The following is a 56,791-nucleotide window of genomic DNA, read 5'->3' as shown; positions in this document are numbered from 1 at the left end:
TCTGCTCCACGCGGCGGCGTTCCCGCCGGGAGAACCACGGCGCGCCAGCGTCGACCTTCGCCCACGCCGAGTCCAGTTCCGCCTTGAGTTGCTCGGCGTCGGCGCCGCTCGCCGCGGCCTGCGCGAGCGCGTGCACGAGCGTGCCGGTGACGGCGGCCAGCTGCGCCGGATCGCTGCCGCCGTGGCGTTCGAGCAGCCAGCGCAGCGGGCATTTCGACAGCACGTCCACAGTGGATGGCGAGATGCGGATGAGCGCGTCGGCCGGCCGCAGCGGCTCGTCCGTGCTCGGACCGGGCAGGCCGTACCACTGGTCGGGGTGCGCCCCGGGCACCCCGGCGCGGGCGAGCCTCGCGAGCTGGCGGACGGCGACCTCCCGCCTGCGCGGCTCGGCGCCGGAGTCGCAGGCGACCGATCGCAACTCACCGACCAGCTCGGAGAGCACGAGCGAGCGCTCCCGCGTGTAGCGGCGGACGTCGGGGCCAGGGTCGTCGCCGCCGGAGTCCATCAGCTCGTCGACGAACCGCGACGGCTGCTCGTCCTCCCCCTGCACGGCGCTGACCAGCAGCACGCGACTCGCCCTGCTCGCGGCGACGTAGAACAGCCTGCGCTCCTCCGCCAGCAGCGGCGCCGTAGCCGAAAGGTGCTCACCGTCCACACCGGACAGCAGGTCGACGAGCCGCTCCACACCCAGCAGCGTGCCCCGCAGCCGCAGGTCCGGCCAGCTACCCTCCTGAGCGCCGGCGACGGCGACGACCGTCCACTCGCGACCGGCGGCACCGTGGGCCGTCAGCAGGGAGACGCCCTTGCCGCGCGCGGCCGTCGGCGCCAGGCTGTCGCCCGCGATGTGCTGGGAGGTCAGGTACTCGGCGAACCCGGCCACGCTCGCCTTGGGCAGCCTGTCGACATAGCGACCGGCGGCGTGGAACAGGGCCACCACGGCGTCGAGGTCGCGGTCGGCCTGCGCGGCGAGCGAGCCACCGCGCGCGATCTGCCGCAGCAGCCTGCCCTCCAGCTTGCTGGCCTGCCAGACCTGCCACAGCACGTCCTCGACGCCGAGCCCCCTGCGCACGCAGTCGCGCGCGGTGGCGAGCAGGCCGCCGACACGGCGCACCGGCGCGGCCTCGGCATCGGCCAGCCCGGCGAGGATGTCGTTGTCCCGCAACGCCTCCACCAGCAGCTCGTCGCTGGAGCGCTCGCCACCGGCGGCGAGCTCCAGCCTGCGCAGACCCCGGCGCAGGCGGCGCAGCGCGAGCGGATCGGCACCGCCGAGCGGCGAGGAAAGCAGCATCTCGGCGAGGTCGACGTCGAGCGCGTCGGGCTCCGTGGCCAGGCGCAGCACCGCCAGCAGCGGGCGCACCCCCGGCTGGCGGGCGAGCGGCAGCTCCTCGGTGGCCGAGGCGATCGGCACGCCCGCGGCTCCCAGCGCACGCTGCAGCACGGGGAACGAGCGCGACGGCGAGCGGACGAGCACGGCCATCTCCGACCACGGGATCTCGTCGATCAGGTGCGCTCGCCGCAGCTGGTCGGCCACCCAGCTCGCCTCCGCGGCGGGCGTCGGCAGCAGCTTGGTGCGCACCACGCCCTCGTCGTCACTCGCGGGCTCCACGAGGCGGCGCACGCCCGGCAGGTTCGCGGCCACGCGCGAGACGGCGGCGTGCACCTCCTCGGTCATCCGGTGGCTGCGGGCGAGCGTGATGGTGCGATCACCATCGTCGTCGAGCGCGGCGAGCAGGCGCGGATCGGCGCCACGGAAGGAAAACACGGACTGGTCGGGATCCCCGGCCACCACGAAGTCGTCGGCCGCCCCGCCCAGCAGCCGCACGAGCCGGAACTGCAGCGGGTCGAGGTGCTGGGCGTCGTCCACGAACAGGTGCCGGATGCGCCGCTGCTCACGGGCCAGCAGGCCGGGGTCTCCCTCCAGCTCCACGAGCGCACTCGCCACCAGCTCGGCGGCATCCAGCGCGGGCGCGCCCGGCTGGCCGAGCGCGTTGCCTCCCGAGCCGAGCAGGAGCGTGACCTCCTCGTACTGCCGCCAGAAGGTCCCGGCCGCGACCCACGCCTCGCGCTGCTGCTGGCGGCCGAGCTTGACCAGGTCCTCGGGGCCGAGGCCTCGTTCGGCCGCGCGCAGCAGGAGGTCCCGCAGTTCCTCGGCGAAGCCGGGCACGAGCAGGGCGGGGCGCAAAGTCTCGGGCCAGTAGTCGGCGCCGCGTTCGAGGTCACCGGCGAGCAGCTCGCGCACCACGACGTCCTGCTCGGGCCCGGAGAGCAGGCGCGGCGCGGGCAGGTCCTGGAGCCCGGCCTGCAGGCGCAGCACCGCGAAGGCGTAGGAGTGCACCGTGCGCACGAGCGGCTCGCGGATAGTGCGGCCGCTGTGACCGGGGTCGGCGGTGAGCCTGCGGGTGATGTCGGCGCGGACGGCGTCGGCCGCGCGGCGTGACGCCGTGAGCACCAGCAGGCTCTCCGGATCGGCGCCCTGGCTGACCCGTTCGGCGGCGACCGTGGCGAGCAGCGTGGTCTTGCCCGTGCCGGGGCCGCCGAGCACCCTCCGGAATCCCGAGGGTGCCTCGAGGAGCCCGGCGGCTCCGCCCTCCCACACGTGTGGCCGGGGAGGCTGAGCCGGCGAGCGCACGAGCCTCGCGTTCAGTCCACTCCTGCTCACGATCAGATGGAACCACGCCGGGCCGACGAAACCGCACAGCGCCACGGCACGTGACCGATGACCAGGGAATCTGCCTAGAGTGTGCGCTATGGACGAGGAGCTGCACGAGCGCGTGCGCGAGGTCGTCGCGGCCATCCCGCCGGGCTCGGTGTCGACCTACGGCGATGTCGCCGCGGCGGCGGGCGCGAACACCCCGCGGCTGGTGGGCCGCATCCTCTCCGAGGACGGGCACGATCTCCCGTGGCACCGGGTCCTGCGCGCGAACGGAACCCCCGCGCCGCACCTGGTGCACCGGCAGCTGGAGCTGCTGCGCGCGGAGGGTGTGCTCGCCGACGGACAGCGAATCGATCTCAAGAGGTACCGCTGGCGTCAGCCGTAGGTTAGCCTTGCCTAATGACGACGGCCGCGCCTCAGCTGACCTACCGCTCGCTCCAGGTGACCGCGATCCGGCGGCTCACCCCGCACATGGCCCGGATCACCTTCACCGGCGAACTGGACGGCTTCGTCAGCGTGGCGCCGGACCAGTACGTCAAGGTCTTCTTCCCGCTGCCCGGCGAGGACCGGCCGCAGCTGCCGCCGCCCGTGTCCTCGGACGTCACCTCGTGGTACCGCACCTACCTCGCGATGCCCGACGGCGTCCGCCCGCCGATGCGGACCTACACGGTGCGGGCGCACCGGCCCGAGGCGCGGGAGATCGACATCGACTTCGTGCTGCACGGCGACAGCGGTCCGGCGTCGGCATGGGCGGAGCGGGCGACGGTCGGCGGCCAGGTCGCACTGCTGGGTCCGCACGGGCTCTACTCGGTGCCGGAGGGCACGTCGTGGCAGCTGCTCGTCGGTGACGAGACGGCGGTGCCCGCGATCGGCGCGATCGTCGAGGCGCTGCCGTCGGGGGCGGCGGCGCGGGTGTTCATCGAGGTCGGCGACCCGAGCGACCGGCAGGACTTCGCGACCGACGCCGACGTGGAGATCAACTGGGTCACCCGCAACGGCTCCCCGCACGGTGAGCCCGTGCTCGACGCCGTGCGGGGAGCGACGTTGCCCGCCGGGCGGCCGTACGCGTGGCTCTCCGGCGAGGCGGGCATGGTCAAGTTCGCGCGACGGCACCTCGTGCGCGAACGGGGTGTCGACAAGCGGGCCATCACGTTCACGGGGTACTGGCGGATCGGCCGCAGCGAGGAGGACACCGGCCGCGAGAGCCTGCGGCAGACCGACTCCGGCGTGGCTCCCGAGGAGGAGTAGGCCGCCGCCGGCTGTCGGGAACGCACAACTCGCTGTCGGGAACGCACGACTCGCTGTCGGGAACGCACGACTCGCGGGCTGGAACGCACGACTCGCGGGTTAGTTAGCGGGCCAGTTCGGCCACCAGGAGCTTGACCAGGGCGCCAAGGCGCTGGCGGTCGGGTTGCAGCGTCGGCACGTCGAGAGCGGTCAGCGGCGCGGCCGTCACCGGGCCGACACAGGCACACACGACGTCCTTGCCGAGCCTGGCCACGAACTCGTCGTGCACGCCCCGTTCGCGCGCCAGCGTGAGCAGGTTCGCCGTCGCGGGCGCGCTCGTGAACGCCAGCGCGTCGACCTCCCCCGCCAGCACGCCGTCGATCAGTCGGTACGCGGGCGTCAGATCGGCGGGCCACTGCCAACGGTACGGCTGCAGCTCGATCACTTCCGCGCCCGCCTCGCGCAGCGCGTCGGTGAACTCCGGCAACGGCTGACCATGCAGCTGTACTGCCGCCCGCCTGCCGCGCACGCCCTGGGCCAGCACGTGCTCGAACAGTTCGCGGTTGCTCTCGCCGGGCGCCGACCACTGCTCGGTGAGTCCCCGCCCGCGCACGGCGCCCTTCGCCTTGGGGCCGCGCACGTAGACCTTCGCGCGCGACAGCGTGCCGTGCAGCCGCTCGGCGAGCCCCCACTCCTCCGCCGCGGCGAACCAGCCGCGGAACCCGGCGCCCGTCGTCACCGCCGCGACGTCGACGTCCTCGGCCATCACCGCTTCCGTCGCCGCCCGCAGTCGCTCGTCACCGGAGAGCGGGACGATGCTGATCGTCGGCGCGTGCCACACGGTCGCGCCGTTGCGCTCCAGCGCGCCGATGAACTCCTCCGCACGCCGCTCCGCGGTGATGCCGATGGTCACGCCGCCCAGCTCACCCATAGAGCGCACCCATCCTCGCCACGGCCTCGGCCACCTGTTCCCGGAGGTCGGCGGGCTCGAGCACCTCCAGCTCGGGACCGAAGTGCAGCAGCTCGCCGAGGGCGGGCGCACCCGGTTCGACCGGCAGCTCCACGCGCGACCATCCGTCCTCGTCCGGCTCGCCGCCGCTCTCGCGCAACGCCCGCGCGCCGACGGCTCCCAGGTAGAACGGTACGAGGTCGCGCCCGAGCGGCGAAAGCCGCACCAGGGCAACTCTGGGAAACATTCTGCGCTCGAACTGCTCCGACCACTGCCGCCAGTACTCGGCGAGGTCGAAGCGGTCGGGCCGGACGAACGCGCCGTCGTCGGCCAGCTCGTCGATGCGGGAGACGCGGTAGGTCCGTTCGCTGCCGTCACACCGGGCCGCGAGGTACCAGTTGCCGGCCTTGAGCACGAGCCCGAGCGGTTCGAGGACCCGCTCGACCGCGCTGTCGTCCCAGCGCCGGTACCGCACCTTCAACCGCCGCGAGCGCCACACGGCGTCGGCGACCTCCTCGAGCCGGTCGAGCCGCTCGATGCCGCGATGCCAGCCGGGAACGTCGAGGTAGAAGCGCTCGGCGACCTGGCCCGCGCGCGTGCGCAGCTCCTCGGGAAGCGCGGCGTAGAGCTTGAGCTGCGCGGCCGCCAGCACCGTGCCGAGGCCCAGCTCCGCCGCGGCGACCGGCAGCCCGGCCAGCGCCAGCGACCTGGCCTCCTCCTCGCTCAGCCCGGTCAACCGGGTCCGGTAACCGCCGACGAGCTGGTAGCCGCCGGAGCGGCCGCGGTCGGCGTACACGGGCACACCGGCCTCGGCGAGCGCCTCGATGTCGCGGTACACCGTGCGTACCGAGACCTCCAGCTCGCTCGCCAGCTCGTCGGCCGTCATCCGGCCCCGGTTCTGCAACAGCAGCAGCACCGACAACAACCTGCTCGCGCGCATGCCGTCAGTGTCTCCCGAAAACCTGACAGAAGGTGACAGTTATCGGTGTGAGAGTGGGCCCATGAACGAGAACACCTTCACGATGCAGAGCTGGGACGAGCAGGTCGTGAGCGGCCCTGAGGACGGTCCCCGCTATGCGCACGCCCACGCGACGTTCGTCTACACCGGGATCATCGAGGGCACGTCGAGCTGCGACTACCTGCTCTACTACGCCACGCCCGGCCACGACGACGGCAACGGGCAGGCCGCGCCGGGCTACGAGCGGATCGAGGGCAGCGTCGCGGGCCGCAAGGGCAGCTTCCTCGTCCGGCACGACGTACGTTACGGAGCGGACGGCATCTCCGATGTCTGGTCCGTGGTGCCCGGTTCGGGTACCGGCGAGCTCGCCGGGCTCTCCGGCACGGGCACGGCGAGCGGCGACTCGGAGACCGTCGACTACACCTTCGACTACACGCTCGGCTGAGGAGAGGCGATGCTGGAGGTCGACCGCAGGCAGGTCCTCGCGTACCGGATCGCCGCGCACGGCCTGCACCGCGACGTGCGCGACGCGGGGGAGCTCGCGGTGTTCGACCTCGGGGTGCAGGACGTCACGAAGCGCGACACGGCCGTGCTCGCGCTCGTGGCCCGCCTGCCGGCCGGGGCGGAGGCACTGCTCGACGACGCGCGGTTCACGCTGGGCTGGACCCACCGCGGGGCCCCGCACTACCACCGCTCCGAGGAGTTCCGCGCCCTGATCCCGGCGCTCGTACCCCTGGACGACGCGGACGCCGAGGCGCGGATGCTGTGGCAGCGCAAGGAGGTGACGGCCGCCGGGATGCCCGCCAAGGACGTGCTGCTGACGGCGGCGAAGGCGCTGCGCGACGTGGTCGACCGGCCGATGACGAAGGGCTCGGCGAGCACGGAGGTCACCAAGCGCATCCCCGAGGGGTTCAGCCGCTGGTGCCGAGGCTGCCAGGCCACGCACATCCACGAACAGCTGATGCGGTTGGCGACACCGCTCGCGGGGCTACGGCTGGAACCGGGCACGAGCCCGGCCACGCTCGCTCCGCTGGCGAAGCGGCCGCGCATTCCGGCGAAGGCCGATGTCGCGGGCGCGACGCGCGTCGTGGAGACCTACCTGCGCCTGCACGGCCCGGCGACGGCAGGCGACGCCGCGGGGTTCGTGGGCACCACGCGCAAGACGGTCGCCGAGCGCCTGTGGCCGTCCGGCCTGGCGGAGGTGAGGGTGGCCGGGCGCACGGCGTACCTGCCCGCCGCGCACCTGGCGGAGCTCGAGAGCCCGCCGGAGCCGGGTGTGGTGCGCCTGCTGCCGCCGTGGGATCCGCTGCTCCAGGCCCGTGACCGCGCGACCCTGGTGCCGGACAAGGCGCACCAGAAGGAGCTGTGGAAGATCCTCGGCAACCCCGGCGCGCTGCTCGCCGACGGGGAGATCGCGGGCTTCTGGCGGACGAAGTCGGCGGGCAAGCGCCTGGAGTTCACGCTCACCGAACTGTGGCCGTTGACGAAGGCCCAGCGCACCGAAGCGGAAACGGAAGCCGAACGCGTGGCCGCCGCTCGCGCCTACCCCACCCCGCGCATCACCTGGACCTGAACTACGTGCCCCCAAGGCCACCTTTGTTGCGTTGAACGCAACAAAGGTGGCCTTGGGGGCAGATGGGCTACGCGGCTCGAGCGGCGCGGAGGGCTTCTCGGTAGCGGCGGAGTACCAGGTCGGCGATGGCGGGGTGGGCGCCAAGGGGCTCGGCGGTGACGTCGGCGGCCGCATCGGTCACCCTGCGCTGGAACAGGCCCGGCGCCAGCAGCCACGACGCCACCGCGACCCGCCTGCCCTCGCCGCGAGCCGCCGCGACCACCTCGGCCACGGAGGGACTCGTCGTCGCCGCGTAGCCGACGCGCACCGGGGTCCGCAGCCGTCCGGCGAGGGCGTGTGCCGCCGTGGCGACGTCGCGGAGTGCCCGTTGGTCGCTGGAGCCCGCCGCGGCGAGCACCACCGCGTCGCCGGGCCGCCTTCCCGCCTGCCGCAGGCGTTCCGTCAGCGCGTCGAGCAGCTCCGGCGCGGGGCCGAACGCCTCCGCCACCACGACGTCGCGGTTGCGGCTGGCCGCGACCTGCGCGGGGATGTCGACGCGCACGTGGTAGCCGGCGGCGAGGAACGCGGGTACCACCACTGCGGGGCCACGCACCGAGTCGAGCACGGTCGTCACGTCGGGCTGCCGGACGTCGGCGTAGGCGATCTTCACCTCGACCCCGCGCGAGCGCACGCGCGCGGCCAGTTCCTCGGTCACCTTCGGCCCAGCCGGGTCGCGGGTGCCGTGCGCGACGAGCACGATCACGCGGACTCCCCCTCGGCGACGACGGCGAGCCGGTAACCGCGCTTGACGACCGTCTGCACGAGCCTGCCCTCCCCGAGCGACGTGCGCAGCCTGCCGATCGCGGTCTCCACCGCGTGCTCCTCTCCCCCGCTGGGCAGCGCGGCCGTCAGCTCGCGCCGGGACACGACCCGGCCCGGCTGCCGCGCCAGTGCCCGCAGTACCGCCATCGGCGCGGGCGCCACCTCGCACAACTGCCCGTCGACGACGGCGGCCTGCCCGCGTAGCTCGATCTGCCTGCCCGCGGCGCACAGCCGGGGCGAGCGGGCGATCAGCGCCTCCGCGAGCGTGCGCGCGAGCGCACCGATCCGCGCCCGCTGCGGCTGCACGGTCGGGATGCCCAGCGCCGCGAGGGGACCCGCGGTGATCGGCCCGACGCACGCCACCAGCACCCGGCGCGTGAGCGCGTCGACGAGCGCGGCCTGCCGCCCGGTCCGTTTCGCCATCGCGAGCATGCTCGCCGCGGCGGGCGCGCTGGTGAACGGCAGCGCGTCGACCGAACCGTCCAGCACGGCGTCGATGAGCCGGTCGAGCGGCCCCGGATCGGTGGGCCCGACCCAGCGGTACACGGGGATCTCCACCACCTCGGCGCCCGCCGAACGCAGCGAGTCCACGAAGTACGGCAGCGGCTCGCCATGTAGCTGCACCGCTATCCGCTGACCGTCCACACCGGAGTCGAGCAGGTGCTGCAGCAGCTCCGCGTTGCTTTCCGACGCCGGCGAGTACACCTCCGAGAGCCCCGCGGCCCGCACCGCGCCCTTCGCTTTCGGGCCGCGCGTCAGCACGTTCGTGGAGGCGAGCCGGTCGAGCAGGGCCTCGCCGACGCCCCAGCCCTCCGCGGCCTCGATCCAGCCGCGGAAGCCGATGCCGGTGGTCGCCACCACGGCGTCGACGGGCTTGTCGAGAAGCAGCCTGGTCGCCGCGTGCAGCTCGGTGTCGTCGGCCAGCGGCACGATCCGGATCGCCGGACCGTAGCGCACGGTGGCGCCCTTGCGCACCAGCAGCGCACCGAGCTCGTCGGCGCGCCTCGCGGCGGTGATGCCGATCGCGAACCCGGCCAGCGGCATCACGTCGGTCACGGTGAGCCCACGTGCACGACACCGTCGATCACGCGCACGGGATACGTGGCGACGCAGACGGTGTCGTCGTCGAGACACCGGCCCGTGCGCAGCTCGAACTGCTGCTTGTAGATCGGCGAGGCCACCACGGGAACCCCGCCCGTGTCGCCGATGATCCCTCGCGACAACACGGCCGCCCCGCTGAACGGGTCCAGGTTGGACAGTCCGTAGAACTCGTCGTCCTCGGTCCGGAAGATCGCCACCTGCTCACCGTTCTCGAGCAGTGCGGCCACCCCGTAGGCCCGCGGCACGGCATCGGTCCGGCACACGGCGACCCAGGTCTGCTCGGCCATCGCGGTCATCGGCTCACCACCTCCGGGACGCCCAGCATCACGGGCACCTTCTGCTCACGTTCGGTACGGAAGGAGATCGTCGGGTCGGGCGTGCCGGGCGCGTTGACGAAGGACGTGAACCGCGCGAGCTTCTCCGGGTCCTCCAGCACGCCCTTCCACTCGTCGCGGTAGCCCGCGACGTGCTCGGCCATCGCCTCCTCCAGCTCGGCGCAGATGCCGAGGCTGTCGTCGACGATCACCGCGCGCAGGTGGTCGAGGCCGCCCTCCATCTCCTCCACCCACGGCGCCGTGCGCTGCAGCCGGTCGGCCGTGCGCACGTAGAACATCAGGAACCGGTCGATGATCTTGATCAGGGTTTCGGTGTCCACATCGGACACGAGTAGATCGGCGTGCCTCGGGATGGCCCCGCCGTTGCCGCCGACGTAGAGGTTCCAGCCCTGTTCGGTGGCGATGATGCCGAAGTCCTTGCTCCTGGCCTCGGCACACTCACGGGCGCAGCCGGAGACGGCGGACTTGAGCTTGTGCGGCGAGCGCAGGCCCCGGTACCGCAGCTCCAGCTCCACCGCGAGGCCGACGCTGTCCTGCTGGCCGTAGCGGCACCACGTGGTGCCCACGCACGACTTGACGGTGCGCAGCGCCTTGCCGTACGCGTGCCCCGACTCGAACCCGGCGTCGACGAGCTTGCGCCAGATCAGCGGCAGCTGGTCCACGGTCGCGCCGAACAGGTCGATCCGCTGCCCACCGGTGATCTTGGTGTAGAGCCCGAACTCCTTGGCGACCTCGCCGATCACGATGAGCTTGTCGGGCGTGATCTCGCCGCCCGGGATTCGCGGCACCACCGAGTAGGTGCCGTTGCGCTGCATGTTGGCGAGGAACTTGTCGTTGGTGTCCTGCAGCGTGGCCTGCTCGCCACCGAGGATGTGCCCGTTACCGAGCGTGGCGAGGATCGAGGCGACCGCGGGCTTGCAGATCGCACAGCCCTTGCCCTTGCCGTGCTTGGTGATCAGCTCGGAGAACGTGGTGACGCGCGTGGCGCGGATGATCTCGAACAGCTCGGCGCGCGACTGCGGGAAGTGCTCACACACGGCCTTGGACTGCTCGACGCCGCACGCGTTGAGCAGCTTGCCCAGCATCGGCACGCACGAGCCGCAGGAGGTTCCCGCACGGGTGCACGCCTTGATCTTCGGGACGCTGTCGCAACCCTCCTCGGTGACGGCGTGGACGATCGCGCCCTTGGTGACCGCGTTGCACGAGCAGATCTGCGCCTCGTCGGGCAGCGCGTCGACCCCCACCGCCGCGTCGCCGCCGCCGGCGGGGGCGATCAGCGCGGCGGGCTCCGTAGGCAGCGTGTTGCCGACCAGCGGGCGCAGCAGGTTGTACTCGCTCGCGTCGCCGACGAGCACGCCGCCGAGCAGCGTGCCTGCGTCGTCGGACACCACGAGCTTCTTGTAGGAGCCGCTGACGGCGTCGTTGAACACCACCTCCAGCGCGCCCTCGGTCACGGCGTGTGCGTCGCCGAAGCTCGCGACGTCGACGCCCATCAGCTTGAGCTTGGTGGAGGTGTCGGCTCCGGGGAACGACGCCTCCTTGCCGAGCAGTGTCGCCGCGGCGACCTCGGCCATCGAGTAGCCGGGCGCGACCAGGCCGTACACACGACCCTCCAGTGCCGCGCACTCGCCGATCGCGAAGACGTCGGGGTCGCTCGTGCGGCACGTGGCGTCCACGAGCACGCCGCCGCGCTCGCCGACGTCGAGGCCGCAGTCGCGGGCCAGGTCGTCGCGCGGGCGGACACCGGCGGAGAACACCAGCAGATCGATGTCGAGTTCGGTGCCGTTGCCGAGCTTGGCGACGAGCCTGCCACGGTCGGCCTCGATCGCGTCGGTCGATGTGCCGGTGTGCACGGTCACGTCGAGGTCGGTGATGAGTCTACGCAGGAGGCTGCCGCCGCCCTCGTCGACCTGTAGCGGCATGAGCCGGGGCGCCATCTCGACGACGTGCGGCGAGAGGCCCATGTCGCGCAGGGCCTTCGCCGCCTCAAGCCCGAGCAGGCCGCCGCCGACCACCGCGGCGGCGGGCCTGCCCCGGCCGTGCCGTGCCCGCTCGACGGCGTCCCGGATGTCGTCGAGGTCCTCGATGGTGCGGTAGACGAAGCAGCCGGGCAGGTCGTGCCCCGGCACCGGCGGCACGAAGGGACGGGACCCGGTGGCGAGCACCAGCGCGTCGTAGGGCTGCACGCGCCCGCTCGCGGTGGTGACCCGCTTCGCCTCGCGGTCCACCGCGACCACCGGGTCGCCGAGACGCAGTTCGACGTTGCCGTCACCGGCGTAGGTGGAGCCGGGCAGCGCCAGGTCCTCGGGGTCCCAGGTGTCCACATAGGATGTGAGGGCGACCCGGTCGTAGGCGGGGCGGGCCTCCTCCCCGATGACGACGATCCGCCACGTCCCGTCGACGTCGTCGGAACGGACGGCTTCCACCAGCCGGTGAGCCACCATTCCGTGCCCGACGACAACCAACGTTCGACTCATAGACCAACCTCCGTAGAACTGCCCTCAATGCTCGCCAGTGCGCGTATCCCCCGCGCTTCCGAGACGTTGCGGCGCTGTTACCAAAAACTCCCTTCGCAGGTCAGAACCCGTGCATGGGGCGAAAAGGTCAGATACCGGCGCCCGCGAGCGCCGCCTTCTTCTCCTCGGCGGTGCGCACGATGGGCCCGCGCAGGTACACGGCCCACGTGGTCGCGAAGCACAGCCCGTAGAACACCAGGAAGGCCACGAACGCCGGCACGCCGCTGCCGGTGCTCGTGAACGCCGAGCGGAAGGCGAGGTTGATGAACAGGCCGCCGAGCGCGCCGACCGCACCGGCGATGCCGATGAGCGCGCCGGAGAGCCTGCGGGCCCTCGGCATCGCCGTCTCCTTGGACTCGCCCTCGGCGACGGCCGCGAGCGCCTTCGTGCGGAAGATCGCCGGGATCATCTTGTACGTCGAGCCGTTGCCGATGCCGGAGAACACGAACAGGCCGATGAAGCCGGTCATGAACAGCGGCAGCGAGTCCGCATTGGACGCCACGATGCACAGCACGGTACCCACCGCCATGCCGAGGAACGTCCAGAGCGTCACCTTCGCGCCGCCCAGCTTGTCGGCGAGCCAGCCGCCGACCGGGCGGATCACCGAGCCCAGCAGCGCGCCGATGAACGTCACCTGCGCGGCCTGCAGCGGCGAGCGGTCGAACTGGTTCTGCAGCACGAGACCGAACGCGAAGCTGTAGCCGATGAACGAGCCGAAGGTGCCGATGTAGAGGAAGGACATGACGTACGAGTGCTTGTCCGTCAGCACCTCGCGCATCGCGTTGCCTTCCTTCTTGACGTCGGCGATGTTGTCCATGAACAGGGCGGCGCCCGTCATCGCGACGACGATCAGCGGAAGGTAGATGTAGAAGATGATCTGCGGGGCCGAGGCGCCCGCCGTACTGATCACGATCAGGCCGACGATCTGGATCGCGGCGACACCGAGGTTGCCGCCACCCGCGTTCAGGCCCAGGGCGGCACCCTTGAGCCGCTCGGGGAAGAACGAGTTGATGTTCGTCATCGACGACGCGAAGTTGCCGCCGCCGACACCACCGATCGCCGCGATGAGCATGAACACCCACAGTGGCGTCCCCGGCTCCATCACGATCGCGGCGAGGATCGTCGGCGCCAGCAGCATTCCCGCGCTGATGATCGTCCAGTTGCGACCACCGAACTTCGCGACGGCCAGCGTGTAGGGGATGCGCAGGATCGCGCCGACGAGGGACGGCGTTGACACGAGCAGGAACTTGTCGGCGGGCGAGAGGCCGTACTCGGGGCCCATGAAGAGCACCAGCACCGACCACAGTGTCCAGATGGAGAACCCGATGTGCTCGGCGAAGATCGAGAACCAGAGGTTGCGGGTGGCGATCTTCTTGCCGCCGTTCTCCCAGAGCTCGGTGTCCTCGGGATCCCAGTGCTGGATCCACCGTTTGCCGGTGTGCGTCGCATCGGACATGGTGTCACTCCTCTTCGTCGGGCGGGCGCCGTGATGAGCGCAAAACCTAGGCGGCGCCCGTTTCACGAACCGGCGTCACGTGGTCGCGTCGTTGCAAACTTCTCCTCACCGCAGTGCCTTTGCGCTGTGAGGTTCCGGTCTATGTGGTGCTCGCGAGCCAGTCGGCGATGCCGCACACCGCGTCCTTGCAGCTGCCGCAACCGGTGCTGGCCCTGGTGGCCGAGGCGAGTTCGGCCACGCTGGACGCGCCTGCCCGCCACGCGTCCACGAGCTGGCCCTTGCTCACCGAGTTGCACCGGCAGACCACCGCGGCGGCGGGCAGGTCGGCCGGGCTGGCCGCGTTCGGTGCACCGGAGGGCAGTGCGCGGCCGAGCAGCAGCGCGAGCCGGTCGCTCGGCGCGGGCACCCCGCGGTCGTAGAGCTGCGTGATGGTGGCGGCGGCGTCGGGAACGCCCAGCACGATGGCACCGGCCACGCGGTCGCCGCGCAGCACGAGCTTCGCGTAGCGGCCGCGCGCGGGATCGTCGAGACACAGCACCTCGGCGCCGTCGTCGCCGGTCTCGGCGTGGGTCTCGCCGAGCGCGGCGAGGTCGATGCCGCGTGCCTTGAGCCGCGTCACCACCGACGTGCCGCGGTAGCGCGCGGCCGTGTCGGTGCCGGTGAGCAGGTCGGCGAGCACATCGGCCTGCTCCCACGCGGGCTGCACGAGCCCGGACACCGTGCCGGGATGCTGGGCGCAGTCGCCGATCGCGTAGATGCGACCATCGCTCGTGCGCAGCGCGTCGTCGACGAGCACGCCCCGGTCGGCGGCGAGGCCGGCCCCGGCGGCGAGCGTGGTGTCCGCGCGCACCCCGGCCGACACCACCACTAGGTCCGCGTGCACGTGGCTGCCGTCGTCGAGTTTCAGGCCGTCGCCGGGCACGTACTTGGCGGCGAACCGGCCGAGCCGGAAGTCGATACCGAAGTCGCCGAGCGTCTTCGCGAGCACGCGGCCCGCGCCCGCGTCGAGCTGACGTTCCATGACGTGCCCGGCCGGATGCACCACGGTGACGTGGTTTCCGCGCCCGGCGAGGCCCCTCGCGGCCTCCAGCCCGAGCAGCCCGCCGCCGAGCACGGCGACCGGGGCGCCGACGCGAGCGGCGTCCAGAATGCGCTCGCAGTCGGCGAGCGAGCGAAACGCGACGGCACCCTCGGCGAGCTCGCCGTCCTCATCGGTGAGGCCCTCGACGGGCGGCAGCCACGGCGTGCTGCCGGTGGCGAGCACGAGCGCGTCGTACCCGACGCTCGTGCCGTCGACGAGCATGACTTTCCTTGCCGCGCGGTCGATCTCGCGCGCTTCGGTGTCGAGCCGCAGGTCGATGCCATGCCTCGCCGCCCACTCCTCGTCGTGCAGGCGGACGCTCTCCGGCCGCATCGTGCCGCCGACCACGGCGGAGAGCAGCACGCGGTTGTAGGCGTGGTGCGGTTCGTCGCCGATCACGGTCAGGTGCACGCGCTCACCGTGCGGGTCGCGGCGGCGGATCTCATCGGCCAGGCGCGCCCCTGCCATCCCGTAACCGAGCACGACCACGTTGCGCGGGCTCATTCGGCACCATCCTCTTTGGTCAGTCGGACCGCGCAGACCTTGAACTCGGGCATCCTGCTGGTGGGGTCGAGCGCGGGGTTGGTGAGCAGGTTCGCCCGCTGGTCTCCGGGGAAGTGGAAGGGCAGGAAGACGACGTCCTGGCGCATCGAGCCCACACAGCGGACCCGGGCCGTGGTGGCGCCCCTGCGCGAGGTGACGCGCGCGAGGTCGCCGTGGGCCAGTCCGGCGCGCTCGGCGGTGTCCGGGTGCACCTCGACGTAGACCTCGGGCACCGTGTCGTTGAGCTCGGCGACCAGCCGCGTCTGCGCGCCGGACTGGTAGTGCTGGAGCACGCGGCCCGTGGTGGCGAGCAGGGGGAAGTCGGCGTCCTGCGGCTCGGCGGGGCCGGTGTGCTCGACCGGCTCGAACCGCGCCCTGCCGTCCGCGTGGGCGAAGGCGTCGAGGAACATGCGCGGCGTGCCGGGGTGCGCCTCGTCGGGCACGGGCCAGTACAGCGCCTCGCCCTCTCGCAGCCGGTCGTAGCTGATGCCGGAGTAGTCGGCGGGACCACCGGCGGAGGCGGCGCGCAGCTCGGTGAAGGCCGTCTCGGCGTCGGTGGGAAACCTGCCTTCCGGCTGGCCGAGCCGCTCGGCGAGCCCGGCGAGCACGTCGAGGTCGGTCCGCACACCCTCGGGCGGGTCGATCGCCTTGCGCCGCAACAGGATGCGGCCCTCGAGATTGGTCATGGTGCCGTCCTCCTCGGCCCACTGGGTCACGGGGAGCACCACGTCGGCGAGCTCGGAGGTCTCCGACAGCACGAGGTCCGCGGTCACCAGGAGGTCCAAACCGGACAGCCGCTGGGCCACCCGCGCCGAGTCCGGAGCGGAGACCACGACGTTGCTGCCGAACACCAGCAGGGCCCTCGGCCCGCCCTCGGTGCCGAGCGCGTCCAGCAGTTCGAAGGCGGAACGGCCCGGCCCCGGCAACGAGTCCGCTGGCACGCCCCACACCGACGCGACGTGCTCGCGCGCCGCGGGGTCGGCGATCTTGCGGTAGCCGGGCAGCTGGTCGGCCTTCTGGCCGTGCTCGCGCCCGCCCTGGCCGTTGCCCTGGCCGGTGAGGCAGCCGTAGCCGGAGCCCTGTCGACCGGGCAGGCCCAGCGCGAGCGCGAGGTTGATCCACGCGCTGACGGTGGCGACGCCGGTGGCGTGCTGCTCGGCGCCCCTCGCGGTGAGCACGTAGGCGTTGCGGGAACGGGCGAGCAGCGCGGCGACGCGGCGCTGGTCGGCGGCGGAGACCCCGGTGATGCGCTCGACGCGCTCGGGCCAGTACCCGGCGGCGATCCGCCACACGGCATCGAACCCGCTCGTGCGCTGCTCCACATAGGACTCGTCGAGCAGCCCGTCGGCCACCACGGCGTGCAGGATCCCGAGCGCGAGCGCGAGATCGGTGCCCGGTGCGGGTGCTAGGTGCAGGTTGGCCTGCTCGGCCGTGGGCGTCCGGCGCGGGTCGACCACCACGAGGTCGCCCTTGGCGTTGGCACCACGCAGGTGCTGCACGAACGGCGGCATGGTCTCGGCCGGATTGGCGCCGACGAGCACGATCGCGTCGGCGTCGGCGAGGTCGGTGAGCGGGAACGGCAGACCCCGGTCGAGGCCGAACGCCTTCATCCCCGCCGCCGCGGCCGACGACATGCAGAACCGGCCGTTGTAGTCGATCTGGGACGTGCCGAGCGCCACTCGGGCGAACTTGCCGAGCAGGTAGCTCTTCTCGTTGGTGAGCCCGCCACCGCCGAAGACGGCGACCGAGTCGGGGCCGTGCTCGGCGCGCAGGTCCAGGAGCCTGCGCGCGACGAGGTCGAGCGCGTCCTCCCAGCTCGCGGGGCGCAGCTCGCCGCCGGTGCGGATGAGCGGCGTGGTCAGGCGCGCGGGGGAACGCAGCAGTGCGGGTGAGGTCCAGCCTTTCTGGCACAGCCCGCCCGCGTTGGTGGGGAACTGGCGGGGCGTGACGTCGGCCTCCCGGCTGAGCGTCATGCCGCACTGGAGTGCGCAGTAGGGACAGTGGGTGGCTACGGCGGTCGTAGTCGTCGGCTCGGCCGTCAGCGTCAACGGGCACCTCCTGCTGCTCGCTGGCAGTCCCTGACGGTAGGTAGCCCGTGTTACTTGGAAATGGCCGAATGTTTCGGCCGTGCGACATTGCCCGCCCAGATAGGGCCCGATGCAGTGAAGGCCACCTTCACTGCGGTCAGATAAGGTCGCTCACCTCGCTGGCGGCCATGCGGAGGCCGTCGAGTGCGGCGGCGGTGGAGCGTGGGTGCAGCGCGTTGAAGGCGAGCCGGAAGAGGGCCGCGCGCAGCAGCAGCTGCGGCCAGTCCGGCAGGTGCGACCAGCGGCGCAGCAGCTCGCCGTCGGCGCCGCCCCAGGCGATCGCGTCCACGGCGGCGATGGCGGCACCCCATTCGGCGGGGCGGAAGTACGGGACGAAGTCGACGATTCCGGGCGGGGCGTCGCCGTCGAAGAGAACGGTGCCGAACAGCTCGCCGTGCACGAGCTGGTCGGGGAGCTTCACGGGGCGCCGCGCGGGAGCGAGCACCTCGAACCAGCGCCCACCCTTGGTCTCGTCGAGCTCGGCGTCCTGCTCGCCCCAGGCGATGCGCTCGGCGACGGAGGCGATGTCGGTGCGGCGGGAAAGGAAGTCGGGACGCGGCAGATGCGCGGTGGCGCGGTGCAGGCGGACGGCGGTGAGGACGACCTCGTCGGGGCGGTCCTCGGGGGTGCCGGGCACGTGGCGGCCGGCGGCCCAGCCCGCGATCACCCACCGGCCGTCGGTGGTCTGAAGTGGGCGGGCGATGCGAATGTCGGGGCTGTCGATGGCGGCGAAGGTGCGGGCGAGCCACACGGCGTGGGCTCTGTCGCTGACCTGTCTCAGCACGACGTCGCCGCAGAGCCACGCGTTGCCCTCGCCGGCAAGGCGCTCCGCGTCGTGGTGGCTGACGCCGAACGCCGTGCACACGTGCACAGGCGGCGGCTCACGGCTGGGGACCACAGCGTGCGACGTTACCGCGACCACACCCGCCCGGGTGGTAGCCACCCCGCGCCGTCCCCGCAACCCGAGTTTCCCGCCCCGAAGGGAGCAAGGGAGCTTTACTCCCGTTTTCCGGGAGCAAAGGTCCCTTGCTCCCGGATGCGGACGGGCACGAAAAAGGTGAGGGCTCCGTTCGCACCACACGAACGGAGCCCTCACCGCACCCTGGAAACGACCCGCCAGACGCCCTCGGCACCTCGGTACGTCAGCCGTACCTCGGCACCCGGGCCGCGACGGGCCCAGAACGCATCAGTACGTCGGCAGGCTCTGGTCGATCTGCTTCGCCCACGCGAGCACGCCGCCACCCAGGTGCGTGGCGTCCTTGAAGCCCGCCCGGTGCAGCGCCGCGAGCGCCTCCGCCGAACGCGCACCCGACTTGCAGTGCAGCACGATCGGCTTGTCCTGCGGCAGCTCGGCCAGGGCCTCACCCGAGAGGATCCGGTCCTTCGGGATCAGCTTGGCGCCCTTGATGTTGACGATCTCGTACTCGTGCGGCTCCCGGACGTCGATCAGCTCGAAGTTCTCGCCCGCGTCGAACTTGGCCTTCAGCTCGGCCGGAGTGATCGTGCTGCCCGACGCCGCCTCCTGCGCCTCGTCCGACACGACACCGCAGAACGCCTCGTAGTCGATCAGCTCCGTGATCTTCGGGGTGTCCGGGTCCTTGCGGATCTTCACCTCGCGGTACTTCATCTCGAGCGCGTCGTAGCTGATCAGCCTGCCCAGCAGGGGCTCGCCGATGCCCGTGATGAGCTTGATCGCCTCGGTCACCATGATCGAGCCGATGGACGCGCACAGCACGCCCAGCACGCCACCCTCGGCGCACGACGGCACCATCCCGGGCGGCGGGGGCTCGGGGTAGAGGTCGCGGTAGTTGAGGCCCTTGCCGTTCGGCGCGTCCTCCCAGAAGACACTGACCTGGCCCTCGAACCGGAAGATCGAGCCCCACACGTACGGCTTGCCCAGCAGCACCGCGGCGTCGTTCACCAGGTACCGGGTGGCGAAGTTGTCCGTGCCGTCCAGGATCAGGTCGTAGCCGCGGAACACGTCCAGCGCGTTGTCCGTGGTCAGCTGCTCCTGGTGCAGGATCACGTTGACGAACGGGTTGATCTCCGCCACCGACTCCTTCGCCGACTGTGCCTTCGGCTTGCCGACGTCGGACTGCCCGTGGATCACCTGGCGCTGCAGGTTCGACTCGTCGACGACGTCGAAGTCGATCACGCCGAGCGTGCCGACCCCGGCCGCGGCGAGGTACAGCAGCGCGGGGCTGCCGAGACCTCCGGCGCCGATCACGAGCACCTTGGCGTTCTTCAGCCGCTTCTGCCCGTCCATCCCGACATCCGGGATGATGAGGTGCCGGCTGTACCGCGCGACCTCGTCCTTCGTGAGCTCGGCGGCCGGCTCGACGAGCGGCGGCAGCGTCGTCTCCCGCGGCCCGCCCTCTGCACCTGACATCGGATCCTCCATCTCGCGCGAATCGCGGTCCATCAATCTATAACCGCAAGAGGGATCCAGGTCTTCCCCCGGTCCACATCGTGGACGGCCGGGCCTCGTCAGCGGCCCTGCACCTGTGGGTTCGGCCACGCGTTCGGCTTGCACACCTTGCCGTCCGCGGGCACCGTGCCCTGGTCCCCGCCGGGGGTGTCGTTGAGCTGGGCGACGTAGTCGTTGGCGACGCCGAACGTCTGCTGCATCATCACCGGCGCCAGCGCGTCGTTCTGCGCGCAGCCCTCGTGGCCGTTGCCGAGAGCGTGCCCCACCTCGTGGTTGATGGCGTACTGCCGGTAGCCGGTCATGTCCGAGCTGAAGGCCAGCGCCCCGCGCACCCACCGGGCCAGGTTGATCACCACGCGATCCTCGCCCTGCACGTCACGCCGGTAGCAGGAGGACTCGAAGGGGATCGAGCCGCCGCAGATGTCGGGCCGGTGCGCGGTGTCGGGCGTGGTGAGGCTCACGCGGAAGTCCGGGTTCGGGTAGCTCGCGTCCACGCGCTGCAGCGAGATCTCACCGCTGCCGGTCCAGCTCCTCGGATCGGACAGGGTGCCCTCGACGGTGTCGGCGAAGCTGTCGTCGCCCGCGTAGCTGGACGGGTCGATGCCGTCCTCGACCTCGACGGTGTAGGTCAGCACCTCGTCGCTCGTGCCCACCGGATCGCTGGAACCCGGCACCACGTGCCACGTGCCCGCGCCCTTGGCTGTGAAGTCTCCGCCCTCGGGCAGCTTCGCGGTGGGGATGTTGAGGTCCACGGCCTTCGCCGGATTCTCGCTGGCCACGGGACCTTCGGCGCCGGCGCCGCCGGTGTCGACCGTGTTGTCGGACGTCGAGCCGACGGCGGTGCCCGACTCGTCGGGGTTGCCCCTCGTGGTGTCGACGACGACCAACGCGGTGATCACCAGGAGCACCGGAATCGCGTAGACCCGCCAGCCGTAGGTGGAGGTGAGCCTGCGCAGGCCCGAGCGTCTGGGCGGTCGCTCGTCCTCGCTCTCCTCCGGCTCGGCCGTCGGCTGCCAGGACGCGCGCAGCGGCTCGGCCGACACACGGCGGGCGCCAGGCCGGTAACGGTCTTCCGACGACGCCCTCGACGGGTAGCGGTACGCCGACGACGTCCGGCGCGGATACTCGGCCCGCCTGCCATCACGTCGTACATCGTGCGTCACCCGGTCCACTGCCCCAGGGTGCCACACGCGCACGGTGAGACCCGTGCCGACCGGCCGCCGCCTGCCGGTCCGGTATCACCCGATCGGCGCAAGGGTCCGGTCACCACGTGTCGGCTTCGACGCTCTCCCACATGCCCAGCACGGCCCTGGCGACGGTCACCGGTCGCTCCATCTGCGCGACGTGACCCGTCTTGGGCAGCACGAGCAGCCGTGCCCTCGGCATCAGCTGCGCGGTGCGCGCGGCGCGCCGGACGGAGATCACCTTGTCCTTGGTGCCCCACACCACGAGCGCCGGCACGTCGACCGTCGGCGCCACGGCCCACAGCGACCGCTCTCCGCCGGTGAACCACGTACGGAAGATCTCGAGCGTGCTCCGGGCCATCGCCATGTTCGCCCAGGCGAACTCCGCCCGCTTGCTGTGCTCGTCGGCGAGCTCGTCGAACCGGTGCGCCGGGAACGACTCCGGGTCGGCGAAACACAGCCGGATCACCTGCTGGGCCCGCTCCTTGGGGCCCATCGCGGCGAGCTGCCTGCGCACGCGCCTGCCGACGAACGGCAGGTACGCGAGCGCCATGCGCGGGTCCGACAGGCGCCTCGGGTCGGGCCTGCGGTCGGGCATGGCGGGCGAGATCAGCGTCAGCGTGCGCACCAGGTCGGGCCGCTTCGCCGCGAGCAGGAGCGACACCGCGCCGCCCATCGAGTTGCCGACCACGTGAACCGGACCCGTCGAGTTCCGCTCGATGAAGTCGGCCACGACCTCGGAATGCGCCGTGAGGCTGAACGTGAACCCGTCCTTCGGCTCGGAGAACCCGAAGCCGGGCAGGTCCAGCGCGACCCCGCCGGCGTGCGGCGCGAGCAGGCCCGCGAGGTCCGTCCAGTTGGTGGACGAACCGCCGAGGCCGTGGACGTACACCACTGTCACGTCGTCGGCGCCGGGAGTCCGCCGCACGTGCAGATCCAGGTCACCTACCCTTTCCTGTTGGCCCGGCCACGGGCTCACCGTCGCATCGAGCGGCGGCAGCGGGGTATTCGACAGGGGTACGTGCGTCAGCGGCGGCCGCTTTCCTGAGCGGGGAGCCACCTGGCGGGACAGTGTTTCCGACACCGTCCCAGGATGCCTCAAGTTCGCCGCGCTTGGCGTTCGGCGTGTACCGGCGAGTAATGTGCGGTGGGAAGTGAAGTTGGAGGCGGGATGACTGAGACGGCGCACCCTCAATCGCAGGGGACGAGCGAGAGCACCGGATCGGCGCAGTTCAGCCGTGGCGTCCGGCTCCCCCGCACGGAGCGCCGCGCCCAGTTGCTGGCGGCGGCGCAGCAGGTCTTCGCCGCGAACGGGTACCACGCGGCTGCCATGGACGACATCGCCGAGCGCGCGGGCGTGAGCAAGCCGGTGCTCTACCAGCACTTCCCCGGCAAGCTCGACCTCTACATCGCGCTGCTGGAAAGCCACGTCGACAGCCTGGTCAAGGCCGTGCAGGGCGCCCTGTCCTCCACCACCGACAACAAGCAGCGCGTGAAGAACGCCGTCGGCGCCTTCTTCGACTTCGTCAACGGCGACGCAGGCGCTTTCCGCATGGTGTTCGAATCGGACCTCCGGGGCGAGCCCTCCGTGCAGGAGGCCGTGGACAGGGCCACGTCGGCCAGCGTGGACGCGATCACCGAGACGATCACCGCCGACGCCGGGCTCGACGAGGAGAAGGCGCGCCTGTTGGCCGTGGGCCTCGTCGGCCTGAGCCAGGTCAGCGCGCGATTCTGGCTGACCCACCACAGCTCGATGAGCCGTGACGACGCCGTCGCGCTGACCTCGACCCTGGCCTGGCGCGGGATCGGTGCCGGGTTCCCCCTGCAGCACCCGTGACGGTCAGGACGTACTGACCCGCACCAGTCCGCCGAGCTGCACGGCCACCTCGTGCGCTCGTTCCTGCGGCAGCATGTGCCCCGCCCCCGGGTACAGGCGCAGCCTCGACCCCGGCAGCTCCTCGGCGATCGCGCGCGCGTGCGACACGGGGCAGAGCCGGTCGGCCTCTCCCGCCAGCACCACGGCGCGCGTGGTCCGCAGAGCCGCGAGCGCCACCCTGCGGTCGTGCAGCGAGATGGCGTTCTGGAACCCGCCGATGCTCGCCGGGTGGGCACACAGCAGCTGGTCGACCACGGACGTCACGTCCTGCCCGCGTGGCCTGCGCCCGAACACCAGCCAGCGGGCACCGGCCCTCGCCGCGCCCGGCCGCAACGGCAGCGCGTCCTTGCGGTAGGCCAGCAGCAGCTGGGCCAGCCGCCGCTCCGCCCTGGCCGCGCCTGCCCCGGCCACCCCCGGCAGCCCGAGCGTGATGCGGTCCATGTTCCCGCAGGACGTCGCCACGAACGCCGCACCGTCCACGCGCTGCGCCACCAGCGCGGGATGCCGGTCGGCGAGCGCCATGATCGTCATCCCGCCCATCGAGTGCCCTGCCAGCACGAGCCTGCCCTCGGGCACCCGTTCGGCGACGAGCTCGGCGAGGTCGTCGGCCAGCTGGTCGATCGTCGCCGTGCCGGGCCTGGCCGGTGCCGACCGGCCGTGCCCGCGCAGGTCGTAGCGCAGCACGCGGACGCCGGAGGGCAGCTCGCCGACCACGCGGTTCCACGTGCGCAGGTCCTGCGTCCAACCGTGCACGAGCACGAGCGTCACCGCCGAGTCGGCGGGCCCGCTCAGCTCGACGTGCAGGCGGGTGCCGTCGCTCGTGACGAACTCGCCGCGCGTCGCGCGCGCGGCAGCCGGAGCCGCGGTCACCGGTCGTTCACCAGGAACGACCGCCGCCACCAGCGCATCCCCGGCCCGCCGACGAGGCCGGCCTCGTCGAGGAACGGCATGATCCGCTCCCCGGCGTAGTGGATGGTCCGCTGCCAGTGCGGGTTGTTCATGGCGGCGTGGTAGCCGTCCCTCGGCCGGATGCCGACGGCCTTGTAGACGGCGGGGTTCACGAGGCTGCGCGTGACCTCGTGGGACACCAGCGCGATCAGCAGCCGCTGGTAGGCCAGCTCGGACTTCGAGAGCTTGGCCATGCCGCGCGTGACCTCCTCGCGCGCGAACGTGACGTGCCGCGCCTCCTCGAGGACGTGGATGCGGTTGACCATGCGTACGAGCGGCTGGATGTCGGGGTCGTTCATCTGCTCGCGCTGCAGGCGGTCGAGGACCTCCTCGGCGACCAGGATCGAGCCGTAGAGCGCGGGCCCGTAGCCGATGACGGGCAGGATCTTGCCGAGCCTGCGGCGCCACTTCACCGGGCCGTACGGCGGGCAGCCGATGCGCTCGGCCATGCGGGCGAACATCGTGGAGTGCCTGCACTCGTCGGCGATCTCGGTGAGCGCGTACTGCGCGTGGTTGCTCGTCGGGTCGGCGTTGTAGACCTCCTTGAGCAGCATCTGCATGAGCAGGATCTCGAACCACAGGCCGTTGGTGGCCACGCTGGCGATCTCGTGCTTGCCCAGCTCGATGCGCTGCTCCGGCGTCAGCTGCTCCCACAGCTCGGTGCCGTACAGGGTGGAGCGGTGTTCCGGGATGTAGCGCTTGCCCTCGACCAGCGGCGCGTCCCAGTCGATGTCGACCTCGGGGTCGTAGAACTTGTTCGCCGACGACTTGAGCAGCCGTTCGGCGGTCTTCTCGCGGCCGGCGTCGCCCAGGGTCCGCGTCATTGCCGACACCACCTTCCCCTTGTATGTAACCTCGGGTAACAGTTACTTTTGGTAGCATGAGCCGCATGGCCGACCGTGTCAAGCGCAACAGCAAGCAGAAGGCCCCGACCGGCACCGGAGATGCCCGCCGCGACCGGTGGCGCAAGCACCGCATCGCCCGGCGTGCCGAGTTCGTCGAGGCCGCGCTCAAGGCGCTCGACGAACACGGCCCCGACCTGGGCATGGAGGATGTCGCCGCAGCCGCGGGCGTCACCAAGCCCGTGCTCTACCGGCACTTCGAGGACAAGGCCGACCTTTACGTCGCGCTGGGCCAGCGCGGTACCGAGCTGCTGTTCCAGCGCCTGATGCCGGCGATCAACGCCGAGCTCGCGCCGGTGCCCCGCATCCGCATGGCGCTCGACGCGTTCTTCACGGTCATCGAGGAGCACCCGAACCTCTACCGCCTGCTCGCGCGTAACTCGTTCGCCGACAAGCCCGTCGACGCCGACGTGGTCGCCGAGGACAAGGAAGTGATCGCGACGGCGCTCACCGCGCTGCTCGGCGACTACATGCGGATGTTCAACATGGACTCCGGCGCCGCGGAGCCGTGGGCCTACGGCATCGTCGGCATGGTGCAGAACACCGGCGAGTGGTGGCTGGACAAGCGGACCATGAGCCGCGACAGCGTCGTGGAGTACCTGACACAGATCATCTGGGCGGCCATCGACGGGCTGTCCCGCCAGCACGGCGTGACCATCGACCCCGACCAGCCGCTCGAGGCGAACAAGGTCGTGAAGCTGACCGAGGTCCGGACGGAGAAGACGGGAGACGGATCGTGAGCGAGCACGACCACGAGGAGGACGGCTACACCGGGCCGGCGAAGCTGCTGGTCGAGGGAACCGAGCTCGACATCGAGGTGGAGCTGCGCGGCCACTTCCAGCCGATCGACGGCTACTACCACTGGTACGGCCGCGTGAAGGTGAACGAACAGCTCTCCGCGCTGGCCGGCGGCAAGAAGAAGAAGGTCGAGATCCGCACGCCGGAGGCCGCGGCGCAGGGTGAGCTCTCCGACCCCGACCCGTGGGACCGCTACCGGATCATGGGCACTAGCACGCCCCCGTTCACGGTGCCCACCACGCTCGAGGCGATCAACGGCTGAAGACGGCTGAAAAAACGACGCGGGCCGGGGCCGTGCAGCGTGTGCACGGCCCCGGCCCGCGGGTGCGTCAGGAGCCGACGGCGAAGCCGACCTTGCGGACGTCCGACGGCGCGATCTCGACGTAGGCGATCCGGTCCGACGGAACCAGGTACTTGCGGCCCTTGTCGTCCGTCAGGCGGAACAGGCCATTAGCGGCACTGTCGGCACCCAGTGCGTCGGCGACCAGCTTCTCGACCTCCTCGGCCGACTGGCCGCTGGACACCACGAGCTCCCGCGGGGTGTCCTTGATGCCGATCTTGACCTCCACGTGCAACCTCCGCCTGGGTTCATGCCGGTTCGTTCACTGTCAAGGCTAGCCGAGACCCAGCACCTGCATCCGCTTGGTGTGACCCTGCTGAAGCCGCCGGAACAGCGCCGCGATGCCGGAGAGATCACCGGAGCCCGCAACGATGAGCTCGGCGAGCCCGTCCCGCTCGGCCACGATGTACTGGGCCTGCGTCAACGCCTCGCCCAGCAGCCTGCGGCCCCACAGCGCGAGCCGGTCACGCTGCTTGGCGTCGGCCATGATGCCCGCGGCGACTTCGCGCTCGGCGAACGCGGAGTGGCCCGTGTCGGCCAGCACCGTCAGCACGAGCTTGCGGGTCTCCTCGTCGAGCACCTGAGACAGTTCGCGGTAGAGGTCGGCGGCGAGGTTGTCGACGACGTACGCCTTGACCAGCGACTCCAGCCACGACCTCGGCGACGTGGAGTTCTGGAAGGCGTCGATGTGCCGCACGAACGGCTGCATCGCGTCCTCGACGTCCACGCCGTGGTCGCCGAGGTGCCGTTCGAGCATCTCGTAGTGGCCGATCTCGGCGGCGGCCATCGACGCCAGCGCGGCGCGTCCGGCCAGCGTGGGGGCCGTCCTCGCGTCCTCGGCCAGCCGGTCGAACGCGGACAGCTCGCTGTACGCGAGCACCCCCAGCAGGTCGGCGACCCCTGGGGCGATCTGTGGCTTCGCCTCACTCACAGTCTCACCGTAGTGGGGAAACCCGTCCCCGTAACCGGGGAGACCAACAACACGTGACACAGTGCGAGCACGGTCACCGACTGAGCAGGTAGACAAGGTACACTTCGGACTGATAGTGAAGTTGTCACTTCATCGTGTGCCGCCGCACGTCGGTGAATACACAGTGTGCGTGCACGCCTCGAGCGGTGTTCCCACGCAGGACGCGTTTCGCGTGACCAACCGCGAAGCGGACCGCAATCCGCGTGGTCGAGTGCCGCGTAATGCCTGGCCGTGCGCGCTGGTATGAGAGAGGCGATCGACAATCGACCAGAACACCAATCCCAGTACAGACCCCGTCGAGCTCGAGCACAGTGAGAGCGGCCTGCCCGCGACCGACACGTCGCACCCGCTGCAGGCAGGAGCTCCCGTCGAGCCGGAGTCCCCGACCTTCGCCGAGTTCGGCGTCCGCCCCGAGATCGTCTCGGCGCTCCAGTCGGCCGGCATCGAGCGCACCTTCGCCATTCAGGCGCTGACCCTTCCGCTCGCACTCGCGGGCGACGACCTCATCGGCCAGGCCCGCACCGGCATGGGCAAGACCCTCGGCTTCGGCGTCCCGCTGCTCCAGCGGCTGGAGCTGCCCGGTGACGGCACGCCGCAGGCGCTCGTCGTGGTCCCGACCCGTGAGCTGTGCCTCCAGGTCACCCATGACCTGACCGACGCGGGCAAGAACCTCGGCATCCGGATCGCGTCCATCTACGGTGGCCGCCCGTACGAGCCGCAGATCGCGACCCTGCGCAAGGGCGTCGACGTGGTCGTCGGCACCCCAGGCCGCCTGCTCGACCTCGCCGAGCAGCGGCACCTGGTGCTCGGCAAGGTGCGCGCGCTCGTCCTTGACGAGGCCGACGAGATGCTCGACCTGGGCTTCCTTCCCGACATCGAGCGGATCCTGCGGATGGTGCCGGAGAAGCGGCAGACGATGCTCTTCTCGGCCACCATGCCCGGCCCGATCATCACGCTGGCCAGGACGTTCCTCGACCAGCCGACCCACATCAGGGCCGAGGAGAACGACGCCGGCGCCGTGCACGAGCGCACCACGCAGTTCGCCTACCGGGCCCACTCGCTCGACAAGCCCGAGCTCATCGCCAAGGTGCTCCAGGCGAAGGACCGCGGCCTCACGATGATCTTCGCGCGCACCAAGCGCACGGCGCAGAAGGTGGCCGACGACCTGGCCGAGCGCGGTTTCGCAGCCGCGGCCGTGCACGGCGATCTCGGCCAGGGCGCCAGGGAGCAGGCGCTGCGCGCGTTCCGCTCCGGCAAGGTGGACGTGCTGGTCGCGACCGACGTCGCGGCACGCGGCATCGACGTCGACGACGTCACCCACGTGATCAACTACCAGACGCCGGAGGACGAGAAGACCTACGTCCACCGCATCGGCCGCACCGGCCGCGCGGGCAAGACGGGCGTCGCGATCACGCTGGTGGACTGGGACGAGATCCCCCGCTGGAAGCTGATCTCGGACGAGCTGAGCCTCGACATGCCGGAGCCGGTGGAGACCTACTCCACCTCCAAGCACCTGTTCAGCGACCTCGGCATCCCCGAGGACGCCACCGGGCGGCTCCCGCTGGCCAAGCGCACCCGCGCCGGGCTCGCGGCCGAGGAAGAGGAGGACTTCGGCGGCAAGCGCCGGGGACGCTCCTCCGGCACCACCGCCTCCCGGCGTTCGAGCAGGTCGCGCCGTCGCACGCGGGGCGGCAAGGACCTCTCCGGCGAGGCCAAGCCCGAGGGCGAGGCCGCCGAGTCCGGTGAGGCGGCCGCAGCGGCCGAGAGCGGCCGCACCCGCAGCAGGCGCCGCACCCGCGGCGGCGGTTCGAAGCCCGCGGGCGAATCGCCCGCGAGCAGCGAGAAGACCGACCCCGCCGCCGGTGAGGGCGCCGAGCGTCCCGCGCGGCGCCGCCGCAGGCGCAGGGCCGGGGTGCCCAACACGGCCGAGACGTCGGCGGGGGCAGACTGAGGCACGTGAACACCTCCTCCGGGCGGCATCGCAGGCACGACGACAGCGAACGGCACGACGCGGACCCGCCCGTGCTCCCGCCCGGCACGGAGGACGTGCTCGCTCCGGCCTCGGAGCACGACACCGGCGAGGCGGCCGCCGCACCGGGCGGGGCCCGGCACGCGGCGCCGCCCCGCAGCAGGCCCTCGCCGTGGAACCGCAGGCGGGACCGGGTGGCCGCTGCGCTGATCACGGTGGTCGTGCTGGTCGCCGGTGTGCTCGTCTGGGCGTTCAGCGACCAGCGGGCCACCAGCCACGAACTGGCCGATCCGCCCGCGGCGCTGCCGCCGGCGCCCGCGTCGGTACCCGCGTCCCTGCAGGAGATCTGGCAGGCCGAGAGCCCGGCGACCCCGGTGCCCGTCAGCGAGGATTCCTCGGTGGTCACCGGTTCCGGCGGCGAGGTGACCGGGCGCGACCCGCTGACCGGTGACGTGCGCTGGCGCTACGCGCGCGACCTCGAGCTGTGCACGGTCGCGGGCGCCTGGTCGAGGGCGCTCGCCGTCTACCACAAGGACACCGGCTGCAGCGAGGTCACGCAGCTCGACCCGTCCACCGGCAGGCGGACCGCGCAGCGCAACGGCGACGCCGAGCTGAACACCCGCCTCGTGAGCGACGGCGGGCACGTCACCACCACCGGCAAGCACCTGCTCAACACGTGGCGCAACGACCTGGTGAAAAGCCTCGAGTACGGCGAGGTGTTCCCGAAGGTCAACCCGGAGAAGCAGCCGCGCGAGGGTTGCACGTACGGCACGGTCGCGGCCGGTGCGGGCGAGGTCGGGGTGATCGAGGACTGCCCCGGCGAGCAGAACGCGCGACTGACGGTGCTCAAGGCCGCGGGCGAGGAGGCCGACGAGCCCGAGGAGGTGTTCAGCACGGTGCTGCCGGACCCCTCCGCGTGGCTGGTGGCGATGTCCGGCGACACCGTCGCGGTCGCGCTCCCCCAGCGCCGTCAGCTGGCGCTCTACGGGTCCAAGGGCGAGCAGCTCGCGGCGTACCCGCTCGACGTGCCCGCCGCGGATCTCCAGCGCGCGCCGGAGGGCGGGGTCGTGCCGACCGCCAAGGGCGCCGACAACATCTACTGGTTCACGGGTTCGAGCACCGTGGCCCTTTCGCGCAAGGACCTCACGCCCCAGTGGACCCTGGACGGCACGCGCGGCCCCGGCGCCATGTTCGCCGGCCAGTACGTGGTGCCGATCGAGGGTGGGCTCGCGGTGGTCGACGAGGGCACCGGCTCGACCGTGCGCACGGTGGGCGTCGACCGGCACGGCTACCGGGGGCAGGTACAGCTCGCCTCGGCGGGCCCGGTGCTGCTCGAGCAGCGTGGGGGCACTCTGGTGGCGCTGCGATGACGGCCGCGTTCTCCCAGCTGTCGCCGCACGGTGCGCGCAGGACGTCGCTGCCGGGCCGGTACGGGCCCGTCGCGGCGCTGTCCGGGCCGCACCCCGCCGAACCGCTGGCGACGGTCCTGCTGCTGCCGGGCTACACGGGTTCGAAGGAGGACTTCGCGCCGCTGCTCGACGGCATCGCCGAGGGCGGGCTCCACCCCGTCGCGGTCGACCTGCCTGGGCAGTACGAGTCGCCTGGTCCTGACGACGAGTCTCGCTACCTGCCGCTGGCGCTGGGCGAGGCGGTGGCCGACCTGGTTTCCACACTCGGTGGGAACGGTCGCCCGCTGCTGCTGCTGGGGCACTCCTACGGCGGGCTGGTGGCCCGCGGCGCCGTGCTGGCCGGTGCGCCGGTCGCCGGGCTGACGCTGCTGGACAGCGGGCCGGACCGGTTGCCGCCGGGTGCGCGGCTCAGCGCGCTCGACGTGGGCGAACCGCTCCTGCGCAACCACGGCATCGAGGCCGCCTACGCGGTCCGCGAGCAGGTGAGCGCGCAGGCACCGGCGTGGCTCGCACTGGCCGAGGAGCTGCGGACGTTCCTGCGGACCCGGTTCGTGACGTCGAGTACGGCCGGCCTGCTCGGCATGGCGGCGGGCCTGCGGTCGGAGCCGGACCGCGTGGACGAGCTCGCCGCTGCGCTGCGGGAGCGTGGCGTGCCGGGCCTGGTGGTGGCCGGTGAGCACGACGACGCGTGGAGCGTCGAGCAGCAGAAGGACATGGCGCGGCGGCTGGACGTGCCGTTCGCGGTGGTCGAACGCGCGGCGCACTCACCGAACACGGAGAACCCGCGTGCGTTGCTGGAAATCCTGGCGGCGGAGTGGCGGGCCTGGCTCGGGTGAGTCAGGCCCACCAGAAGAGCCACAGCACGCCGCCCGCGATGGCGAGCACGCACAGCCCGGCCACGCCCGCGACGCGGCCGCGGCGGCGGTCAACCACGAGCTGAGCGACCACGGCGAGCGCGGCACCGGCGAGGTGGCCGAGCACGGCGACGACGCCGGGCCCCTCGGAGTCGTTCAGCGAGCTCACGATCTGCACGACGAGCACGAACAGGGCCAGCACGAGGAGCCCGGCCGCGAGAGACCCGGTGAGCCCGCGCCACCACCGGCCCGTGCGGTGAGGGGGCTGCTGCTCCCCCGTTCCCGGCGTGGCCAACTCGACCGTCTCGAGCTCTGTCGTGTTCGGCCCGTGCAATCTCACTCCACGTGTGTCGTCCCGCGCTCAGGGCGCGAGCAGGTCCCACGAACGGGCGGCGGGCGCCGCCTGCTGCCCGGCGGGGCAGCTCGGCCGGAAGTCGCACCAGGAACAGCGCCGTGACGTGCGCGCGGGAAACAACGTGTCCGCGTCTCCGCCCGCCTCAAGGGTATCCGTTGCGGTCTGCAGCTCCGCCGCCGTCTCATCCGCACGGGTGAGCTGCCTGCGCAGGCTTTCCGGCGTGTGCTCGGCCGCCGCGACGGTGCCGGTGGGCACGTGGTGCAGTTCGACGCGATGGCAGGGCCTGCGCAGCGTACGGGCGGCGGCGACGGCGTAGAGGGCGAGCGCCTGTGAGCCGCGGGCCTCGTACTCGTCGGGCGCCTTCCTGCCGGTCTTGTAGTCGATGATCACGAGCTCGCCGTCGCGCTCGTCGATGCGGTCCGCGCGGCCCTCGACGATCAGCGACGGCGGCCCGTCACCGGCGCTGACGGGCGCGGAGACCCAGCGTTCGAGCCCCACCGGGTCGCCGCTGACGTCGTTGTGCTCGACGTACTCGGCGACCCACTGCCGTGCCCGCTCGCGGTACTGGTGCGCCTGAGCGGCGTCGAGGAACCCGGCGTCGTTCCACTGCTCGGTGACGAGCGCCGCGGCCCGCTCCGGCGTGCGCCGGTCGGCGGGCAGGTCGAAGAGGGCGCGCAGGGCGTTGTGGACGACGGCGCCGAGCGTGCTGTGCGCCCAGGCGCCGGTGCGCTGCGGGGTGGGCCGGTCGAGGTAGGTCAGCCGGTAGCGACGCGGGCAGTCGTCGAACGTCGACAGCCGCGCCGGCGTCACCTTCGTCAAGCGCTTCGGCTGCACCCCGAAGTCGAAGCCCAGCTGCCCCATGCACACCACCCTGTCCCAGCGTACGTATCCCCACCGACAACCCCGCGCCCCAAAAGCGAGCAAGGGAGCTTTGCTCCCGCCAAACGGTAGTAAAGCTCCCTTGCTCCCCGTGGGGACGGGCCGCGAGCGGAGACCTCACGCCCCCGAGATGAAGCCGCGCACCGAGTCGGCGACCAGTTGCACCGCGATCGCGGCCAGCAGCAGGCCGGCGATCTTCGCCAGCAGCGTGATGCCGCTCTCCCTGATCACCTTGATCAGCACGCCCGAGTAGCGCATGCACGCCCACAGCACCAGGTGCACCGTCACGATCGCCAGCGCCAGCGCGACGTACGCGCCGATCCGCCCTTCGGCCTGCCGCACGAACACGATCGTCGCCGCGATCGCACCCGGGCCGGCGAGCAGCGGCGTGCCCAGCGGCACGAGTGCCACGTTCACGTCCTCCATCGCCTCCGGTTCGGAGCCGCCCCGCCCGGTGAGCAGGTCGAGCGCGATGAGCAGCAACAGCAGCCCGCCCGCGCCCTGCAACGCCGGGATGCCGATCCCGAGGTAGGTGAGGATCGCCTGGCCCGCCACCGCGAACAGAGAGATGACCAGCAGCGACACCAGTACCGACTGCCGCGCCGCCCGCGCCCTCGCCGACGGCGGCTTGCGGCCGACGAGGCTCAGGAACACCGGCACGGTCCCCGGCGGGTCCATGATCACGACAAGCGTGATCGCCGCCTCGAAGAACAGGTTCGCGTCGAAGTAGTCCGCGAACGCCACGGCGCTCAGCCCACCTGCACGGCGGCGCCCGAGGCCTGCGCGACCAGCGCCTCGAACTCCTCGGGATCCGTGGTCTCCTGACCGATCGCGATCGTCTTGTTCGTGCCGTGGTAGTCGCTGGAACCCGTGCGCACGAGGTCCAGCTCCTTCGCAAGGTCACGCAGCTCGGCACGCGTTCCCGGGTCGTGGTTCGGGTGGTCGACCTCCAGCCCGGTGAGCCCGCACTCGGCGAGGTCGGCGATCGCCTCGGGGGTCACCGTCGGGCCGCGCGAGGCCGCGAACGGATGCGCCAGCACCGTCACCCCGCCCGCGTCGGCGATCATCTCGATCGCCGTCTCCACCGGCGTGTCCCTCCGGGGCACGTAGTAGCCGCGCCCGTTGCCGAGGTAACTCGTGAACGCCTCGTCGACCGACGACACCAGCCCGGCCCGCACGAGCGCCTGCGCCAGGTGCGGCCTGCCGGCGGGCGCGTCCGGGTCGAGCAGGCCCAGGATCTCGTCGGGATCCACGGGCAGGCCATCGGCCGCCATGTGCACCGCCATCGTGCGCAGCCGGTCGCGGCGCTCGCGCCGCAGCCGCTGCTGCTCGGCGACGATCGTCGGCGACGTGGGGTCGAACAGGTACGCGAGCAGGTGCACGCTCACCCTGCGGCCGTAGGCGTCGACCGACTCACACGACAGCTCCGCACCGGGAACGAGCCGCATGCCCGGCGGCAGCGCCTGGGTCGCGGGCTGCCAGCCCGCCGTGGTGTCGTGGTCGGTCAGCGCGACGACGTTCAGGCCGGCGCGTGCCGCCGTGGCCACCAGTTCCGCGGGGCTGTCGGTGCCGTCCGAGACGGTCGAATGGGTATGCAGGTCGATGCGCACACGGTTCATTGTCCAGCGGCGTCCCGCGCGGCGATCAGCCGACCATCCGCTTGCCCCGTGCGGCGCGCTGCGCCTTGATCATCGAGAACCGCTCCGCCTGCTTGGCCTTGTCGCCGAACACCAGCGCCGAGATGGTGTCGTAGAACTCCTCCGGCCTCGGCAGGTACTCGATGCGGTTCAGCGCCTGGATCTGACCGGCAGACTCCACGACCATCGTCCCGTAGCCGAGCATGCGGCCCCAGAAGGAGCGCTCGTAGGTGAGGTCGGTGACCTTGGTGATCGGCATCATCAGCACCTTCGTGGTCCAGACACCGGTGGTCATGATGAACCGCTTGTCGGTGACGACCAGCCGTTCGACCCACCACTCGATCACCTGGTACGCGAAGCGCAGCACGACGAGCAGCGCCAGGTACCAGAGGATGTTCTGCACCACCCACAACGACGGCGGCAGGATGTACGACACCATCACGCAGATCGCGATCAGCGCGATGGCCTCGAACATGTCCCAGGCCAGGCAGGACCAGTGGCGCCTGATCCGGATGACCCTCCGCTCTGTGTCGAGGAGGTACTCGTCTGGGTCGCGCGGAGCGAACATAGAGGAAGGGTAGCGTCGATCAGCTGAAGATGTTGCTCACGAAGGTGATGACAGCTTCCGCCGCGTCGCGGAGGAAGCCGATGATGTTGTTCACGAGGCCCGCCGCGTTTCCGGGTTGGGCGATCACGAAGAACAGAACCAACGCGATACCAGCGAAAGTCGCAAGCTTTTTCGCGTTCACGGCGATCAATCCCGTCTCTCGAGTGCAGACCTGGTGGCAAGGTGCCACTAAGTTTGTACCGCACTGCGCAGCGTTACGGGAGGAAAGTCCTGCGCTTGGGTCAGCGGACTGCGCAAATCGGCCCCATTGACTACCGAGCGTGACATGGAGGGCTCCACATGAGCGGGGTTCGGTGCGTCGGCGGCATCGTCCACGACCGCGCGGGGCGCCTGTTGCTCATCCAGCGCGCCCACGAGCCCTCCGTGGGCCTGTGGTCGCTGCCCGGCGGAAGGGTCGAGGAGGGTGAGAGCGACGTGGACGCCGTGGCCCGTGAGCTGCGCGAGGAGACCGGACTCGAGGTTGTCGCTGGTCAGCTCGTCGGTAGCGTGACGAGGGGGCCGTACGTCATCTACGACTACGCGTGCACCGTGAGCGGCGGCGAGCTCAGCGCGGGCGACGACGCGGCCGACGCCCGCTGGGTCGACGCCGCCGCCTTCACGGCCCTCGCCGCGGCGGGGGACCTCACCGAAGGGCTCGCGGATACCCTGCGTGACTGGGGTGTCCTCCCCCACGCCTGACCGCTAGGAGCGTGCTGAACGACCCCGCCCGTAGCGAGCGGCGATCCAGGCGGCGGCCTCGCCAGGCGGAGGGAAGCCCTCGTACCGGGTCGTACTCGGGCTTTCCGACAACGCAGCGAGGCGCCGTCTGGGCGTCGCGCAGTAGGGCAGCGGTTGTTCAGTGCGCTCCTCGGTCGGGCCTGACAACCTCTGCCGTGCGCGCGGGGATCAGCGCAGCCGGCAATGGGATTGTCAGACGCGCCTTAGCCCTGGACGCGGCTCACCCGGCCGGCCCAGTCCCTCTCGCGCAGCTGGAACTTCTGGATCTTGCCGGTCGAGGTCTTGGGCAGCTCGCCGACGAACTCGACGACGTCGGGCACCTTGTACCGCGCGATCTGCCCCCGCACGTGCTCCAGCAGCTCCTCGGCGCTCACCTGCTCGCCGGGCCGCAGCACCACGTACGCCTTGGGCCGCTCGCCCCACTTCTCGTGCGGCACGCCCACCACGGCGACCTCCAGCACGGCCGGATGCGAGTCGACGGCGGCCTCCACCTCGATCGTCGAGATGTTCTCGCCGCCCGACACGATGATGTCCTTGGCCCGGTCGCGCAGCTCGATGTAGCCGTCCGGATGCCAGACGCCCAGGTCGCCGGAGTGGAACCAGCCGCCGCGGAACGCCTTCTCCGTGGCCTCCGGATCGGCGAAATAGCCGGACATGACGTTGTTGCCGCGCATCACGACCTCGCCCATCGTGACGCCGTCCCTCGGCACGTCGGTCATGTCCTCGGCGACCACGCGCACTCCGTCGGTCACCACCATGCCCACGCCCTGCCTGGCCAGCAGCTTGCTGCGCGCCTCCACGTCGAGCTTCGGCCAGCCCTCCTGCCACTCGCACACCGTGTAGGGCCCGTAGGTCTCGGTCAGCCCGTAGACGTGCACCAGCCGCGCGCCGAGCGCCGTCATGCGCTTGATGACCGTCGGGCTCGGCGGCGCGCCCGCCGTGGTCACCACCACCTCCTGGGCGAGCGGGTGCGCGCCCTCGAAGTTGGCGATCGTGTTGAGCACGGTCGGCGCTCCGTTGAGGTGCGTGACGCCCTCGGTGTCGAGCAGCCGCCAGATCTCCGCGGCATCCACCGCACGCAGACACACGTGCGTGCCGCCGATCGCCGTGATCGCCCACGTCGTGCACCAGCCGTTGCAGTGGAACATGGGCAGCGTCCAGAGGTACCGCGACTCCGGGGTGTGCCGCGAGTGGACCAGTTCGGCCAGCGAGTTCAGGTACGCGCCGCGGTGGTGGTACATCACGCCCTTGGGCTTGCCCGTGGTGCCCGACGTGTAGTTGATCGAGATCGTGGCGCGCTCGTCGGCGACCGTCCACGGGAGCGGATCGTCAGTGCCGCGCGCGAGCAGGTCGGCGTAGGAGACACCGCCGACGCCCGGGTCCGGGCTCGCGCCCGACGCGGGGTCGGTGACGGTCACGATCTCGCGCACGGGCGCGTCGGCGGGCACCGAGCCGTGCAGGGCGGCGTCGACCACCAGGATCTTCGCGCCGGAGTGCTCCAGGATGTACCGGATCTCTGCGGGCGCGAGGCGCGTGTTGATCGCCACCAGCACGCCGCCCGCGAGCGGCACCGCGAAGTGCGCGACGAGCATCTCGGGGATGTTCGGCAGCAGGTAGGCGACGCGGTCGCCGGGCTCGATCCCGCTCGCTCGGAGGCCACCGGCGACCCTCGTGGCCTCGGCGGCGAACTCGCGGTAGGTGAGCCGGCGCTCCCCGTAGGCGATCGCGACCTTGTCGGGGAACACCTCGGCCGAACGGTGCAGGAACGACAGCGGGGTGAGCGGCGTGTACCACGTGTCCGCGTGCTCCGGGGTGACTGCCATCACCCCATCCTGTCCAGCGGTGGGCTACCGGGCAAGCCAGGTCATGCGCTGACCATGAGACGCCGCGAGCGCGAGCGCCTGCGCCTGCACCGTGTCGCCGTTCCACGTGGCCACGCCGAGCACGGCCTGCGTGGTGCGGCTGTACGCCAGCTCGTCGCGACCGGGCAGCACGTGGACGAGCGCCGACTCGTACGGCTCCGCCGTGACCCACCACAGTGGACGGTCAGCGGCGACCTCGGCGAGCGCGGACACGAACGCGGAGCGCTGCTCTGCGGAGAGGTAGGCCAGCACCCAGCTGGTGAGCACCACCAGCGGCAGCTCGGCGGGCACCCGCGCGGCCGCCGAGGCCAGGTCGGCCACGGCGTCGCCGGTCACCAGCTCCGGCGGGTCCTTGCGCTGCGCGGCCGCGGCCGTGCGCAGCAGCCGGATCCGGTCGGGCTGGTCGGCCCACACGCACGCCTCCAGCCACGCCAGCTCGTCCTCGTCGGCACTGTCCACCGGCGACCGGTCGAGCCCCACCTTCGCGCCGACCGCGAGCTTCTTCGGCACCTTCGGCAGCGCCGCGCCCTCGCCGAGCTCCAGCGCGCAGTGCAGCCCGACCGGCGTGCGCGCCGGGCCCGCCGCGATCTGCTCGCCGCCGTCGCACTGGTAGTGGTAGCCGTAGGAGGCAAGGCCCAGCAGCAGCCCCGCGCTGCACCCGACCTCCAGCAGGCCCACCGCGCCCTTCGGCCCCTTGGCCTGCTTGGCGACCATCGCCACGGCCGGATACAGGATCGTCGCCCTGCGCACCTCGTTGGTCTGCGTGAACCGCGTGCTCACCAGCTCGCGCACCCTGTCGGCCCGCTCGAGCAGGAACTCGCGGAACAGCGGCCACGTCTGCGAGTCGACGCCGTCGAACCCGCCCAGCGACGGGTAGTAGCGCGACAGCGGGTGGATCGGGTCGGCCTGCACGAGCCGGTGCGCGGCGGCCAGCAGCAGCGTCGGCTGCGCGTCCTCCGGGTCAGCCGCCGTCAGCAGGCCGGCGATCTCGTCGTCCTCGGCCGCCTGCGCCGCCAGGTGCTCGTACAGCGGCGACGTGCCGCCCGCGTCCTGCTCGGCGAACCGGCGCAGGCGGCGCTTGATTCTGTCCAGATCACTCATGGGGCACCGGACGGCCCGGCTGCTCGCCGCCCCGGGCCTCACCGTAGGAACGCTTGGGAACCATGACCTTCCTCCGGAACGTGCACACGACGGTGCCGTCCTGCTTGTAGCCGCGGGTTTCCACGTACACCACGCCGCGATCGTCCTTCGACTTCGACGGCGTCTTCTCCAGCACCTCGGTCTCACCGTAGATGGTGTCGCCGTGGAAGGTCGGCTTGATGTGCCGGAGCGACTCCACCTCCAGGTTGGCGATGGCCTTGCCCGAGACGTCGGGCACGGACATCCCGAGCAGCAGCGAGTAGATGTAGTTGCCCACCACCACGTTCTTGCCGAAGTCGGTGGTCTCGCCCGCGTAGTGCGCGTCCATGTGCAGCGGGTGGTGGTTCATCGTGAGCAGGCAGAAGAGGTGGTCGTCGTACTCGGTCACCGTTTTCCCGGGCCAGTGCTTGTAGACAGCGCCGACCTCGAACTCCTCGTAGTACCGCCCGAACTGCACCGCTGAGCCTCCTTGCCGGTAACGTCACACCGCCCTGCGGCGACGTCCAGTGATGTTGGGGAGTACCCTTGACCATTGGCGCGCGGTGCGTCAACGCGAGTAACACCACCCTTCGGCCTGAGGAGGTGAGGAACGCACGATGAGTAGTGGCGATAGTCCGCTCCCTAGTTCAGCCGGCGTTCCCTCCTGGGCCGAGCACGTGCTCTCTCGGTAACCGGGCCGGGTCCGCTGGCAGTGCCGGGCGGACGTCTCACGTCTTTCGTCCGGTGCATCGTCCACATCAGTGACGAGCCAGGAGATCTCCCATGCCTGCGATTCCCTCCCTCGGTGGCCTGCGCGGCCGGGGCAACGGCCGCGCGGCGCGCGCGGTCGCCCCGCCGAAGCCCGTGCCGCCGTCGGCCTACGTGGTCGACTGCGGGGTGTACGTCGACGGCGTCCGCCGCCCTGGGCCGTGGACGCACGCCGAAGCGATCCGCGAGGTCCGCGACCGCGGTGAGGGCTTCGTCTGGATCGGCCTGCACCAGCCGGACGCCGAGCAGATCCAGGGTGTCGCCGAGACCTTCGGCCTGCACGAGCTGGCCGTCGAGGACGCGGTGCACGCCCACCAGCGGCCGAAGCTGGAGCGCTACGACGACACGCTGTTCATGGTGTTCCGCACGGTCCGCTACGTGGAGCACGAGTCCCCCACCACGGCCAACGAGATCGTCGAGTCCGGCGAGCTGATGGCGTTCCTCGGCACCGACTTCATCATCACCGTCCGGCACGGCAACCACACCGGGCTGGCCAACCTGCGCCGGGAGCTCGACGCCGACCCGGAGCGGCTCGTGCCGGGGCCCGCGTCCGTGCTGCACGCGATCGCCGACCACGTCGTCGACCACTTCCTCGAGGTGACCGACAAGATCGAGGACGACATCGACGAGATGGAGACCGAGGTCTTCGCGCCGAGGACGCGGGTCACCTCCGAGCAGATCTACCTGATGAAGCGCGAGGTGCTGGAGCTGCGCCGCGCGGTGTCGCCGCTCGCGACGCCGCTGCGCAGGCTGTCGGAGGGCTACACCCGGCTCGTGCCCGACGACGTGCGCTCGTACTTCCGCAACGTCCACGACCACGTCACGACCGTGGCCGAGCGGGTCGAGTCCTTCGACGAGCTGCTCACCACGCTCGTCGACGCGACGCTGGCCAAGATCACGCTCCAGCAGAGCACCGACATGCGCAAGATCACCGCGTGGGCGGCGATCATCGCGGTGCCCACGGCGCTGGCCGGGATCTACGGCATGAACTTCGACTACATGCCGGAACTGCATTCCCGTTACGGCTATCCGATGATCGTCGCCGTCATTCTCATCATCTGTCTGCTGCTTTATCGAATATTCCGGAAGAACCGCTGGCTCTGACCCGAAATCTTCGATTTGCGACTGGGAGAATGCCATGCCCCGCATGCTGACCAACCTCAAGTTCTGGGCGCTGGCCGCCGCGGTCACCTGGATCGTCGTGGTCGTCGCCGTCATCGCGAAGAACCCCGACTACGCGCTCGGGACGCAATAGCGGCCTACTCTGGCCCTATGCCGCGAGCGCTGGTGGTCGCCGACGAGGTCGACGAGAAGCTCTGGACCGACTGCGCGCAGAGCCTCTCGGTCGACCTCGTCCTTGGCGCGGGCGACCTGCCGTTCGACTACCTCGAACACCTCGCGGACACGCTGGAGAAACCGCTTGTGTTCGTGCCAGGAAACCACGATCCCGACCTCACCGGGTACACCCGCTACCGGGGAGTCGTGTTCCGCGCGGGCTTCCCGGCCCGGTGGCCCGGCCCCTGCGGCGGCGTCAACGCCGACGGGCGGGTGGTCGAGGTCGCCGGGTTGCGGATCGCGGGCCTCGGCGGGTCGATCCGCTACAACGAGGGCCCCAACCAGTGGACGCAGCGCCAGCAGGCCCGGCGTGCCCGGCGCCTGGTGCGCGCGGCGCGCGGCTCGGCCGTCGACGTGCTGCTCACCCATTCACCGCCGCGCGGGGTGGGCGACCGCGAGGACCGGCCGCACCAGGGGTTCGACTGCCTGCACCGGACCGTCGAGCGGCTGCGCCCGCGCTGGCTGCTGCACGGGCACATCCACCCGCACGGCGAGAAGGTGCGCGCACACCACCTGGGCGAGACACGGGTGCGCAACGTCGTCGGCGCCCACGTCCTCGACCTCGGCAGGCAAGGGGTGGGAGTGCCGTGAGCTCGCGCGAGACCGGGTTCCCGAGGGCCGACGCGGAGCACGACTTCCTGCGCGCCCGCCGCAGGCAGGTCCTGTCGCGGCTGGCGACCTGGCTGCGCAGGGAACCCGACGACGTCAACATCATGCTGCCGTTCGACGAGGTGGTCGACGCGCTGGGCTGGGAGGGCGAGCGCCGCATCGGCCTGCGCGTGACCCGGCTCGACTCGATCGTGGGCAGCGTCAACCGGGGCCGGGACTTCGACCGTCGGTTCCGCCCGACGTCGGGGCGGGTCAGGCAGCGCTGGGAACGGCTCGCGCTGGCGAGCCGCCGCGGCGAGGCCATCCCGCCGATCGAGGTGTACCGGATCGGTGAGCTGCATTTCGTCATCGACGGCCACCACCGGGTGTCGGTGGCGCACGCGCTGGGGCTGGAGTCGATCGAGGCCCACGTCACCGAGGTGCGCACGAAGCTCAACCCGAGCGGCATCCGCTACCGCGGCGACCTGATCGTCAAGGACTACCGGCGGCTGTTCCTCGAACGCGTGCCGCTGACCGGGCAGGCACGTGCGGCGATCGTGCTGTCGGACCCGTGGGACTACGCGGAGCTCGGCGAGCACGTGGAGGCGTGGGGTTTCCGGCTCATGCAGGACGAGGGCGCGTTCCTCGACCGCGTCACGATCGCGGCGCGCTGGTACGAGACGGAGTACGAGCCGGTGGTGCGGATGCTGCGGCAGGCCGACCTGATCGGCGACCGCACCGAGGCCGAGGCGTACATGTGGGTGGCGGGCGAGCGCTACCGCCTCATCCGCACCCACCGCTGGGACGACGACGTGATCGAAACCCTCCGCAACCGCAAGCGCTGACAACTCCCCCTACTGCTGCAGTGAAGGCCACCTTCACTGCGTTGAACGCAGTGAAGGTGGCCTTCACTGCAGTGAGTGGGTCACGAGGAGCTGTGGGCTTCGCGGCGCAGGCGGCGGCGTTCGACGGCCTCGGGGTGGTGCCGGGCGAGCACCACGATGCCGCTGACCGCGATCACGCCGCACACGACGAGCGTGGTGAGGAAGTCGGAGCTGATGCCGCCCGCCTCGTCGAGCACGGCGAAGCCGATCGTGGTGGCGACCGCGGGGTTGAGCATGGTCTGGGCGCCGACCACCACGTCCGGCGGTCCGCTCGCGTAGCCGAGCTGGATGAACCACGAGCCCGCGAGGAAGGCGACCACGAGCGCGACGAGCGAGAGCACCGGCAGGTGTGCGATGCCCTCCGTGCGCACGGTGTAGGTCACGTCGCGGACGAGCACCGTCACGAGCCCGTACGCGGCGCCCGCCGCCATCGCGAGCGACACACATCGCACGATGCCCCTGCTCAGCGCCGCGAGCAGGCCCAGCAGCGCCACGCCGAGCGCGACGAACTGGCCGGCCAGCAGCACCGCGCTCGCCGGGATCTCCTGCTCGGTCACCTCGCCGGCCGTGTGGGTCACGAACAGCACGATGGCGGCCGTGGTGGCGCCGACGGCGACCCAGCCGGGCACGTCGAGCTCGCGCGCGTTCAGCAGGGCGACCATCGGCAGCGCCAGCACCACGATGGGCGCGACGACGGTGACGGGCGCGAACGTCAGCGCCAGGATCTGCAGCACGGCGCACGCGAACAGCACGGCGAACCCGCGCACCCACAACGGGTTGCGCACGAGGTCGCCGAGCTTGCGCAGCGTCAGCTTGCCGTCCTTGGTCTCGGCGCGGACGCCATCGTGCTGCAGCTGCGCGCCGATCGCGCTGCACGCGGCGCCGAGCACGGCGAAAAGGATCGCGACGGTGATCATGACGTCACCACCGGGTCGTCGGCGGTGCGGCGGGGCGCGCGGATGGCCGTCCACGACACCACGAGCAGCCGGGTCGCGAGCGCGAGCAGCATGGCCAGCTCGAGGGTGAACAGGCCGCGCTGGATCAGGCCGGAGACGGCCCGCCAGTCGAGTGCCCCCGGGAACTCCCACCACACCAGGAGGTCCGGTAACCGGGCGGCGAGGTAGGCCAGCGCGAGCACGACGCCGCCGAGCGCGAGCCCGCGCAGGACCCGCGCGGTGCCCGCCCAGCTGGGCTGCGCGCCGAGCGCGCGGGCCAGCGCGAGCCCCGCGAGGGGCAGCGTGACGAACAGCGAGGCGCCCGCGAACTGGTGGATCCAGCCGCTGGCTGTCTCGATTTGCGGCGAGTTGTCGGTGGGGAACACGGCGCACAGGACCAGCGCGACGCACCACGCGCCGAAGCCGACCACGGCGCGCGCACCGAGGCGGACGCGCAGCTGCGCCATACCCACCAAGATAGTGGCTGTCGCCGTGGCGACCGCGACAAGCGTGGCGTCGAACGTTTCGGCGCCACGCTCCACGAAGACGTAGTAACTGACCGCGCGTGAGAGTGGGTCGACCTCGCCCGCGAAGTGGACGTTCAGGTAGGTCATCGCGAGCACGGATCGCGCGAGTATCAGCAGCGCGAGCACGGCGAGTACGCAGGCCAGCACGGAGAATGCACCCGCCCAGCGGGCGCGTCTGACGCTCGGACCCCCTGCGCTCACTCCCGGACCTCCCCTGCCGCGAGGTTCCCTCAGGTCAACGCGGAGATCGTCGCACCTGTTCCCTGAGAGAGCGCGGAGAGAAAACCGCCCCCAAGGCCACCTTCGGTGCGTTCAACGCACCTAAGGTGGCCTTGGGGGCGGGCGGTGTTAACCCGAGTAGGTGAGGTTGGCGCCGTTGGAGGGGTCGAAGAGCTGGATGCGGTCGGGGTCGAACCAGACGTCGAGCGGCCGGCCCTCCCGTGCCTCCGAGCTCGCCGACAGGCGGGTGACGATGGTGGAGCCGGTGCCGGGGACATCGGCGGAGCCTGCGTCGGCGGCGAGCTCCTCCAGCTCGGCCGTGGTGGCGAGTTCCTCCTCGACGGTGAAGTAGGCGTACTTCTCCGCGCCCATCGACTCCAGCACGTCCACGGTCGCGGTGAACGTCGAGCCGCTCTGACGGTGCGACTCCTCCATCAGCGCCGCGTCCTCGAAGTGCTCGGGACGGAGACCGGCCACGACCTCTCGCGGCGCGTTGGCCGCCTCGGCGAGCCTGCGGACGCGGTCGGTCAGCGTGATGGTGCCCAGTGGGCTCTTCAGACTGCCGTCCTCGAGGGTCGCCGGTACGAAGTTCATCGACGGCGAGCCGATGAACCCGGCCACGAAGAGGTTCGCCGGGTGGTCGTAGAGGAACTGCGGCGAGCCGATCTGCTGCACGATCCCGCCACGCAGCACGACGACGCGGTCGCCGAGGGTCATCGCCTCGGTCTGGTCGTGCGTGACGTAGACCGTGGTGGTGCCGAGCTGGCGCTGCAGCTTCGACACCGAGGTGCGCATCTGGCCACGCAGCTTGGCGTCCAGGTTGGACAGTGGCTCGTCCATGAGGAACGCCTTGGGGCTACGCACGATCGCCCGGCCCATCGCCACGCGCTGCCGTTGCCCGCCGGAGAGGTTCGACGGCCTGCGGTCCAGATGCTGGGTGAGGTCGAGGATCTCGGCCGCCTCCTCGACCTTCGAGCGCACCGTGGCGTCGTCGACCTTCGCCAGCCGCAGCGGGAAGGCCATGTTCTCCCGCACGCTCATGTGCGGGTAGAGGGCGTAGGACTGGAACACCATCGCGATGTCGCGGTCCTTGGGTGCCTTCTCGTTGGCGCGGGCCCCGTCGATGCGCAGCTCGCCGGAGGAGATGTCCTCCAGCCCGGCGATCATGTTGAGCGCGGTGGACTTGCCGCAGCCGGAGGGTCCGACGAGGATCACGAACTCGCCGTCGGCGATCTCGATGTCCATCTCGGACACTGCCAGTGCTCCGTCCGGGTACCGCTTGGTCACCTTGTCGAGCACGATCTCAGCCATTGCGTTACCCCTTAACCGCACCGGAGGTCAGCCCCGCGACGATGCGGCGCTGGAAGAACAACACGAAAATGATGATCGGGATGGTGATCACCACGGCTGCCGCGGAGATCGTCCCGGTCGGGTCCTCGAACTGCGAGGCACCGGTGAAGAACGACAGCGCCGCCGGCACCGTGCGCGACGCCTCCGTGGACGTCAGCGAGATGGCGAACAGGAAGTCGTTCCAGCAGAAGATGAACACCAAGATCGCGGTGGTGAACACGCCCGGCGCGGCCAGCGGAGCGATCACCTTCCAGAACGCCTGCCCCGGCGTGGCACCGTCCATCTTGGCCGCCTTCTCCAGCTCCCACGGGATCTCGCGGAAGAACGCCGACAGCGTGTAGATCGCCAGCGGCAGCGCGAAGGTGATGTAGGGCAGGATCAGGCCGGGCCACGTGTCGAACAGCCCCAGCTGACGCTCGATGTTGAACAGCGGCGTCACCAGCGAGATCTGCGGGAACATCGCGATCAGCAGCGAGACACCGACAAGGGCCTTCTTGCCTGGGAAGTCGAGCCGGGCGATGGCGTAGGCGGCCATCATGCCCAGCACCACCGCGATGAGCGTCGCGATGATCGAGATGCCCAGCGAGTTGATCAGCGGCCGGATGAACTCGTCGGTGGCGAAGATGTCGGCGTAGTTCTGGAACGTCCACTCACGCGGGATGAAGTTGCCGTCGGCCAGGGTTTCCTTGGTCTTGAACGACAGCGACACGATCCAGAGCACCGGCACCAGCGCGTACACCACGACGATGATGTCGACCAGGGCCCACCTGGCTTTGCGGCCGGTCGTGACCGCACCTCCGATGGCCATCAGCGCTTACCCCCTTGGTCGCTGCCCGGTGCGGCGGTGCCGAACACCTTGATGAAGATGAACGCGATCAGCGCCACCGTGATGAAGATCAGCACCGCCATCGCCGAACCGATGCCGAGGTTCAACCCCTTGATCAGGTTGTTGTAGGTCTGCATCGACACCGACGCCGTGTCGTTCGCGCCGTTGGTGAGCACGAAGATGTTGTCGAAGACGCGGAAGGCGTCCAGCGTGCGGAACAGCAACGCCACCAGGATCGCCGGCTTCATCACCGGCACCATGACCTTGGTGAACCGCTGCCACGCGTTGGCGCCGTCCATCGACGCCGCCTTCAGCAGGTCGTCCGGCACCAGAGCCAGCCCCGCCATCAGCAGCAGTGCCATGAACGGCGTCGTCTTCCACACCTCGGCGAGGATGATGATCCACAGCGACGGCCACTGCTCGGTGAGCGGAGCGCTCTCCCCCGCCAGCGCGTTGGCCAGATAACCGGTCTCCGGCGTCCACGCGTAGAACCACGAGAACGCCGCCACCACGGTGACGATGCCGTACGGGATCAGCGTCACCGTGCGCACGAGGCCACGGCCGACCAGTGTGCGGTGCATGATCAGCGCGAGGGCCATGCCGAGCACGAGCTCGATCGCCACCGACACGACGGTGATGAACATCGTCGTGCCGAACGCGGTCCACCAGTACGAGTTGGACAGCACCGCGACGTAGTTCTCGAAGCCCACGAACTGCCGCTCGTCGGGGAACCGCAGGTCGTAGCGCTGCAACGACAGCCAGATCGAGTAGGCGATCGGGTAGCCGGTGACGGCGAGCATCACGATCGCCGCCGGGGCGCACAGCAGCAGCCCCAGCCTCCGCTCCGCCCGCTTGCCCTCGCTCAGCGCCGGCTTTCCCTTGGCGGGTACGGGTTTCGCCGGTGCCTCGGTGACTGCGTGGCTCATGGGATCACGCCCTTCGAGTCGAGCGCGTCGGTCAGCTGCTCACGCAACTGCTCCGCCGTGCCTTGCGGATCGATGTCCGACGGCGGGGAGAGCACCTTCGACATCACCGTGGACAGGTTCTGGTAGGCCGGGGTCAACGGCCGCACGGCCGCGTTCTTCAGCGCCTCCAGGATCGTGTCCTTCATCGGGTACTCGGTCGCCATGCTCGGGTTGTTCTCCGGGTCGGCAGGCTTCGAAGGGTCGAGCGGACGCGGATCGGTGTACACCGACTCGATCGTCGGCGGCACACCGTCGTTGAGCGCCGAGAACTTCTGGTGCTCCGCGCTCCGCAGGCAGAGTGCCGCCTCGAAGGCCTCGGGCTTGTGCTGCGATGCCGAGCTGACCGCAAGGTCGTAGCCACCGATCGTCGTGCGACCGTCGCCGTTCGACCCGACGCCGGGGTACGGCGCCCACTTGAAGTGCTCGAGGTCATCCGCCTTCTCCGACGCGTAGGAGGCGTAGACGAACGGCCAGTTCAGCTCGAACGCGCCGCGGCCCTCCTGCATCGCCAGGCGGACCTGGTCCTCCTCCATGTTGGTCAGCGACGGGTCGGTCAGTCCGGAAGTGGTGACCTCCTTGAGGATCTCCAGCGCGCGCACCGCGCCCTCGTCCATCACCACGGACTGCCCGTCCTCGGAGAGGATGCGCCCGCCCGCTGACTCGACGATCGAGTTGTAAACCACCACCAGGCCCTCGTACTGGGCCCCGGTGAACAGGATCTCGTGCGGCTCACCGCGTTCCTGCAGGTCGCGGGACATCTGCATCATCTGGTCCCACGTGCGCGGCGGCTCCGGCGTGATGCGCTCGTCGTACCACAGCAGCTGCACGTTGGTGTTCTTCGGCGCCGCGTACAGCTTGCCGTTCCACGTCGCCGTCTCCAGCGGTCCCGGCAGGACGTCGCGCTCGGCCTCGGCCTTGTTGGCGCCCGTCCACTCCTCGACCCAGCCCGCCTCGGCGAACTCCGGCACCCACGTCACGTCGAGACCGAGCACGTCCATCGTGTCGTCTCCGGCGGCCAGTCTGCGCACCATCTGCTCGCGCTGGCCGTCCGCGTCACGCGGGAGCTTGTTGTAGACGATCTCGTAGCGACCGTTCGCGTCCTCGTTGCAGTTGTCCACCACCGTCTGGAAGTTGTCCTCGGGCGCGTAGTAGACGTTGATCTTCATCCCGCCTTCGGTCCCGCAGGCGGTGAGCAGGCCCGCGCCCACGACCGTCGCGCCGAGTAGTCCCGCGGCCCTGGCGGGCGGTCGGCCTCGCCTTGACCACGTCGGGGGCTTCGCCATCTGGTCTCCCTCCCATGTCACGCAGACAGGGCGGGAAACCCGTTCGCACCCCGTCGTGCGTGAGAACCAACCTCACGGCAAACATCAGTGTGCCGCTGACCGGTGTCGAAAAACCTATGCCCGCCGATCAGAGCACGCAAGCACTGACAGTAACGATTCAGCGCCGGACCTCGTCCATGGGTGGCGCCCTGCGGACACGAAACGTCAGCCGGACGCCCTCATCGCGAGCTTCGCGAGCAGGTCGCGGCCCTTCTCGGCGTTGCGCGGCTGGCACAGGACGTCGTACCGGCCCGCCACCAGCTGGCTCGCCGAGGAGAAGTCGCGCCGCCCGCGCGACGACGCGTAGCTGAGCGCGGCGAACACCACGCCGAAGAGCACACCGGCGATCAGGCCGACCAGGATCGGCGCGTAGGACATGCCCTGCGAGCTGTTGAACATGCCCAGCAGCAGGCCGACGAAGAGACCGAACCAGGCGCCGGACAGTGCGCCGGTGCCCAGCACGCGGCCCCAGGAGAGCCTGCCGATGACCCGCTCGACGAGCATGAGGTCGACGCCGACGATCGTCACGTCCTGGACGGTGAAGTCGTTGTCGGCGAGGTAGTCGACGGCGCGTTGCGCCTCCTCGTAGGTGCCGTACGAGCCGATCGGCCAGCCGGAGGGTGGCGTCGGAAGGCGGGGCAGGCCGGGCGCCTGCCGCCCCGACGAGAGTGGACCGGTCACGATCATCACCTGTGCCTCGATTAGTCCGCGCTGTGGGCCCTCACCAGCGCTCCGCCCATGGTCTCATCCTGCCAATACGGATGTAACCACGCGAACACGGCAAGCGGTGAAGTTCGTCCGGCTAGCCCGTTCAGGTGATCAGCGGTCGTTCGTGGCCTTCGCATGCATGGTGGCGAGTGCCCGGTACGCCTCCGCGTTGTTGACGGTGCTCTCGCGCTCCTCGGCCGTCAGCTCCCTGCGGACCTTGCCCGGCACGCCGGCCACCAGCGAGCCCGGCGGGATCTGTGTGCCCTCCAGCACCACGGCACCCGCCGCGATGAGCGAGCCACGGCCCACGACGGCGCCGTTCAGCACGACCGCGCCCATTCCCACGAGCGCGTTGTCCTCGATCGTGCAGCCGTGCAGCACGGCCCGGTGGCCCACGCTAACGCCCTCCCCGATCGTCACCGGGAAACCGGGGTCGGCGTGCACCACGGTGCCGTCCTGGATGTTGCTGCCGGCACCCACCGTGATCGAGTCGAGGTCGGCACGCAGCACCGACGTGTACCAGACGCTGGCCTCGGCGTGCAGCGTCACCTGGCCGCAGAGGCGGGCGTCGGGCGCGACCCACGCAGCGTCGTCGACCTGCGGGCGATGACCGTTGATCTCCACGTTCGGTTCCTTCCGTTGCTTACAGCGACGACGGCAGGATCGCCACCGCCCAGGACAGTAGCGGGGCGCCCACGACGACGAGCCCCGTGTAGCCCAGCATCTGCCGCTGGAAACGCCGCTTGTCGGGCACCTGGGCCTGAGCCAGCACGATGACGCCGTTGGTCGAGAACGGGCTCACGTCCACGACGGTGGAGCAGAAACCGAGCGCGACGATGAAGCCCACGGCACCGATCTCGCCGCCCGCCAGCAGCGGGAACGCGAGCGGCAGCGCGATGCCGAGCGTGCCGATGGACGAGCCGAACGCCGACACGATCGCGACGGACAGGCACAGCAGCAATGCGGCGAGCACCGGCGAACCGAGCGCGACGGCGGCGTCGCCGAGCAGGTCGAGCGTGCCGTTCTCCTGCAGCACCGCCATGTAGCTGAGCATGCCGCACACCAGCAGCACGGCAGGCCACGCGATGTGCTCGCCCGAGCTCTTGTGCCCGTTGGGGGCCAGCAGCAACAGCGCGGTGGCGACCACGAACGCCGCGACACCGACGTCGAGCCCGAACGCGCCGAGCACGAGCAGCGCGAGCATGCCCGTCAACGTCAGCAGGCGCATCGGCGTCACCTCCACCGCCTGCGATGCACGCGGGGGCGCGATGGTGCCGACCGCTCCACCGGCGCCAGTGGGCTCTTGAGGCCCCGGCAGCTCAACGCGGTCGTCAGGGCCGCCCTTGAACAGGTCCCGGCCAAGCACGAGGAACAGCACAGCCGCGATCACGACGTTGAACGCGAACGGCACGACGAACATCAGCAGCGGGCTGAGGTTGATGCCCGCGTCGGAGACCAGCTCCGAGCTGAACGCGCCGTACACGGTGATCGGGCTGAACGCCGTCGACAGCGCGCCGTGGCTGAGCATCATGCCCATCAGCAGCGGGTTGATCCGGTACCGCGCCGCGATGGGCATCGCGATCGGCGCGAGCATGCCGACGGCGAGCACGGAACCCAGCGACATCAGCACCGCGGCGAGCCCGAACATCAACCACACGATCGCCCAGCGACGGCCTTTGACGAGCCTGAGCGACGCGGCGACGACGAGGTCGATCGTGCCGTTCACCTTGGCGACGCCGAAGAGGAGGGTGATGCCGACGACGAGCACGAACGTGTCGCCAGGGAAATATCCGAGTACGTCCTCCAGCGTCACGCCGGAGACGGTTCCGACGAGGAACGCCGCGACGAACGCGAGGATGCCCATGTTGACCGGGGTGAGGGTCGCCACCGTGAACACGGCGACGAGCACGAGGATGGACAGTGTGTGAACCATTGCCGACCTATTCCGGTACGCACGACCCGGGCTCGCTGCCTCCGGGCCACGTCACCATTGACGGGAACTGCGTGAACGGGCTGGTGCCGACCGGTCAGGTCAGCGGTGTCGCGCGGGCCAGCGCCTCCTCCAGCACGGCGACGGCGTGGGCGAGAGCGCGCTCGTCGATCCCGGTGGGGATGCCTCGCGCGTGGAGATGGGCCACCAGTTCCCCGGTGGCGATGTTGCCGTGGGCGCCGGGGGCGAAGGGGCAGCCGCCGTAGCCTCCCGCGGCGCTGTCGAACCGGGTGATCCCCTCGTCGATCGCGGCGTCGACGGTGTCGAGCGCGCGACCGTGTGCGTTGTGCAGGTGCAGGCCGAACTCGTTGCCGGGCAGCGCTTCTCTGACCACCCGCAGCGTATTCAGGACCTGCCCGGGTTCGGCGGTGCCGAGCGTGTCGGCGAGGCCGATGCGGCGGATGCCCATACCGGCGAACCGGCGGGCGATCCGCAGGGTCACCGAGGCGTCGATCTCGCCGTCGAACGGGCACACGAACGCCGTGGAGATCCCGGCGACGAACTCCACCTCGGGATGCGCCGCCACCGCATCGGCCACATCGGACAGTGCGGCGTCGACGTCCTTGCCCGCGTTGGCCTTGCTGTGCCCCTGGCTGGCCGAGGTGACCAGCACGACCTCCTGCGCGCCCGCCGCCACGGCCCGCTCGACGCCGCGGGCGTTGAGGGCCAGCACGCTGTATCGCACGGGTACCTTCGGCAGGTTCGCGAGCAGTTCCTCGGCGCCACTCATCTGCGGCACCCGGCGGGGATTGACGAACGACGCGACCTCGAGGTGGCGCAGGCCCGCGTCCGTGAGCGCCTCCGCGATGGCGAGCCGGTCGGCGACGGGCACCACGACGGGCTCGTCCTGCAGGCCGTCGCGCAGCACGACGTCGGTGATCGTGACGCTCATCCTCAGACCACCTTCCTGGCGCGGAAATCGGCGATCCGCTCACCCGAGAGGCCGAGCACCTCGCTCAGTACGGACTCGGTGTGCTCGCCGAGCTCGGGGCCCGGCCAGCGGACGTCGCCCGGGGTCGCCGGGAGGTGCGGAACCACGCCCGGGAACCGGATCTTCTCCGGGTCGCCGTCCACCACGACCTCGAGCGGCCGCAGCATGCCGCGAGCCTGGTAGTGCTCGTCCTCGGCGATCGCGCGAGCGTCGTACACCGGGCCTGCGGGCACGCCGGCGTCGCTCAGGATGCGGACGGCCTCGGGCGCGGAATGCCGCCGCGTCCACGCGGTGATGGCGTCGTCGAGCTCGCGCTCGCGGGCGTACCGCGCGTCGCCGTCGGCCAGCTCGGGGTCGTCGGCGAGGTCCGGTCTGCCGACCGTCCGCATGAGCCTGCCGAAGGCGCCGCTGGAGTTGCCGGAGATCATCACGGACTGCCCGTCGGAGGTCGGGTAGACGCCGCTCGGGACCACGCCGGGGAGGTTGCCGGCCGTGCGCTCGCGCACCATGCCGTAGGCGTCGTAGTCGGGGATCAGCGACTCCATCGTCATGAACACCGACTCGTACAGCGCGACGTCGACGACCTTGGGTCCTGCTTGAGCCCGGCCTTTTTCCTTGGCCAGCAACAACATCAGCGCCCCGATGGCGCCGTAGAGGCCCGCCGTGGCGTCGCCGATGGGGGCCGCGGGGCGCACCGGAGGGCGGTCCGGGTAGCCGGTGATGTTGCGCAGCCCGGCGAACGCCTCGGCCACGCCGCCGAACCCGGCACGGTCGCGGTAGGGGCCGGTCTGGCCGTAGCCGGAGATGCGCACGAACACGACGTCGGGGTTGACGGCGGTGAGTTCGTCCGGGCCGAGCCCCCAGCGCTCGAGCGTGCCGGGGCGGAAGTTCTCCACCACGACGTCGCTGTGGCGGACGAGGTCGAGCGCGATCTCCCTGCCCTCGGACGAGGCGAGGTCGAGCGTCACCGACTTCTTGTTGCGCGCCACGGTGCGGAACATCATCGACGTCTCGCCGCGAGTGCGCCGCCAGCCGCGCAGCTCGTCGCCGACGCCGGGGCGCTCGATCTTGACGACCTCCGCGCCGAAGTCCGCGAAGATCCGGGTCGCGAAGGGGCCAGCGATGAAGTTGCCCAGCTCGAGCACGCGGATCCCGGTCAACGGCGCCTCTGCCATCAGCACTCCTCGCTTCTCAAATAATGAGCATATATACTCAATTAACGAGAAGGACGATAAGCGCACGAACCCACCGAGAGCAAGCCCCAAACTGCAGTGAAGGCCACCTTGCCTGCGTTGAACGCAGGCAAGGTGGCCTTCACTGCAGAGGCTTCGGACGGGTCAGCGGTAGCGGAGGGTGTCGCTCAGCTCGTCGGCGGCGGCGACCACCAGGTCTCCGTAGTCGGCGCCGGGGCCGGCGGCACTCACACGCGACACCGGGGCCGCGAGACACACCGCGGCGACCACTTCGTCGCCGTGCCACACCGCGGCGCTCACCGAACACAACCCGGGAGTGCGTTCCGAGACGCTCTCCTGCCAGCGCGGCGAGCCCGTCGCAGGCTCGGTGAGCGCGAGCGCGGCGGATCCCTTGGCGGACAACGGAAGCGTGGTGCCGACGGGCACGGACGCGCGCAGTTCCTCCGGCGACTCGACGCTCGCGAGGCAGAGCCGGTCCGCATCCCGCCGCACCCACAACTGCGCGGTCTCCCCCGTCGCGCGGCCCAGTTCCTTCAGCACCGGGACGGCCGCGCCCGCGAGCGCCGACGACGTGAACCGGTGCCCGATGTGGTGTCGCCCCTCGGCGTCGCGGCGCAGCAGGCCGTGCCGCACCATGCCCGAGACGAGGCGGTGCGCCGTCGGCACCGACAGCCCGAGATGCCGGGCCAGCTCACTCGCGCCCATCGGCGCCCGCTCCACCGCGTCGAGGATCGCCACGACGCGGTCCAGCACGCCGACCCCTGTCGAAACCCCGGTCTCCCCGGTTTCCTTCGTCACCACATCGCCACGGTAGCCCCGCGCCCTCGAGGCCGGCCGACCGCAGTGAAGGCCACCTTCACTGCGTTGAACGCAGGCATGGTGGCCTTCACCGCAGTGGGGTCAGCGCGGTGAGGGTCACCGCGGTGGGGGGGTCAGTTCTTGGTTTTGTATTCGCGGAGCAGGCCGCGGCTGATGATGGTCTTCTGGATCTCGCTGGTGCCCTCCCCGATGAGCAGGAACGGCGCCTCACGCATCAGCCGCTCGATCTCATACTCCTTGGAATAGCCGTAACCACCATGAATACGGAACGCCTCCTGGGTCACCTCCGCGCAATACTCCGACGCGAGCAGCTTCGCCATCCCCGCCTCCACGTCGTTACGCGCCCCCGCATCCTTCAACCGCGCCGCATTGACCATCATCAAATGCGCCGCCTCCACCTTCGTGGCCATCTCCGCCAGCTTGAACGCGATCGCCTGATGCTCAGCGATCGGCTTACCGAACGTGCGACGCTGCTGGGCATACTCCACCGCCAGCTCGAACGCCCGGATCGCGATCCCACACGCCCGCGCCGCCACGTTCACCCGCCCCACCTCAATACCGTCCATCATGAACCCGAACCCCCGGCCCGGCGCCTCCCCCAGCACCCGGGAGGCAGGCACCCGGAACCCGTCAAACACCGCCTCGGTGGTATCCACCCCCTTGTAACCCATCTTGTCGATCTTGCCCGGAATCGTCAGCCCCGGCGCCACCTCCCCATAGCCCTCCGGCTTCTCCACCAACAACGCCGTCAAATTCCGATGCGGCTTCTCCGCCCCCTCCTCCGTCCGGGCCAGCACCGCGATCAAATTCGACGTGCCCCCATTGGTCAGCCACATCTTCGCCCCATCGATGACGTACTCGTCCCCATCCCGCCGGGCACGAGTCTTGATCGCCGCCACATCCGACCCCAGATCCGGCTCCGACATCGAAAACGCCCCCCGCACCTCCCCCGTGGCCATCCTGGGCAGGAAATACCGCTTCTGCTCCTCGGTACCGTGCCGGGAAATCATGTACGCCACGATGAAATGCGTGTTGATCACCCCCGACACACTCATCCACCCCCGCGCGATCTCCTCCACCACCAGCGCATACGTCAGCAGCGACTCACCCAACCCACCAAACTCCTCCGGGATCATCAGCCCGAACAGGCCCATCTCCCGCATCCCCGCCACAATGTCCGCCGGATACACATCCCCACGCTCCAGCTCCTGCGCACACGGAACGATCTCCTTATCCACGAACCCCCGCACCGTGGACACAATCTCCTGCTGCACATCGGTCAAACCAGCGGTCTGCGCAAGGCGGGCCATGCTTCGTCTCCCGTGACTCGGCGTTTGGTTACCGCTGAGTATGACCCGTTCCCGTCTCGTCCGCCGGGGTCAGCTGCGCGGCGCCGCGCTCCCCGTTGGACACCGTGCGGTTCTGCTCAGGCACCGACGGCTGGTCGGCGCCTGCCGCGGCCTTGTCGAGGAAGCGCAGCAGCTCGACCGGGAACGGCAGCACCAGCGTCGAGTTCTTCTCCGCCGCCACTTCCACCACGGTCTCCAGCAGCCGCAGCTGCAACGCGGCGGGTGTGTGGGCCATCTGCTCGGCGGCCTTGGCTAGCTTCTCCGACGCCTGCAGCTCGCCGTCGGCGGCGATGACGCGACCGCGCCGTTCGCGCTCGGCCTCGGCCTGCCGCGACATCGCCCGCTTCATCGTCTCCGGCAGCGCGACGTCCTTGATCTCCACCCGGTCGATGTGGATGCCCCAGGCCAGCGCGGGGCTGTCGATCATCAGCTCGAGGCCCTCGTTCAGCCGCTCGCGGTTGGACAGCAGGTCGTCGAGATCGCTCTTGCCGATGATCGAGCGCAGCGAGGTCTGGGCCACCTGCAACATCGCGAACCGGTAGTTCTCGACACCGACGATCGCCTGCTTCGGGTCGATCACCTTGAAGTACACGACGGCGTCGACGCGCACGGTCACGTTGTCGCGGGTGATGCCGTCCTGCGCGGGCACGGGCAGCGTCACGATCTGCATGTTGACCTTGGTCAACCGGTCGACGATGGGGACGATCATGGTGAGCCCCGGCTCGCGGGGCGGGCTGTCCACTCTGCCGAAGCGGAACACGAGACCGCGTTCGAACTGCTTCACGACCCGTACGCTGGCCGCCAGCCCGACAGCGCCGATGGCGGCCACGGTGGTCAGGATCTCTACCAGCATGGCGGCTCCCAGATGGTGAACCCCTGTCAACCGATCGTACTCCCGGCGAAAGGGTTTGATCCTGCTGAAATGCTGATGATCGTGCGCGACGCGACTATTCCCGGCGCCTTCGCGGAGCGGCTCGGGCAGCACGAGGGCGAGGCGGGCCGGAGGTGGCTGGCACGGCTGCCCGCACTGGCGCGGCGGTACTGCCGGGCCTGGGACCTCGAGCCGGACGGGCCCGTGCTGCACGGCTACGTCGGCCTGGTCGTTCCGGTGCGGCGGCGCGGCGTACCTGCCGTGCTCAAGCTGACGTGGCTCGACACCGAGACCCGCGACGAGCCCGTGGCGCTCGCGGCGTGGAACGGCGAGGGTGCGGTGAGGCTGCTGGAGAGCGACCCGGCCGAGGGCGCGTTGCTGCTGGAACGGCTGGCCGCAGGCTCCTCGCTCGCGGACGTGTCGATCGACGAGGCCGTGAACGTCGCCGGGGGGCTGCTGCGCAGGCTCGCCGTCCCGCCCCCGCCGCTGCGCCGGGACCTGCGGGTCGACGCCGCCGGATGGGCCGACGAGCTGCCGGGCTACTGGGAGGAGCTGGGCAGGCCGCTGCCGAAACGGCTGCTGGACGCGGCGGTCGAGGTGTGCCGCGAACGGGGGCCGCGCCGCGCGAACCTGATGGTCAACGAGGATCCGCACTTCGAGAACGTCCTCGCAGGCACCCGGGAGCCGTGGCTGGTGATCGACCCGAAACCGATCGTCGCCGACGTGGAGTTCGGCGTGATCCCGCTGCTGTGGAACCGGCGGGCCGAGTCGCCGCTCGCGGAACGGTTCGCCGCAGTGGTCGCCGCCGCGGAGCTGGACGCCGACCTCGCGCGCGACTGGACCCTCGTGCGCGCGGTGGTCAACTGGCTGTGGGCGGTGGAGGAGGACGCCGACGACTTCGTGCTCGCCGCGGTCACCGACATCGCCCCTTGGGCGGCGGGCTCCTGAACGGCCCCCAAGGCCACCTTTGTTGCGCTCAACGCAACAAAGGTGGCCTTGGGGGCAGACGAGAGGCTCCGCACGCGTCACGGCGCGTGGCCGGGCGATGGCACCGCT

At 70.8% G+C, this 56,791-nt stretch carries 56 protein-coding genes (1 of these 56 cut by a window edge); 15 read left to right on the top strand and 41 right to left on the bottom strand.

Annotated elements, in window-relative coordinates; all coding sequences use genetic code 11:
- Window positions 1-2,659: the 5' portion of an ATP-dependent helicase gene (locus BA062_RS06770; protein ID WP_245959702.1), read on the bottom strand. Its footprint begins 527 nt before the window's first position; only the first 2,659 of its 3,186 coding nucleotides appear in the window; the start codon lies at window positions 2,657-2,659; its stop codon lies beyond the left edge, outside the window.
- 88 nt (window positions 2,660-2,747) lie between these two features.
- On the opposite strand from BA062_RS06770, the gene BA062_RS06765 reads away from it, so the two are divergent.
- Together BA062_RS06765 and BA062_RS06760 are read left to right on the top strand one after the other, a co-directional pair.
- Window positions 2,748-3,038: an MGMT family protein gene (locus tag BA062_RS06765; RefSeq protein ID WP_110335195.1), complete on the top strand. Its 291-nt coding sequence runs from the start codon at window positions 2,748-2,750 to the stop codon at window positions 3,036-3,038.
- Between the two features lie 14 nt (window positions 3,039-3,052).
- Window positions 3,053-3,901 (top strand): siderophore-interacting protein, encoded by an 849-nt coding sequence (locus BA062_RS06760; protein WP_110335194.1) that lies wholly within the window; start codon window positions 3,053-3,055, stop codon window positions 3,899-3,901.
- Window positions 3,902-4,004: 103 nt separating this feature from the next.
- On the opposite strand, the gene BA062_RS06755 is transcribed toward BA062_RS06760, so the two are convergent.
- The gene (locus BA062_RS06755) at window positions 4,005-4,811 is read right to left on the bottom strand and encodes a uroporphyrinogen-III synthase (RefSeq protein WP_110335193.1); all 807 of its coding nucleotides are present in this window, start codon (window positions 4,809-4,811) and stop codon (window positions 4,005-4,007) included.
- Window positions 4,804-5,769, bottom strand: coding sequence for a helix-turn-helix transcriptional regulator (locus BA062_RS06750; protein ID WP_110335192.1), 966 nt, complete (start codon window positions 5,767-5,769; stop codon window positions 4,804-4,806). The genes BA062_RS06755 and BA062_RS06750 overlap by 8 nt, the downstream gene beginning before the upstream one ends.
- 61 nt (window positions 5,770-5,830) lie before the next feature.
- Here BA062_RS06750 and BA062_RS06745 point away from each other — a divergent pair, with 61 nt between their 5' ends.
- Window positions 5,831-6,232 carry a DUF3224 domain-containing protein gene (locus BA062_RS06745; protein WP_110335191.1) on the top strand — a complete coding sequence of 134 codons (402 nt, stop codon included), beginning with the start codon at window positions 5,831-5,833 and terminating at the stop codon, window positions 6,230-6,232.
- A 9-nt stretch (window positions 6,233-6,241) separates the two neighbouring features.
- Window positions 6,242-7,360 carry a winged helix DNA-binding domain-containing protein gene (locus BA062_RS06740; protein ID WP_110335190.1) on the top strand — a complete coding sequence of 373 codons (1,119 nt, stop codon included), beginning with the start codon at window positions 6,242-6,244 and terminating at the stop codon, window positions 7,358-7,360.
- 67 nt (window positions 7,361-7,427) lie between these two features.
- On the opposite strand, the gene BA062_RS06735 is transcribed toward BA062_RS06740, so the two are convergent.
- The 11 genes from BA062_RS06735 to BA062_RS06685 form a co-directional block, all read right to left on the bottom strand.
- On the bottom strand, window positions 7,428-8,102 hold the full coding sequence (locus BA062_RS06735; RefSeq protein WP_110335189.1) for a sirohydrochlorin chelatase: 675 nt from the start codon (window positions 8,100-8,102) through the stop codon (window positions 7,428-7,430).
- Entirely contained in the window at window positions 8,099-9,217 is a 1,119-nt protein-coding gene (locus BA062_RS06730) for a uroporphyrinogen-III synthase (RefSeq protein ID WP_110335188.1), read from the bottom strand. The genes BA062_RS06735 and BA062_RS06730 overlap by 4 nt, the downstream gene beginning before the upstream one ends.
- Window positions 9,214-9,558 (bottom strand): nitrite reductase small subunit NirD, encoded by a 345-nt coding sequence (gene nirD, locus BA062_RS06725; protein ID WP_110335187.1) that lies wholly within the window; start codon window positions 9,556-9,558, stop codon window positions 9,214-9,216. The genes BA062_RS06730 and nirD overlap by 4 nt, the downstream gene beginning before the upstream one ends.
- The gene (nirB, locus tag BA062_RS06720) at window positions 9,555-12,074 is read right to left on the bottom strand and encodes a nitrite reductase large subunit NirB (RefSeq protein ID WP_110335186.1); all 2,520 of its coding nucleotides are present in this window, start codon (window positions 12,072-12,074) and stop codon (window positions 9,555-9,557) included. Before nirB ends, nirD begins: the two co-directional genes overlap by 4 nt.
- A gap of 127 nt (window positions 12,075-12,201) precedes the next feature.
- Entirely contained in the window at window positions 12,202-13,569 is a 1,368-nt protein-coding gene (locus BA062_RS06715) for a nitrate/nitrite transporter (RefSeq protein WP_110335185.1), read from the bottom strand.
- A 139-nt stretch (window positions 13,570-13,708) separates the two neighbouring features.
- Entirely contained in the window at window positions 13,709-15,154 is a 1,446-nt protein-coding gene (locus BA062_RS06710) for an FAD-dependent oxidoreductase (protein WP_110335184.1), read from the bottom strand.
- Window positions 15,151-17,241 carry a molybdopterin oxidoreductase family protein gene (locus tag BA062_RS06705; RefSeq protein ID WP_110335183.1) on the bottom strand — a complete coding sequence of 697 codons (2,091 nt, stop codon included), beginning with the start codon at window positions 17,239-17,241 and terminating at the stop codon, window positions 15,151-15,153. Before BA062_RS06705 ends, BA062_RS06710 begins: the two co-directional genes overlap by 4 nt.
- Before the next feature lie 136 nt (window positions 17,242-17,377).
- Entirely contained in the window at window positions 17,378-18,178 is an 801-nt protein-coding gene (locus tag BA062_RS06700; RefSeq protein WP_110335182.1) for a TIGR02569 family protein, read from the bottom strand.
- A 288-nt stretch (window positions 18,179-18,466) separates the two neighbouring features.
- Window positions 18,467-19,669: an adenylyltransferase/sulfurtransferase MoeZ gene (gene moeZ, locus BA062_RS06695; protein ID WP_110335275.1), complete on the bottom strand. Its 1,203-nt coding sequence runs from the start codon at window positions 19,667-19,669 to the stop codon at window positions 18,467-18,469.
- A gap of 98 nt (window positions 19,670-19,767) precedes the next feature.
- Window positions 19,768-20,880, bottom strand: coding sequence for a DUF3152 domain-containing protein (locus BA062_RS06690; RefSeq protein WP_110335181.1), 1,113 nt, complete (start codon window positions 20,878-20,880; stop codon window positions 19,768-19,770).
- A gap of 91 nt (window positions 20,881-20,971) precedes the next feature.
- The gene (locus BA062_RS06685) at window positions 20,972-21,976 is read right to left on the bottom strand and encodes an alpha/beta fold hydrolase (protein ID WP_110335180.1); all 1,005 of its coding nucleotides are present in this window, start codon (window positions 21,974-21,976) and stop codon (window positions 20,972-20,974) included.
- 87 nt (window positions 21,977-22,063) lie between these two features.
- Here BA062_RS06685 and BA062_RS06680 point away from each other — a divergent pair, with 87 nt between their 5' ends.
- The gene (locus tag BA062_RS06680; protein WP_110335179.1) at window positions 22,064-22,729 is read left to right on the top strand and encodes a TetR/AcrR family transcriptional regulator; all 666 of its coding nucleotides are present in this window, start codon (window positions 22,064-22,066) and stop codon (window positions 22,727-22,729) included.
- A gap of 3 nt (window positions 22,730-22,732) precedes the next feature.
- Here the strand turns inward: BA062_RS06680 and BA062_RS06675 are convergent, their stop codons facing one another.
- Together BA062_RS06675 and BA062_RS06670 are read right to left on the bottom strand one after the other, a co-directional pair.
- Window positions 22,733-23,638, bottom strand: a complete 906-nt coding sequence (locus tag BA062_RS06675; RefSeq protein ID WP_110335178.1) for an alpha/beta fold hydrolase — start codon at window positions 23,636-23,638, stop codon at window positions 22,733-22,735.
- A complete protein-coding gene (locus tag BA062_RS06670) occupies window positions 23,635-24,540 on the bottom strand; it encodes an AurF N-oxygenase family protein (protein WP_110335177.1) in 906 nt (301 codons plus the stop codon). Before BA062_RS06670 ends, BA062_RS06675 begins: the two co-directional genes overlap by 4 nt.
- A 56-nt stretch (window positions 24,541-24,596) precedes the next feature.
- On the opposite strand from BA062_RS06670, the gene BA062_RS06665 reads away from it, so the two are divergent.
- Together BA062_RS06665 and BA062_RS06660 are read left to right on the top strand one after the other, a co-directional pair.
- A complete protein-coding gene (locus tag BA062_RS06665; RefSeq protein WP_110335176.1) occupies window positions 24,597-25,358 on the top strand; it encodes a TetR/AcrR family transcriptional regulator in 762 nt (253 codons plus the stop codon).
- Entirely contained in the window at window positions 25,355-25,678 is a 324-nt protein-coding gene (locus BA062_RS06660) for a DUF4873 domain-containing protein (RefSeq protein WP_110335175.1), read from the top strand. The genes BA062_RS06665 and BA062_RS06660 overlap by 4 nt, the downstream gene beginning before the upstream one ends.
- 67 nt (window positions 25,679-25,745) lie before the next feature.
- Here BA062_RS06660 and BA062_RS06655 read toward each other — a convergent pair whose 3' ends face one another.
- Window positions 25,746-25,985 (bottom strand): DUF3107 domain-containing protein, encoded by a 240-nt coding sequence (locus tag BA062_RS06655; protein ID WP_110335174.1) that lies wholly within the window; start codon window positions 25,983-25,985, stop codon window positions 25,746-25,748.
- Between the two features lie 45 nt (window positions 25,986-26,030).
- Window positions 26,031-26,687: a ferritin-like fold-containing protein gene (locus BA062_RS06650; protein ID WP_110335173.1), complete on the bottom strand. Its 657-nt coding sequence runs from the start codon at window positions 26,685-26,687 to the stop codon at window positions 26,031-26,033.
- A gap of 361 nt (window positions 26,688-27,048) precedes the next feature.
- Between BA062_RS06650 and BA062_RS06645 the strand changes: the two genes are divergently transcribed.
- From BA062_RS06645 to BA062_RS06635, 3 genes are read left to right on the top strand one after another with little or no spacing between them, the layout of a single operon-like run.
- Window positions 27,049-28,677: a DEAD/DEAH box helicase gene (locus BA062_RS06645; protein ID WP_245959709.1), complete on the top strand. Its 1,629-nt coding sequence runs from the start codon at window positions 27,049-27,051 to the stop codon at window positions 28,675-28,677.
- 5 nt (window positions 28,678-28,682) lie between these two features.
- Window positions 28,683-30,065 carry an Rv3212 family protein gene (locus BA062_RS06640; protein WP_110335171.1) on the top strand — a complete coding sequence of 461 codons (1,383 nt, stop codon included), beginning with the start codon at window positions 28,683-28,685 and terminating at the stop codon, window positions 30,063-30,065.
- Window positions 30,062-30,940 (top strand): alpha/beta fold hydrolase, encoded by an 879-nt coding sequence (locus BA062_RS06635; protein ID WP_110335170.1) that lies wholly within the window; start codon window positions 30,062-30,064, stop codon window positions 30,938-30,940. Before BA062_RS06640 ends, BA062_RS06635 begins: the two co-directional genes overlap by 4 nt.
- A 1-nt stretch (window position 30,941) precedes the next feature.
- Here the strand turns inward: BA062_RS06635 and BA062_RS06630 are convergent, their stop codons facing one another.
- From BA062_RS06630 to BA062_RS06605, 6 genes are all read right to left on the bottom strand, one after another.
- Entirely contained in the window at window positions 30,942-31,298 is a 357-nt protein-coding gene (locus tag BA062_RS06630) for a hypothetical protein (RefSeq protein WP_425452868.1), read from the bottom strand.
- A 21-nt stretch (window positions 31,299-31,319) separates the two neighbouring features.
- The gene (locus tag BA062_RS06625; protein WP_110335168.1) at window positions 31,320-32,174 is read right to left on the bottom strand and encodes a RecB family exonuclease; all 855 of its coding nucleotides are present in this window, start codon (window positions 32,172-32,174) and stop codon (window positions 31,320-31,322) included.
- Window positions 32,175-32,309: 135 nt separating this feature from the next.
- Window positions 32,310-32,936 carry a MarC family protein gene (locus BA062_RS06620; RefSeq protein ID WP_110335167.1) on the bottom strand — a complete coding sequence of 209 codons (627 nt, stop codon included), beginning with the start codon at window positions 32,934-32,936 and terminating at the stop codon, window positions 32,310-32,312.
- Window positions 32,937-32,941: 5 nt separating this feature from the next.
- Entirely contained in the window at window positions 32,942-33,811 is an 870-nt protein-coding gene (locus BA062_RS06615) for a PHP domain-containing protein (protein ID WP_110335166.1), read from the bottom strand.
- A 25-nt stretch (window positions 33,812-33,836) separates the two neighbouring features.
- A complete protein-coding gene (locus tag BA062_RS06610; protein ID WP_110335165.1) occupies window positions 33,837-34,397 on the bottom strand; it encodes a PH domain-containing protein in 561 nt (186 codons plus the stop codon).
- A gap of 19 nt (window positions 34,398-34,416) precedes the next feature.
- Entirely contained in the window at window positions 34,417-34,578 is a 162-nt protein-coding gene (locus BA062_RS06605; RefSeq protein WP_168213889.1) for a hypothetical protein, read from the bottom strand.
- 158 nt (window positions 34,579-34,736) lie between these two features.
- Here BA062_RS06605 and BA062_RS06600 point away from each other — a divergent pair, with 158 nt between their 5' ends.
- Window positions 34,737-35,135, top strand: a complete 399-nt coding sequence (locus BA062_RS06600) for an NUDIX hydrolase (RefSeq protein ID WP_110335163.1) — start codon at window positions 34,737-34,739, stop codon at window positions 35,133-35,135.
- Between the two features lie 242 nt (window positions 35,136-35,377).
- Here the strand turns inward: BA062_RS06600 and BA062_RS06595 are convergent, their stop codons facing one another.
- From BA062_RS06595 to BA062_RS06585, 3 genes are read right to left on the bottom strand one after another with little or no spacing between them, the layout of a single operon-like run.
- Window positions 35,378-36,997 (bottom strand): acyl--CoA ligase family protein, encoded by a 1,620-nt coding sequence (locus BA062_RS06595; RefSeq protein WP_110335162.1) that lies wholly within the window; start codon window positions 36,995-36,997, stop codon window positions 35,378-35,380.
- Window positions 36,998-37,021: 24 nt separating this feature from the next.
- Window positions 37,022-38,137: a DUF2332 domain-containing protein gene (locus tag BA062_RS06590; RefSeq protein WP_110335274.1), complete on the bottom strand. Its 1,116-nt coding sequence runs from the start codon at window positions 38,135-38,137 to the stop codon at window positions 37,022-37,024.
- A complete protein-coding gene (locus BA062_RS06585) occupies window positions 38,130-38,633 on the bottom strand; it encodes a MaoC family dehydratase (RefSeq protein WP_110335161.1) in 504 nt (167 codons plus the stop codon). Before BA062_RS06585 ends, BA062_RS06590 begins: the two co-directional genes overlap by 8 nt.
- Before the next feature lie 305 nt (window positions 38,634-38,938).
- On the opposite strand from BA062_RS06585, the gene BA062_RS06580 reads away from it, so the two are divergent.
- The 3 genes from BA062_RS06580 (at window position 38,939) to BA062_RS06570 (ending at window position 41,691) form a co-directional block, all read left to right on the top strand.
- Window positions 38,939-40,027, top strand: a complete 1,089-nt coding sequence (locus BA062_RS06580) for a magnesium and cobalt transport protein CorA (protein ID WP_110335160.1) — start codon at window positions 38,939-38,941, stop codon at window positions 40,025-40,027.
- A 168-nt stretch (window positions 40,028-40,195) separates the two neighbouring features.
- Window positions 40,196-40,849 carry a metallophosphoesterase family protein gene (locus tag BA062_RS06575; protein ID WP_110335159.1) on the top strand — a complete coding sequence of 218 codons (654 nt, stop codon included), beginning with the start codon at window positions 40,196-40,198 and terminating at the stop codon, window positions 40,847-40,849.
- On the top strand, window positions 40,846-41,691 hold the full coding sequence (locus BA062_RS06570; RefSeq protein ID WP_110335158.1) for a ParB N-terminal domain-containing protein: 846 nt from the start codon (window positions 40,846-40,848) through the stop codon (window positions 41,689-41,691). The genes BA062_RS06575 and BA062_RS06570 overlap by 4 nt, the downstream gene beginning before the upstream one ends.
- An 80-nt stretch (window positions 41,692-41,771) precedes the next feature.
- Here the strand turns inward: BA062_RS06570 and BA062_RS06565 are convergent, their stop codons facing one another.
- The 14 genes from BA062_RS06565 to BA062_RS06500 all read right to left on the bottom strand — a co-directional run bounded on the left by BA062_RS06565 (window position 41,772) and on the right by BA062_RS06500 (window position 55,717).
- Complete coding sequence (locus BA062_RS06565) at window positions 41,772-42,647, bottom strand: DMT family protein (RefSeq protein ID WP_110335157.1); 876 nt, start codon at window positions 42,645-42,647, stop codon at window positions 41,772-41,774.
- A complete protein-coding gene (locus tag BA062_RS06560; protein WP_245959701.1) occupies window positions 42,644-43,393 on the bottom strand; it encodes a DUF998 domain-containing protein in 750 nt (249 codons plus the stop codon). The genes BA062_RS06565 and BA062_RS06560 overlap by 4 nt, the downstream gene beginning before the upstream one ends.
- 147 nt (window positions 43,394-43,540) lie before the next feature.
- The gene (locus tag BA062_RS06555; RefSeq protein WP_110335156.1) at window positions 43,541-44,722 is read right to left on the bottom strand and encodes an ABC transporter ATP-binding protein; all 1,182 of its coding nucleotides are present in this window, start codon (window positions 44,720-44,722) and stop codon (window positions 43,541-43,543) included.
- A 4-nt stretch (window positions 44,723-44,726) separates the two neighbouring features.
- Window positions 44,727-45,569 (bottom strand): carbohydrate ABC transporter permease, encoded by an 843-nt coding sequence (locus BA062_RS06550; RefSeq protein WP_110335155.1) that lies wholly within the window; start codon window positions 45,567-45,569, stop codon window positions 44,727-44,729.
- Complete coding sequence (locus tag BA062_RS06545) at window positions 45,569-46,513, bottom strand: carbohydrate ABC transporter permease (RefSeq protein WP_110335154.1); 945 nt, start codon at window positions 46,511-46,513, stop codon at window positions 45,569-45,571. Before BA062_RS06545 ends, BA062_RS06550 begins: the two co-directional genes overlap by 1 nt.
- Complete coding sequence (locus BA062_RS06540) at window positions 46,510-47,835, bottom strand: ABC transporter substrate-binding protein (protein WP_110335153.1); 1,326 nt, start codon at window positions 47,833-47,835, stop codon at window positions 46,510-46,512. Before BA062_RS06540 ends, BA062_RS06545 begins: the two co-directional genes overlap by 4 nt.
- Before the next feature lie 204 nt (window positions 47,836-48,039).
- Entirely contained in the window at window positions 48,040-48,561 is a 522-nt protein-coding gene (locus BA062_RS06535) for a YflT domain-containing protein (RefSeq protein ID WP_110335152.1), read from the bottom strand.
- A 132-nt stretch (window positions 48,562-48,693) separates the two neighbouring features.
- Window positions 48,694-49,206, bottom strand: coding sequence for a gamma carbonic anhydrase family protein (locus BA062_RS06530; RefSeq protein WP_425452866.1), 513 nt, complete (start codon window positions 49,204-49,206; stop codon window positions 48,694-48,696).
- A 19-nt stretch (window positions 49,207-49,225) separates the two neighbouring features.
- A complete protein-coding gene (locus BA062_RS06525; RefSeq protein WP_110335151.1) occupies window positions 49,226-50,515 on the bottom strand; it encodes an SLC13 family permease in 1,290 nt (429 codons plus the stop codon).
- Between the two features lie 94 nt (window positions 50,516-50,609).
- Window positions 50,610-51,464 (bottom strand): hydroxymethylglutaryl-CoA lyase, encoded by an 855-nt coding sequence (locus BA062_RS06520; protein ID WP_110335150.1) that lies wholly within the window; start codon window positions 51,462-51,464, stop codon window positions 50,610-50,612.
- Between the two features lie 2 nt (window positions 51,465-51,466).
- The gene (locus BA062_RS06515; protein ID WP_110335149.1) at window positions 51,467-52,678 is read right to left on the bottom strand and encodes a CaiB/BaiF CoA transferase family protein; all 1,212 of its coding nucleotides are present in this window, start codon (window positions 52,676-52,678) and stop codon (window positions 51,467-51,469) included.
- A 162-nt stretch (window positions 52,679-52,840) separates the two neighbouring features.
- Window positions 52,841-53,497, bottom strand: a complete 657-nt coding sequence (locus BA062_RS06510; protein ID WP_245959700.1) for an IclR family transcriptional regulator — start codon at window positions 53,495-53,497, stop codon at window positions 52,841-52,843.
- A gap of 131 nt (window positions 53,498-53,628) precedes the next feature.
- Window positions 53,629-54,825 (bottom strand): acyl-CoA dehydrogenase family protein, encoded by a 1,197-nt coding sequence (locus tag BA062_RS06505; RefSeq protein ID WP_110335148.1) that lies wholly within the window; start codon window positions 54,823-54,825, stop codon window positions 53,629-53,631.
- A gap of 28 nt (window positions 54,826-54,853) precedes the next feature.
- The gene (locus BA062_RS06500) at window positions 54,854-55,717 is read right to left on the bottom strand and encodes a slipin family protein (RefSeq protein WP_110335147.1); all 864 of its coding nucleotides are present in this window, start codon (window positions 55,715-55,717) and stop codon (window positions 54,854-54,856) included.
- A gap of 69 nt (window positions 55,718-55,786) precedes the next feature.
- Between BA062_RS06500 and BA062_RS06495 the strand changes: the two genes are divergently transcribed.
- A complete protein-coding gene (locus BA062_RS06495; RefSeq protein ID WP_245959699.1) occupies window positions 55,787-56,683 on the top strand; it encodes an aminoglycoside phosphotransferase family protein in 897 nt (298 codons plus the stop codon).
- Window positions 56,684-56,791: the final 108 nt, after the last annotated feature.

It is taken from the genome of Prauserella flavalba, assembly GCF_003202235.1.
Lineage (GTDB): Bacteria > Actinomycetota > Actinomycetes > Mycobacteriales > Pseudonocardiaceae > Prauserella_A > Prauserella_A flavalba.
This window is presented reverse-complemented; position numbering and strand designations above follow the sequence as displayed.

Coding starts and splice junctions, on each gene's coding strand:
- BA062_RS06765 (WP_110335195.1), top strand. CDS start 2,748: ATGGACGAGGAGCTGCACGAGCGCGTGCGCGAGGTCGTCGCGGCCATC.
- BA062_RS06760 (WP_110335194.1), top strand. CDS start 3,053: ATGACGACGGCCGCGCCTCAGCTGACCTACCGCTCGCTCCAGGTGACC.
- BA062_RS06755 (WP_110335193.1), bottom strand. CDS start 4,811: ATGGGTGAGCTGGGCGGCGTGACCATCGGCATCACCGCGGAGCGGCGT.
- BA062_RS06750 (WP_110335192.1), bottom strand. CDS start 5,769: ATGCGCGCGAGCAGGTTGTTGTCGGTGCTGCTGCTGTTGCAGAACCGG.
- BA062_RS06745 (WP_110335191.1), top strand. CDS start 5,831: ATGAACGAGAACACCTTCACGATGCAGAGCTGGGACGAGCAGGTCGTG.
- BA062_RS06740 (WP_110335190.1), top strand. CDS start 6,242: ATGCTGGAGGTCGACCGCAGGCAGGTCCTCGCGTACCGGATCGCCGCG.
- nirD (WP_110335187.1), bottom strand. CDS start 9,558: ATGACCGCGATGGCCGAGCAGACCTGGGTCGCCGTGTGCCGGACCGAT.
- nirB (WP_110335186.1), bottom strand. CDS start 12,074: ATGAGTCGAACGTTGGTTGTCGTCGGGCACGGAATGGTGGCTCACCGG.
- BA062_RS06715 (WP_110335185.1), bottom strand. CDS start 13,569: ATGTCCGATGCGACGCACACCGGCAAACGGTGGATCCAGCACTGGGAT.
- BA062_RS06710 (WP_110335184.1), bottom strand. CDS start 15,154: ATGAGCCCGCGCAACGTGGTCGTGCTCGGTTACGGGATGGCAGGGGCG.
- moeZ (WP_110335275.1), bottom strand. CDS start 19,669: ATGTCAGGTGCAGAGGGCGGGCCGCGGGAGACGACGCTGCCGCCGCTC.
- BA062_RS06680 (WP_110335179.1), top strand. CDS start 22,064: ATGACTGAGACGGCGCACCCTCAATCGCAGGGGACGAGCGAGAGCACC.
- BA062_RS06670 (WP_110335177.1), bottom strand. CDS start 24,540: ATGACGCGGACCCTGGGCGACGCCGGCCGCGAGAAGACCGCCGAACGG.
- BA062_RS06665 (WP_110335176.1), top strand. CDS start 24,597: ATGAGCCGCATGGCCGACCGTGTCAAGCGCAACAGCAAGCAGAAGGCC.
- BA062_RS06635 (WP_110335170.1), top strand. CDS start 30,062: ATGACGGCCGCGTTCTCCCAGCTGTCGCCGCACGGTGCGCGCAGGACG.
- BA062_RS06625 (WP_110335168.1), bottom strand. CDS start 32,174: ATGGGGCAGCTGGGCTTCGACTTCGGGGTGCAGCCGAAGCGCTTGACG.
- BA062_RS06615 (WP_110335166.1), bottom strand. CDS start 33,811: ATGAACCGTGTGCGCATCGACCTGCATACCCATTCGACCGTCTCGGAC.
- BA062_RS06610 (WP_110335165.1), bottom strand. CDS start 34,397: ATGTTCGCTCCGCGCGACCCAGACGAGTACCTCCTCGACACAGAGCGG.
- BA062_RS06600 (WP_110335163.1), top strand. CDS start 34,737: ATGAGCGGGGTTCGGTGCGTCGGCGGCATCGTCCACGACCGCGCGGGG.
- BA062_RS06595 (WP_110335162.1), bottom strand. CDS start 36,997: ATGGCAGTCACCCCGGAGCACGCGGACACGTGGTACACGCCGCTCACC.
- BA062_RS06590 (WP_110335274.1), bottom strand. CDS start 38,137: ATGAGTGATCTGGACAGAATCAAGCGCCGCCTGCGCCGGTTCGCCGAG.
- BA062_RS06580 (WP_110335160.1), top strand. CDS start 38,939: ATGCCTGCGATTCCCTCCCTCGGTGGCCTGCGCGGCCGGGGCAACGGC.
- BA062_RS06575 (WP_110335159.1), top strand. CDS start 40,196: ATGCCGCGAGCGCTGGTGGTCGCCGACGAGGTCGACGAGAAGCTCTGG.
- BA062_RS06565 (WP_110335157.1), bottom strand. CDS start 42,647: ATGATCACCGTCGCGATCCTTTTCGCCGTGCTCGGCGCCGCGTGCAGC.
- BA062_RS06555 (WP_110335156.1), bottom strand. CDS start 44,722: ATGGCTGAGATCGTGCTCGACAAGGTGACCAAGCGGTACCCGGACGGA.
- BA062_RS06550 (WP_110335155.1), bottom strand. CDS start 45,569: ATGGCCATCGGAGGTGCGGTCACGACCGGCCGCAAAGCCAGGTGGGCC.
- BA062_RS06545 (WP_110335154.1), bottom strand. CDS start 46,513: ATGAGCCACGCAGTCACCGAGGCACCGGCGAAACCCGTACCCGCCAAG.
- BA062_RS06540 (WP_110335153.1), bottom strand. CDS start 47,835: ATGGCGAAGCCCCCGACGTGGTCAAGGCGAGGCCGACCGCCCGCCAGG.
- BA062_RS06535 (WP_110335152.1), bottom strand. CDS start 48,561: ATGATCGTGACCGGTCCACTCTCGTCGGGGCGGCAGGCGCCCGGCCTG.
- BA062_RS06525 (WP_110335151.1), bottom strand. CDS start 50,515: ATGGTTCACACACTGTCCATCCTCGTGCTCGTCGCCGTGTTCACGGTG.
- BA062_RS06520 (WP_110335150.1), bottom strand. CDS start 51,464: ATGAGCGTCACGATCACCGACGTCGTGCTGCGCGACGGCCTGCAGGAC.
- BA062_RS06515 (WP_110335149.1), bottom strand. CDS start 52,678: ATGGCAGAGGCGCCGTTGACCGGGATCCGCGTGCTCGAGCTGGGCAAC.
- BA062_RS06505 (WP_110335148.1), bottom strand. CDS start 54,825: ATGGCCCGCCTTGCGCAGACCGCTGGTTTGACCGATGTGCAGCAGGAG.
- BA062_RS06500 (WP_110335147.1), bottom strand. CDS start 55,717: ATGCTGGTAGAGATCCTGACCACCGTGGCCGCCATCGGCGCTGTCGGG.
- BA062_RS06495 (WP_245959699.1), top strand. CDS start 55,787: ATGCTGATGATCGTGCGCGACGCGACTATTCCCGGCGCCTTCGCGGAG.